General features: G+C 66.4%; 53 protein-coding genes and 3 pseudogenes (1 of these 56 cut by a window edge). 37 read left to right on the plus strand and 19 right to left on the minus strand.

The genetic code is table 11. The annotated features are described in order from the left end of the window. From AX018_RS15250 to AX018_RS15260, 4 genes and pseudogenes are all read left to right on the plus strand, one after another. Positions 1-218: pseudogene (locus AX018_RS15250) on the plus strand (IS5/IS1182 family transposase); the annotation flags it as partial. A gap of 409 nt (positions 219-627) precedes the next feature. After that, a complete protein-coding gene (locus AX018_RS15255) occupies positions 628-816 on the plus strand; it encodes a hypothetical protein (RefSeq protein WP_146749334.1) in 189 nt (62 codons plus the stop codon). A gap of 450 nt (positions 817-1,266) precedes the next feature. Continuing rightward, a complete protein-coding gene (locus AX018_RS25275; RefSeq protein WP_170146277.1) occupies positions 1,267-1,443 on the plus strand; it encodes a hypothetical protein in 177 nt (58 codons plus the stop codon). Positions 1,444-1,445: 2 nt separating this feature from the next. Next, on the plus strand, positions 1,446-1,670 hold the full coding sequence (locus tag AX018_RS15260; protein ID WP_111878722.1) for a hypothetical protein: 225 nt from the start codon (positions 1,446-1,448) through the stop codon (positions 1,668-1,670). Here the strand turns inward: AX018_RS15260 and AX018_RS15265 are convergent. Next, complete coding sequence (locus AX018_RS15265; protein ID WP_111878727.1) at positions 1,641-1,871, minus strand: hypothetical protein; 231 nt, start codon at positions 1,869-1,871, stop codon at positions 1,641-1,643. The two genes, AX018_RS15260 and AX018_RS15265, sit on opposite strands and share 30 nt — an antisense overlap. A gap of 126 nt (positions 1,872-1,997) precedes the next feature. On the opposite strand from AX018_RS15265, the gene AX018_RS15270 reads away from it, so the two are divergent. Then, positions 1,998-2,483 (plus strand): hypothetical protein, encoded by a 486-nt coding sequence (locus AX018_RS15270; protein WP_245951570.1) that lies wholly within the window; start codon positions 1,998-2,000, stop codon positions 2,481-2,483. 107 nt (positions 2,484-2,590) lie between these two features. Here AX018_RS15270 and AX018_RS15275 read toward each other — a convergent pair whose 3' ends face one another. Further along, positions 2,591-2,803 carry a hypothetical protein gene (locus AX018_RS15275; RefSeq protein ID WP_111878732.1) on the minus strand — a complete coding sequence of 71 codons (213 nt, stop codon included), beginning with the start codon at positions 2,801-2,803 and terminating at the stop codon, positions 2,591-2,593. A gap of 434 nt (positions 2,804-3,237) precedes the next feature. Here AX018_RS15275 and AX018_RS15280 point away from each other — a divergent pair, with 434 nt between their 5' ends. Further along, positions 3,238-3,801 carry a JAB domain-containing protein gene (locus AX018_RS15280; protein WP_111878738.1) on the plus strand — a complete coding sequence of 188 codons (564 nt, stop codon included), beginning with the start codon at positions 3,238-3,240 and terminating at the stop codon, positions 3,799-3,801. Positions 3,802-3,921: 120 nt separating this feature from the next. Beyond that, positions 3,922-4,224 (plus strand): DUF5983 family protein, encoded by a 303-nt coding sequence (locus AX018_RS15285; protein ID WP_111878741.1) that lies wholly within the window; start codon positions 3,922-3,924, stop codon positions 4,222-4,224. A 225-nt stretch (positions 4,225-4,449) separates the two neighbouring features. Here AX018_RS15285 and AX018_RS15290 read toward each other — a convergent pair whose 3' ends face one another. The 6 genes and pseudogenes from AX018_RS15290 to AX018_RS15315 all read right to left on the minus strand — a co-directional run bounded on the left by AX018_RS15290 (position 4,450) and on the right by AX018_RS15315 (position 12,767). After that, entirely contained in the window at positions 4,450-5,481 is a 1,032-nt protein-coding gene (locus AX018_RS15290; protein WP_170146278.1) for an endonuclease/exonuclease/phosphatase family protein, read from the minus strand. 320 nt (positions 5,482-5,801) lie between these two features. Further along, positions 5,802-8,264 carry a DNA repair protein gene (locus AX018_RS15295; RefSeq protein ID WP_211322449.1) on the minus strand — a complete coding sequence of 821 codons (2,463 nt, stop codon included), beginning with the start codon at positions 8,262-8,264 and terminating at the stop codon, positions 5,802-5,804. 175 nt (positions 8,265-8,439) lie between these two features. Continuing rightward, on the minus strand, positions 8,440-9,756 hold the full coding sequence (locus AX018_RS15300; protein WP_111878749.1) for a metallophosphoesterase family protein: 1,317 nt from the start codon (positions 9,754-9,756) through the stop codon (positions 8,440-8,442). Positions 9,757-9,771: 15 nt separating this feature from the next. After that, entirely contained in the window at positions 9,772-11,052 is a 1,281-nt protein-coding gene (locus tag AX018_RS15305; protein ID WP_111878848.1) for a recombination directionality factor, read from the minus strand. A 435-nt stretch (positions 11,053-11,487) separates the two neighbouring features. Then, positions 11,488-11,622: pseudogene (locus tag AX018_RS15310) on the minus strand (transposase); the annotation flags it as partial. A gap of 344 nt (positions 11,623-11,966) precedes the next feature. Next, positions 11,967-12,767: an IclR family transcriptional regulator gene (locus tag AX018_RS15315; protein WP_111878752.1), complete on the minus strand. Its 801-nt coding sequence runs from the start codon at positions 12,765-12,767 to the stop codon at positions 11,967-11,969. 156 nt (positions 12,768-12,923) lie between these two features. On the opposite strand from AX018_RS15315, the gene AX018_RS15320 reads away from it, so the two are divergent. From AX018_RS15320 to AX018_RS15355, 8 genes are read left to right on the plus strand one after another with little or no spacing between them, the layout of a single operon-like run. Further along, positions 12,924-13,907 carry a tripartite tricarboxylate transporter substrate binding protein gene (locus AX018_RS15320; protein WP_111878754.1) on the plus strand — a complete coding sequence of 328 codons (984 nt, stop codon included), beginning with the start codon at positions 12,924-12,926 and terminating at the stop codon, positions 13,905-13,907. A 23-nt stretch (positions 13,908-13,930) separates the two neighbouring features. Then, the gene (locus AX018_RS15325; RefSeq protein ID WP_111878757.1) at positions 13,931-14,734 is read left to right on the plus strand and encodes an enoyl-CoA hydratase/isomerase family protein; all 804 of its coding nucleotides are present in this window, start codon (positions 13,931-13,933) and stop codon (positions 14,732-14,734) included. Positions 14,735-14,739: 5 nt separating this feature from the next. Continuing rightward, positions 14,740-16,827 carry an acetate--CoA ligase family protein gene (locus AX018_RS15330; RefSeq protein ID WP_111878851.1) on the plus strand — a complete coding sequence of 696 codons (2,088 nt, stop codon included), beginning with the start codon at positions 14,740-14,742 and terminating at the stop codon, positions 16,825-16,827. After that, positions 16,824-18,878: a 3-hydroxyacyl-CoA dehydrogenase NAD-binding domain-containing protein gene (locus AX018_RS15335; protein WP_111878759.1), complete on the plus strand. Its 2,055-nt coding sequence runs from the start codon at positions 16,824-16,826 to the stop codon at positions 18,876-18,878. Before AX018_RS15330 ends, AX018_RS15335 begins: the two co-directional genes overlap by 4 nt. A gap of 10 nt (positions 18,879-18,888) precedes the next feature. Continuing rightward, complete coding sequence (gene pcaF / locus AX018_RS15340; protein WP_111878761.1) at positions 18,889-20,094, plus strand: 3-oxoadipyl-CoA thiolase; 1,206 nt, start codon at positions 18,889-18,891, stop codon at positions 20,092-20,094. Continuing rightward, positions 20,091-21,068: a tripartite tricarboxylate transporter substrate binding protein gene (locus AX018_RS15345; protein WP_170146279.1), complete on the plus strand. Its 978-nt coding sequence runs from the start codon at positions 20,091-20,093 to the stop codon at positions 21,066-21,068. The genes pcaF and AX018_RS15345 overlap by 4 nt, the downstream gene beginning before the upstream one ends. Further along, positions 21,065-21,919 carry an alpha/beta fold hydrolase gene (locus AX018_RS15350; RefSeq protein WP_245951572.1) on the plus strand — a complete coding sequence of 285 codons (855 nt, stop codon included), beginning with the start codon at positions 21,065-21,067 and terminating at the stop codon, positions 21,917-21,919. The genes AX018_RS15345 and AX018_RS15350 overlap by 4 nt, the downstream gene beginning before the upstream one ends. Before the next feature lie 28 nt (positions 21,920-21,947). Further along, positions 21,948-23,282: an MmgE/PrpD family protein gene (locus AX018_RS15355; RefSeq protein ID WP_111878764.1), complete on the plus strand. Its 1,335-nt coding sequence runs from the start codon at positions 21,948-21,950 to the stop codon at positions 23,280-23,282. Between the two features lie 37 nt (positions 23,283-23,319). On the opposite strand, the gene AX018_RS15360 is transcribed toward AX018_RS15355, so the two are convergent. After that, on the minus strand, positions 23,320-24,399 hold the full coding sequence (locus AX018_RS15360) for an alpha/beta fold hydrolase (RefSeq protein WP_211322450.1): 1,080 nt from the start codon (positions 24,397-24,399) through the stop codon (positions 23,320-23,322). Between the two features lie 162 nt (positions 24,400-24,561). Here AX018_RS15360 and AX018_RS15365 point away from each other — a divergent pair, with 162 nt between their 5' ends. The 5 genes from AX018_RS15365 to AX018_RS15385 all read left to right on the plus strand — a co-directional run bounded on the left by AX018_RS15365 (position 24,562) and on the right by AX018_RS15385 (position 28,818). After that, on the plus strand, positions 24,562-25,293 hold the full coding sequence (locus AX018_RS15365) for an alpha/beta fold hydrolase (protein ID WP_245951573.1): 732 nt from the start codon (positions 24,562-24,564) through the stop codon (positions 25,291-25,293). A gap of 84 nt (positions 25,294-25,377) precedes the next feature. After that, on the plus strand, positions 25,378-26,361 hold the full coding sequence (locus AX018_RS15370; RefSeq protein ID WP_245951574.1) for a Bug family tripartite tricarboxylate transporter substrate binding protein: 984 nt from the start codon (positions 25,378-25,380) through the stop codon (positions 26,359-26,361). Positions 26,362-26,378: 17 nt separating this feature from the next. Next, positions 26,379-27,377, plus strand: a complete 999-nt coding sequence (locus tag AX018_RS15375; protein WP_111878771.1) for a tripartite tricarboxylate transporter substrate binding protein — start codon at positions 26,379-26,381, stop codon at positions 27,375-27,377. A gap of 8 nt (positions 27,378-27,385) precedes the next feature. Then, the gene (locus AX018_RS15380) at positions 27,386-28,195 is read left to right on the plus strand and encodes an SDR family NAD(P)-dependent oxidoreductase (protein WP_111878774.1); all 810 of its coding nucleotides are present in this window, start codon (positions 27,386-27,388) and stop codon (positions 28,193-28,195) included. 20 nt (positions 28,196-28,215) lie between these two features. Further along, positions 28,216-28,818, plus strand: a complete 603-nt coding sequence (locus AX018_RS15385) for a hypothetical protein (protein WP_245951582.1) — start codon at positions 28,216-28,218, stop codon at positions 28,816-28,818. A 3-nt stretch (positions 28,819-28,821) separates the two neighbouring features. Here the strand turns inward: AX018_RS15385 and AX018_RS15390 are convergent, their stop codons facing one another. Further along, positions 28,822-29,721 carry a LysR family transcriptional regulator gene (locus AX018_RS15390; protein WP_111878780.1) on the minus strand — a complete coding sequence of 300 codons (900 nt, stop codon included), beginning with the start codon at positions 29,719-29,721 and terminating at the stop codon, positions 28,822-28,824. 122 nt (positions 29,722-29,843) lie between these two features. Between AX018_RS15390 and AX018_RS15395 the strand changes: the two genes are divergently transcribed. The 7 genes and pseudogenes from AX018_RS15395 to AX018_RS15430 all read left to right on the plus strand — a co-directional run. After that, positions 29,844-30,641 (plus strand): SDR family NAD(P)-dependent oxidoreductase, encoded by a 798-nt coding sequence (locus AX018_RS15395; protein ID WP_111878783.1) that lies wholly within the window; start codon positions 29,844-29,846, stop codon positions 30,639-30,641. 26 nt (positions 30,642-30,667) lie between these two features. Beyond that, entirely contained in the window at positions 30,668-31,633 is a 966-nt protein-coding gene (locus tag AX018_RS15400; RefSeq protein WP_111878786.1) for a Bug family tripartite tricarboxylate transporter substrate binding protein, read from the plus strand. Then, complete coding sequence (locus AX018_RS15405; protein ID WP_211322451.1) at positions 31,630-32,157, plus strand: carboxymuconolactone decarboxylase family protein; 528 nt, start codon at positions 31,630-31,632, stop codon at positions 32,155-32,157. Before AX018_RS15400 ends, AX018_RS15405 begins: the two co-directional genes overlap by 4 nt. A gap of 10 nt (positions 32,158-32,167) precedes the next feature. Beyond that, positions 32,168-32,869 carry a 3-oxoacid CoA-transferase subunit A gene (locus AX018_RS15410; RefSeq protein ID WP_111878788.1) on the plus strand — a complete coding sequence of 234 codons (702 nt, stop codon included), beginning with the start codon at positions 32,168-32,170 and terminating at the stop codon, positions 32,867-32,869. Beyond that, on the plus strand, positions 32,866-33,522 hold the full coding sequence (locus AX018_RS15415) for a 3-oxoacid CoA-transferase subunit B (protein WP_111878791.1): 657 nt from the start codon (positions 32,866-32,868) through the stop codon (positions 33,520-33,522). Before AX018_RS15410 ends, AX018_RS15415 begins: the two co-directional genes overlap by 4 nt. 31 nt (positions 33,523-33,553) lie before the next feature. After that, positions 33,554-34,453 (plus strand): amidohydrolase family protein, encoded by a 900-nt coding sequence (locus AX018_RS15420; protein WP_111878794.1) that lies wholly within the window; start codon positions 33,554-33,556, stop codon positions 34,451-34,453. A 351-nt stretch (positions 34,454-34,804) separates the two neighbouring features. Then, positions 34,805-34,981: pseudogene (locus tag AX018_RS15430) on the plus strand (transposase); the annotation flags it as partial. 964 nt (positions 34,982-35,945) lie between these two features. Here AX018_RS15430 and AX018_RS15435 read toward each other — a convergent pair. The 9 genes from AX018_RS15435 to AX018_RS15475 all read right to left on the minus strand — a co-directional run bounded on the left by AX018_RS15435 (position 35,946) and on the right by AX018_RS15475 (position 45,029). Then, positions 35,946-37,190: a DUF1173 domain-containing protein gene (locus AX018_RS15435; protein WP_245951575.1), complete on the minus strand. Its 1,245-nt coding sequence runs from the start codon at positions 37,188-37,190 to the stop codon at positions 35,946-35,948. A 5-nt stretch (positions 37,191-37,195) separates the two neighbouring features. Then, complete coding sequence (locus AX018_RS15440) at positions 37,196-38,146, minus strand: tyrosine-type recombinase/integrase (RefSeq protein WP_245951576.1); 951 nt, start codon at positions 38,144-38,146, stop codon at positions 37,196-37,198. A 431-nt stretch (positions 38,147-38,577) separates the two neighbouring features. Further along, a complete protein-coding gene (locus AX018_RS15445) occupies positions 38,578-39,462 on the minus strand; it encodes a hypothetical protein (RefSeq protein WP_146749336.1) in 885 nt (294 codons plus the stop codon). Positions 39,463-39,586: 124 nt separating this feature from the next. Then, positions 39,587-40,168 (minus strand): amino acid synthesis family protein, encoded by a 582-nt coding sequence (locus AX018_RS15450; RefSeq protein WP_111878802.1) that lies wholly within the window; start codon positions 40,166-40,168, stop codon positions 39,587-39,589. A gap of 11 nt (positions 40,169-40,179) precedes the next feature. Continuing rightward, on the minus strand, positions 40,180-41,127 hold the full coding sequence (locus AX018_RS15455) for a Bug family tripartite tricarboxylate transporter substrate binding protein (RefSeq protein WP_111878805.1): 948 nt from the start codon (positions 41,125-41,127) through the stop codon (positions 40,180-40,182). 77 nt (positions 41,128-41,204) lie between these two features. Beyond that, positions 41,205-42,092 (minus strand): NAD(P)-dependent oxidoreductase, encoded by an 888-nt coding sequence (locus tag AX018_RS15460; RefSeq protein ID WP_111878808.1) that lies wholly within the window; start codon positions 42,090-42,092, stop codon positions 41,205-41,207. 159 nt (positions 42,093-42,251) lie between these two features. Next, positions 42,252-43,136, minus strand: a complete 885-nt coding sequence (locus tag AX018_RS15465) for a LysR family transcriptional regulator (protein WP_245951577.1) — start codon at positions 43,134-43,136, stop codon at positions 42,252-42,254. Between the two features lie 382 nt (positions 43,137-43,518). After that, positions 43,519-43,782 (minus strand): helix-turn-helix transcriptional regulator, encoded by a 264-nt coding sequence (locus AX018_RS15470; RefSeq protein ID WP_245951578.1) that lies wholly within the window; start codon positions 43,780-43,782, stop codon positions 43,519-43,521. 464 nt (positions 43,783-44,246) lie between these two features. Beyond that, positions 44,247-45,029, minus strand: a complete 783-nt coding sequence (locus tag AX018_RS15475) for a DUF1845 domain-containing protein (RefSeq protein ID WP_245951579.1) — start codon at positions 45,027-45,029, stop codon at positions 44,247-44,249. Between the two features lie 487 nt (positions 45,030-45,516). Here AX018_RS15475 and AX018_RS15480 point away from each other — a divergent pair, with 487 nt between their 5' ends. From AX018_RS15480 to traD, 10 genes are all read left to right on the plus strand, one after another. Beyond that, entirely contained in the window at positions 45,517-46,125 is a 609-nt protein-coding gene (locus AX018_RS15480; protein WP_111878811.1) for a hypothetical protein, read from the plus strand. Positions 46,126-46,159: 34 nt separating this feature from the next. Next, the gene (locus AX018_RS15485; protein ID WP_111878814.1) at positions 46,160-46,408 is read left to right on the plus strand and encodes a hypothetical protein; all 249 of its coding nucleotides are present in this window, start codon (positions 46,160-46,162) and stop codon (positions 46,406-46,408) included. Positions 46,409-46,476: 68 nt separating this feature from the next. Next, positions 46,477-46,749 (plus strand): hypothetical protein, encoded by a 273-nt coding sequence (locus AX018_RS15490; protein ID WP_245951580.1) that lies wholly within the window; start codon positions 46,477-46,479, stop codon positions 46,747-46,749. Between the two features lie 67 nt (positions 46,750-46,816). Then, positions 46,817-48,439 carry an ATP-binding protein gene (locus AX018_RS15495; protein ID WP_111878816.1) on the plus strand — a complete coding sequence of 541 codons (1,623 nt, stop codon included), beginning with the start codon at positions 46,817-46,819 and terminating at the stop codon, positions 48,437-48,439. Further along, positions 48,426-49,439 (plus strand): DUF7146 domain-containing protein, encoded by a 1,014-nt coding sequence (locus AX018_RS15500; protein ID WP_111878819.1) that lies wholly within the window; start codon positions 48,426-48,428, stop codon positions 49,437-49,439. The genes AX018_RS15495 and AX018_RS15500 overlap by 14 nt, the downstream gene beginning before the upstream one ends. Positions 49,440-49,713: 274 nt before the next feature. After that, positions 49,714-50,778, plus strand: a complete 1,065-nt coding sequence (locus AX018_RS15505; protein ID WP_111878821.1) for a DUF932 domain-containing protein — start codon at positions 49,714-49,716, stop codon at positions 50,776-50,778. 444 nt (positions 50,779-51,222) lie between these two features. Beyond that, on the plus strand, positions 51,223-51,537 hold the full coding sequence (locus AX018_RS15510; RefSeq protein ID WP_111878824.1) for a hypothetical protein: 315 nt from the start codon (positions 51,223-51,225) through the stop codon (positions 51,535-51,537). After that, positions 51,534-52,196: a FlhC family transcriptional regulator gene (locus AX018_RS15515; protein ID WP_111878826.1), complete on the plus strand. Its 663-nt coding sequence runs from the start codon at positions 51,534-51,536 to the stop codon at positions 52,194-52,196. The genes AX018_RS15510 and AX018_RS15515 overlap by 4 nt, the downstream gene beginning before the upstream one ends. Before the next feature lie 51 nt (positions 52,197-52,247). Continuing rightward, positions 52,248-54,053, plus strand: coding sequence for a MobH family relaxase (mobH, locus tag AX018_RS15520; protein ID WP_111878829.1), 1,806 nt, complete (start codon positions 52,248-52,250; stop codon positions 54,051-54,053). 1 nt (position 54,054) lies between these two features. Then, on the plus strand, positions 54,055-55,747 hold the 5' portion of the coding sequence (traD, locus tag AX018_RS15525) for a conjugative transfer system coupling protein TraD (RefSeq protein ID WP_111878831.1). The gene runs 209 nt beyond the window's last position; 1,693 of the gene's 1,902 nt are visible here — the first part of the coding sequence; the start codon lies at positions 54,055-54,057; its stop codon lies off the right edge, out of view.

Consider the following 55,747-nt stretch of genomic DNA (forward strand, 5'->3'; position numbering starts at 1 on the left):
AAAGGGCCAAGGTGGAGCACGTGTTCGCCGGCATCCGGCACCTGGGAGGCAAGTTCGTGCGCACAATCGGGCAGGCACGGGCCACGGTGGGCATGACGATGATGGCTGCCTGCTACAACATGAAGCGGCTGGCGTCCTTCTTGGAGCGGGGGGTGGATGCGTTCTTCAAGCCAGCGGCTGCCAAGGCACGGGTGCGCCTGCAACCGGCAAAAGCGTGAGTCGCAGGGGCCGCGAGGCCCCGCGGGCACGGGGCTGCGCCCCCTGGGCAGGTGCCAATAGTGCATTCCAGGCGCTGGTATATGCCGTCTATGGCCTTGAGGCTCTTCAGGTCAGGGGTTGTGAGAGGTTCCCTGAAGTGTGGACGTCAGCAATGGGTCGGGACCGCAAGTTCAAACAGCAACGAAGCAGTCACTGGCGCAGCGCGAATCGTTTTGTGAAAGCTCTATGGCTGCTGTTCTTCATGGAGCCGCCATTCGGGCCAGCGCCTGTCGCCCACACCAACGACGGCTTGGGGCCAAGTAGCGTGAATACGACCGGCGGCAGCCACCGGCAGCACCCGCTGCACTGCCGACGTTCAGGTTGATGAAGTGGACGACAGCATAGGGCGCATTCCAGCCGTTGTTCACGATGCCGAAACAGCCGTCTCAGGAGAAAGTGCGTCGCTTTGCCCACGATTTTTTGGCGGCTCTGGACCGCCAGATTAAAGATCTGTCGGCATGGAGGATGGAGCTGCCTTCACTGAAGCACCTGTTCAGTTCGCCGAGTCAGGCGTTCACGTTTGCTGAGATGCCCAGCGGCAACGCACCCACCGCGTGAAACGCGGTGCAACCCCCGCCCAGGCAGGCGATTTCGGATGGCAATGCCACCGGCGCAGGCACCTCCTGAGCCGGCCGCTCCATACTGGCCGAGCTTCCCGTGGGCATCGCGTCCACCAAGCCTTCCTCGTGGCCCTGGCCGCGCCGAAGTCCAGCCCAGCTGGCGTCGCAGTCGTCACCTGCCCACAAGCTCCCCGGCTTCGGTCGGGGCGGTTGCTCGTGCAGCCGTGAGTTCCTGTCGGCCCCCGGGCTGACGCGTCCGCATGGTCGGCTGCTTCATCGCAGAAGGCCATTGAGCCCAGGGCCCGATACCGCAAGGTGTTGGGCCTCCATCCCATGCCGGCCCTTCAGGCCGGTATCCGAGCCGCCTCGCTTTGCGAGGCATACCCGAACGGGGACCCCAGTCCCCGCCAGGGTCGTTGGGCGTTCCCCTTTTTCCAAGGAGAACCCCATGCTTGCTGTCACCACAGCCGTAGAACCGCGCCGCATCCCGGTGCTGCTGGGTGGGTCCGGCCTCGCCGCCCATCCGTCCGTCCCGCATCGCAAACTGCCGGTGCTGCTGCGGCCCCAGCCTTGCCTCGGCAAGTGCATGGGCCATCCGTGCGCGCGATGCCGCGTCGTGGGTTGATCATGGCGATCGACCTGTACCGGCGCCGCGTCGCGGCCACCGTCGTCGAACTGGCCCGGGAAGACCCCTTCCTGGTCCAGGAAGTCATCGCACGCCTGCGGGCCGCAGGCGAGATCGAAGCCGAAGATCTGGTCTACCTCGATCAGATCGCCGATCGCTGGATCGCGATCGCCCAGGCCAATGCCCGGCAAGGCGCTTCAGCGCACGCGCGTCAATCGCGCGGGTAGCGTGGCTCCCGTTGCCGTGGCGAGCGCCCCGGCAATCTTGTCCAGCAGTTCCGGGCGTTCATCGGCCAGAACACCGACCCATCGGGTCAGTGCCTGGTCGAGATCGTCCTGTGTTCGCGCCCCGCCGATGTCGAGTCCGAGTTTTCGGAGATCCTCAATCTCGGCGGGCGTGAACCGGAGTGAGTGGCCTGCACGAAGCATGTGTGGGCAGTCCAAGGCGGGTGGGAGGCCAGCTTAGCAGGCCCTGGCACCACCGCAATGCAACCCTGGGAGACTGACGCCTCCCGCGGGGGGTATGGCGCATGCATCCCGCAAGCTAGGAGAAAGATGATGACCGTGAACGGACCGCGCGCCACGTCCAGGCGCCGAACCATCGCACAGGAGGAAGAGCGCGCGTGGGTATCCTTCTACCGCCGCGCCAAGGATGCAACCATCGCGTCCGAAGTATTGGAGCAGCTCGAGGCTGACCCGGAGATGAAGCGCGATCACCTTGCGCTGTATCTGTGTTGCCGCGAGGCGCTGCGCCTTCAGCAAGCCCGCGAGGCTCGTCAACAGCGCATTGGCCAGTTCGTGCGCTGGCTGTTCGGCGGGCTGTTCATGCGTGCGCCGAAGGCGGCACGCGATCTGGCCGTGGCATGCCTGCCCGAGACCCGCGTGGAGCCCGCCAACGCACAGGTCCAGCGGATGATTGCGAAGAACCCCAAGGTTCGCGCGTCGCGGGCCGCGTTCCAGGCCTCCGCCGGAGCACCTGCCGCACCGACGGGCGTGGATTCCGTGGATGCCGCGCCCCGAGTGGTTCAAGCCAGTGGCTGAGCCTTTTTTGCACCCCGTTCCCCCGGCCGCAAGGCCTGGGGAACGCCCGGGTGTGCCCGCCGTCCGATTCCCTCCTTCACGCCCCTCACACCCTGCCGGTGCGGGCTTCACGCCGCCAGGCACCGCGCCACCTCCTGGTCGATCATCCAGTGAAGGAACTGCGTATCCAGCGAGGCTCCCCAATAGTGGGCCTTGCATCGCGCAACGTAGGCCTGAAGGTCCGCCAGGGTGCGGATGCCCACCGGCTCGACGTCGGTGAGCCAGCGGAAATACTCGATCTCCTTGCGGGTCAAGCGGATCTGGGTACCGAGGCGGATCATGCGAACTCCGGAAGGGCTCCATCCTGCCTCCATTCCAAGCGACCGCAGGCGGCTGAACGGTCCCACAGCAAGAAATTTCTCTGCTGTCATTCCGATGACACCAAGACGTCATTGCAATGCCAATCATGGGTGCATGTACCCAAATCGCCACACTGCGGATTCCCCCTGGTCGACATTCGCCATGGCCAACCGACGGCTATCGCCCGCGTTCTCGGTACCGGCCCGCGCTGCCTTCTTGCCGGGCTCCCGCAGATCGATGAAACTCGGCCAATGCTTGTCCTGCCCTTCGAGGAGGCTTCCGGCCCGCGCCGGCGCCGCAGACGTTACCTGCATTGAGACCAGCGTGCCGACTCGCGTTGCGCACCCACATCCCACCGGGGACGCCGTCCCCGCGGGAACTGGCGTCCCCTCCATTCTTCCTTTTGGAGACCGCCATGAATGCCATCATGAGCCGCGAGGCTCTCATCGACGAGCTGTTCGCCACGGCCTTGCGCCCTGCCACCGCCATCGCCAGCGATGTCTGCGACCGCTCACGGGTAGCGCGCGAACACCAGTTGCACCGCGCCCTGGGCATCGCCAGGGAACTGCTTCTGGGAGATCTGCAGACCGACCTGCGGCACGCACCGCTGATGGACCGCCCTCAGGCCCTGCGCGAGTGGCTGGCCCTGCGTTTCGCGGGGCTGGACCGCGAGGTCTTCCTCGTCGTTTTCCTGGATTCGCAGCATCGCCTGATCGATTCGGACACGATGTTCCGCGGGACGCTGACACAGACCGCGGTCTATCCGCGAGAGGTGGTGCGAGCCGCCTTGGCACACAATGCGGCAGCGGTGGCATTCGCCCACAACCACCCCAGCGGTGTCCCCGAGCCCAGCCGTGCGGACGAAGTGCTGACCGCCACGCTCAAGACCGCCCTGGCACTGGTGGACATCCGCGTCATCGATCACTTCATCGTGGCAGGCGACCAACTGGTGTCGATGGCCGAGCGAGGCTTGATGTAGCCAGCGCCCTGCCCTCCGGTCGGCGGATCGCCGATCGCCACCTCCCGGACGGGTATTCGAGGAACCCGGCCCGGCCCCCCCACCGCAGCGGGGACCGGGCACTTTGTAGAAGGAGCATCCATGGACTCTGACTGGATCGATCGCCTGCGAGAGCTGGCCGAACCATTGGTCGCCTTGTCACTCTCACACCTCACGCCCTCCACGCGCAGACGCCTCAAGACGGACGATCTCTCCGTGAACGCCTATCCCACCGAATTCGGCGGCTTCGTCTTCGTCGGCGCGCCGCGCCACAGGAATCCCGTGGAAACGGACCTCGCCTCCATCTTCGAGGCCGCCGAGCGGGCCGGTGTGGTGTGGCTCAAGTTCGACTGCGAGGCCCCCGTGATCAGCGGGCTGCCGACGTTCGCCCCGGAGTTGGAATAACGCGCCACCGCGCCAATTCGTCGTCTCCGAGAGACTTGAAAGCCGGATCCGGTCCGGCGCGGGCCCTGGGCCAGGATTCGATGGTCCCGGGCCCGTCGACTTGGCTAAGCCCGAAGAGCCTCCAGACCTCGGTCGGCCCGACGGCGCCCACCCCGGCCGTCGACGCCCGACAAGTCGGCCATGCAGTCCCCGCCGATGGCCGGCGCGCACCCGCCGCAAACTCCCTCAGAACTCGATCTCGGCCACTACGGGACAGTGGTCCGATATCGCCAGCAGCGGGTCCGGGTACTGTGGCGGCTTCGCGGCGAGCGAAGCACCGAGCGGGCCGACAGGCACCTTGCGCGTGGACTTCACGCTGGCCGCGAGGGATTGCGAGACGAGGACGTGGTCCAGGCCGACCGGGTTGCGGCACCCGAGTCCCGTGGAGGCCACGAGCACGGAGCGCTGTGCGGACGTGAGTTTCGCGGTCTTCGACGCCTCGCAGGCAGCCACGACCTCCGCAGTGCCCGGACAGGTCGCCGACAGCAGTTCGGCTCTGGTCGATGCGGGCACGCCGTCGTTGACTTCCAGGACGAGGTTTCTCGTTACCACCGACGCCGCGCGCGGCTTTGACAGGTCGGTCTCGCCATCGCTGCGCACCGGCTCCGATCCCGCGACCTTGTTGGCCTCGTGCCACAGGTTGCGATTGAAGTCGCCCAGGACGATGAAATGGTCCGCGCCCACCGGCAACTGCTCCCACGCCTCCTCCAGCGGGCGCACCTGCTGCTGCAGGACGGGACAGGGATCGTCGGCCCCGGTATTGCCGTCGAGGCGATCGCCTTCCAGCGAGGACACGCAACTGGACTTCAGGTGCACGGTGAGAAAGCGAACCTTCTTTCCCCGGATGTCCAGGGTCACGGTGTAGCCGGGCCGCACCTGCTGCTGCGGTGCGAGTTGCGGCAGCGACAGCGCCGGTACGTCGGCGCAGGCCTGCGCCGCGCTGCCCAGCGTCTTGCGCCACGCGAACGCCAATCGCTGGACCTTGTACGCCCCATCAAAGGAGCAGACGTTGTAGTCGCCGGAAGCCGCACCGAGGGCTTCCCTCACGGCCTGGGTGCCGGACACCTCCTGGAAGGCGATGACATCGGGCCGGACGTCTGAGGACAGCACCCTCGCGATCTGCGCGAGCCGCTTCGCATAGGACGCCGCCGTCACGTCGATGCCTTGCCGCGACACGGTCGTGTAGACGGCACAGGGCGGCATCAGCGAAAGGTCCACGCCTTCCAGCGTCGCCCGCGATTCCGTGATCTCCCATCCGCGCCTGGCGTCCGGCGTCCCCGCGGGAGCGAGACGCCAGACCCCCTGGCCGTCCTTGGCATAGGTCTTCGAGCACTGCGCGATCCAGGGGGAAGCTCCTGCTGGGACACATGCCAGCCAAGGTTCCACGTGGCGATGCGCAGCACGTCGGCGCTGGCCAGCAACGGCATGCAGGACAGGGCAATGAGGCCCCATCGTCGGTGTTTCGGTTTCATGTTCTCCCCCTTGTGAGGAAGATCATGGAGGATGGTCTCCTGGCACGCAAGTCGTCCTTGCTGTCCTCATCGGCGGCCGTCGGCGAAAGCCTCCGGTGCGTCCCGCACCCTCCACCGCTCCAGGTCGATCACGGCATCCGCCATCATGGTCAGTTCCGGCGTCTGCGACACGAAATACTCGCGCTCATAGCCACCCAGGCGCAGAACCGCACGTTTCATGCTGAGGAACATGCGCTTGTGCTCGACGTCCAGCGCACCATCCGCCTCGTCCGTGAACAGCGTCGTGTACTGGCGCCCGGTGTGCAGCGCCAGGTAGAGGGCGATGGCACGGGTCATGCAGGCCTCGATCCAGGTTTTCTCCCCTCCGCTCATCAGGCCGACGCTCTTGGTCTCGCCCGTGGCTCCGTCGTGCACGACGATGTCGAAGCCTTCGCGCTGATCTCCCTTGCTGGTCTCCAGCAAGGTATGGATGGAGACCGTGAAGCGCGGTCCATAGCAGGCGAGCAGGAGATCGTTGGCCAGCGCCGACAGCGCGGGGCCGGCATCGTCGATCGCCAATGCGATCAGGCCATCGTTGCTCATGCAGCGTCCCAGAAGGGTCCAGTTCGCGATCTCGTTCTCCACCTTCGCACAGTGCCCTTCGGCGTGCGTGCGCCGCTGTGCCAGGGCCTTCGCCTGCCGGTCCAGGTCCTCGGTGGCCTGGACGTCGCGCAGGGCCTCCAGGCGCCGGCTCTGGCAGGCCCCCAGCGCCCCGCGCGCCTCGCTCACGGCGCTGGCCGCGCTCGCGAGCTGCCGCTCGTCGCACCCTTGCGGCAAGAGCGCGATCGAGCGGTCGATGCGCGCCAACGCATCCCGCGAACGCCGCGATTCCTGCGCCAGTTGCTGAGCGATCGTTGCTCGGGAGGCAGATATCTGCCGACGCTCGGCCTCCTCCTCTGCGGTCGGCTGCGATGCCGCGGATTGCGGCCCCAGCGCGTCCATCTCCTGCTCGACCTCGGCCAGCGTCACCGCGGCCTGGGCACAGGAGTCGACCTTGGTCGCGAGCAGCGCCAACCGGCCGGCACGCCCGCACGCCGCGGCCTCGCGGTGTTCGGCCCAGCTCAGCTTCCGGGGCGCGTCATCCAGTGCCTGGCACCGCCGTCGCGCCTCGGCCAGTTCGCTGCGGACCTGTGCCCTCTGGCGCGCGCACTGCGCCACCAGCGCACTCGCGTCGGGCAGCAGCGCCTGCGCTTCGCGCGCATCGCCCAGCAGCTTGCAGCGCCCCTGCAAGTCGGTCCCGGCACAAGGCACCTCGGAGACCAGACTGAAGCGGTGGCTCAATTCCTCGTTCCGCAGCACCGCCTTGCCAGCCTCCCGCTCGATGGCCGCCAACTGCTGCTCTGCCAGATGCGCCGCGTGGCGCGCCTGGGCCAACGCCTGGACCTGAGCGCGACACGCGAGCACGATCGCATGGCGTGCGCCCTGGATACGCTGTGCCACCGCCAGCCGCCGCGCCGCCCGCCGCACCGCGGGGGCCTGCGCGAGTTCCTGCAGGCACCGGCCCCGGGACCGCTCGAGCGATTGCCGGCGCTCCTGCTGCTGCGCCCGCCGTTGCCGCGCGCGTCGCTCCAACCTGTCGAGCCGCTGGCCTTCGGCCTCATCCTGGGCCTGCAGGGTCCGGATCGTCACTGCGCTCGCCTCCATCTCGGCCCGATGGTCCGCGCGCAACTGGCGGCGCTGCTGCTCGATGGCGCGCTGCCGCTCGAACGCGGCGGCCAGACGGGCATGCCGCCCCTGCGCTTCGTCCAGACAGGACTGCGCCGCCAACGTGGTGGCATCGGCCTGCGCCACCCGCGCCGCCGCGCCCTCCACGCGCAGCCGGGCGGTCGCGATGCGGTCCGCCTCCGTGTCCAGGGTCACCAGTTCCTGGCGCAGCAGCACGAGCCCCGTCTGCAGCAGGCGCGCCGTCTCGCCGGCCTGCAGTCCCACCCGGCGGATGGCCTCCTGCCCGAGCAGGTCACCCAGCAGGCTCTTGATCTCGGCGTTGCGGTAGGTGTTGAGCTGCCGCTTGCCCTGCGCGGCGAACACCGAGGCGAAGAACGTCTCGGCGCTGCCGCAGATGTGCTCGACGCACGCCGCGTAGGACTCCATGCGGCCGTCGGAGACGGTGCCGTCCTCCAGCGCGACCGGGCGCCAGGCGCCATCGCCGTCCAAACGGTGCAGGAAGGCTTCGGTCCTGCGCCGGCCCTGAAGCCGGATGACGATCTGGGAGCGGTAGCTTCGGCCCTCGTGCGCCCAGACCAGGTCCTTAGCGGACTCGGCAAGATAGACGTGGTCGTAATAGGAAAAGCCCCCCGCCCCGCCGGCCGACGCCCGGCTGGCCAGAAGGTTGTAGGGGGTGAGGTTGTCCATGACCGTGGTCTTTCCGCTGCCGTTGGGACCGGCGATGGCGATGAGCTGGGCGTCGTCCGCGAGGCGCTGGAGGTCCAGCGTCAGTTCGGACAGCCCCAGGCCATCGCGGATGCCGCGAAAGCCCTTGAGCGTCAGCATGAGAGGCTGCATGGGGATTCCTTTCCGATGAGAAGTCGATGGGGACACTCTCCCATCTGTGACCGTGCTTTCAAGAGGCGAGGGGCGCCGGGAGCCTGGCGCCCAACGGTGCGCCAGGATCGTGGAGACGAAAAGGCCGGCTGCCCGGGCACTCCCTGCCCGGGCCCTAGCAGCCCTAGCCCGGCACGGCGTGCAGGGCCTGCCCCGCGGCACGCATGCCCGCTGGCCGTGGTGCCGAGGGCAGCAAGGCGGCCGTATCGGGTGCTGCAACGCCCTGCTGCAGCACCCGCGCAGCGATGTCCTCGGGTGACGCCTCGGCCAGTGCCGCGAGACAGCCCAGCAAGGGCTCGGCACGCACCTCGGTGATCCGAGCCCACTCGCGCAGTTGGTCGTCCATGCGCGCCAGCCTCGAGATCCCTTCCGCGCGCGCACGTGTCACGGGCACGATGCGCCCCTCCAGCTGCGTGTCCGCCGCATCGGCCAGCACGCGCAGGATGGCATGGCGATCCACTGCGCAGCGCTCCTCCTCGGGCACCGTCCAGCGCACGCGCACACTGGCCCCGGCGACGTCCTGGCGGGCCACGGCATCCCGCAAGGCATCGAGATCGGGGCGCCCCTCGAAAACGATGTCGATCGTGCGGCGCGCCGGCGTCGCCTCGAGCCGGCACCCGGCGGCCTCGGCTTCCACCTCCCACAAGAGGAAGCCCTTGTCTCCGTCTTCGCCATGGTGGAAGCGTCCGATCGAGCCGGCGTACGCAATGGCCTGCACCCCCGCGTCGCCCTGCTGGGTCCATGCCTGGTGCCGGTGGATATGGCCGAGCATGACGGCCTGGGCCTGCGCGGCAAAGAGGGCCCCGGTGGTGAATTCATGATCGAAGCCGGCCATGGGAACACCATGCTCGGTCACGCAACCGAACACCGTGCCATGCGAGACCCCGATGGTGGGCAGGCCCTGCGCGCGCGCGAGGCGGTGCGACGGCGCGAAGCCCGCCAGCAACTGCGCGAGTTGCTCACCCACGGCCTGGGCCGCCTGCGTCGCGCCAACGGTGGCCGCCACGGTGGCCTTGTTGACGGTCGGCAGGCACGAAAAGATCGCGACCGCGCCGGACGGCAGGCAGGGGAAGCACCATTCGGGCGAAACCACCCACCGCCCCTCACGCGTCAGCGCGACCTGCTGGATGCGGTCGGCCACATGGATGGCGTGTCGTCCGCCGATCGAGCGGAAGATGTTGAGCGTCCCCGGGGGCTCGTGCGAGTACGTTCCCTGCAGCAGCAGCACCGGGCAGTGGTCGGCGAGCCTGCGCACCTGGGCCGCCAGCCGGGCGGCGGCGGGCGCGTGCAGGTCGAGCGCATGGTCCGTGGCGTCGCCCGAGATGACGGCAGCCTCGACGCCGAGCACGGCAGCCCGGTCGATGGCGGCGCCGAAGCAGCGCTCGGCCTCTGCCAGATTTTTAGCACCGTAGTGCAGGTCGGAGAAGTGTGCGATGCGCATGCGTTCCTCCGCCCTTCAGGCGCCCGGCCGCAGTTCGGCCTCGATCTTGTCGAGGTAGCCCTCCGGATCGCGTGCATAGCGCTCGAGCTCATCCCATGCCCGGCCACGGCCATGGGGGTTGACGCGCCAGCCCCGGCCCCAGCGGCGGTCCGCATACTCGCCAAAGCGCTCCGGGTCCATGCCCATGCCCTGAACACGCGCCATCACGGCCTCCAGCGTCGGGCGTCCGGAGCGCGGCTGCGGGCCCTCGCCACAGGCCGCATCCTCCAGGCCTCCGGCCCCTTCGACCGCCAGCCCACGCACCGCCGCAACCCCTCCTCCGAGTACCTGGGTTGCAAGCTGCGCCTGCGCAACGACCGTCTCCTCATCATCGGGCTCGCGCAGCAGCGCCGTCACATCGACGGGCGCCTCCAGTTCGATGATCCATTGGGGCACGCGCACGGCCCGGCCTTGCCCGTCGATGTGTGGCACCTCCTTGAGCACCTTGCTCAAAAAGAAGGTCGTCCGATCGCGCCCCAGGAAGCCGGAGATACGTCCGCCACGCATCATGGCGATGGCCTGGAAGCGCTGGGTGGCCGCGCTCATCGCATAGAAGCTTGTGGTGGGCAACTCCAGCGCGCTGATGGAGCGAATGCCCGGGATAAAGAACAGGAACCGTCCCGTCAGATTGCATTGGCGCGCCTGGTACTCAGGGCAGCATTCCGGGTCGCAGATGCCGCCGTTGTCTTCCCGCTGTACCGCTTTGCGCCCGCCGAAGATGCGGATGGTGCGCCGTCCTGTGTCGTCCACCGGCACCGGCGCATGCCGCATGCAGTGTCGCACCCGCCCATCGGGCGAGTACTGCGACCAGAAGCGCTTCTCGTGGGTACTCCATGCGGCGAGTTCGTGGGGCATCACGGTCTGCCAAAGGTCCGCGGGAAAGACGACGGGAAAGCGATAGAGGCGATGGCCCTGGCCGCGGTCCTCTCCGTAGGCGTCGAGAATCTCTCGCGCCATCTCCGGGTTCGCGAAATCCGATGCACGCACGGTGAACCACGGGACGTTGCGCGGCACGAGCGGGGACTTCAACTGCGGCAGCGCTTCGGCCAGCGTGCGCTCGATCTGCTCGAAGGACCGGCCCTCTGCCACACCCTGGGCGTAGATGGCCTTGGCCTGCGCATGTTCAGCCGCCTTGCGCGTGAGCACCATGATGCCGGGACGGATCCTGCCTCCCGTAGGGATACGCGCCGCGGCCTCTCCCAGCAGCGTGGGAGGGGCTGCAGGCGGGCCCAGTACTTTAACGACAGCATGGCTCATCGGACACTCCTTCATGAACATCGGGACATCCCGACGATTCATGCTCTCGCTCCAATAGGCCTCGTCAAGTTGCGTCCGGTAACCGGATCGTCGAACTGCTGCCTGAGCTGGAGATCGCGAAAGCCAGGCGATAGCATTGCTGGTATGTCAACCGCCAATCGCCAATACCAAGTCCAACTGCGCGGGGTTCAGACGATGGACGCATTCTCAGCCGCATTCAACGAGGGCCTCATAAACGGGGCGGGTGGTCATTGGAATGGCAAGAGCTGGGATGCCTTCAATGACTATCTGAGCTGGCCAGTTGAGGAGTCGTATGCCCTAGTCCTTGACGGCTGGACCAGCTGCAAGGCCCTGAACGAGCGCGACCGGGTGATCTTCGAAGAAATACTCACTGACAACTCGCACGTCTCCGTAAGCCGAACATAGTCGTGCCGAGCCGTCTAGACCGACGAAGCACCGATACAGCGGACGCTCGTGCAGTTCTTCCTCCATCGCCGGGTCGCTGAGGTTCCACCACAGCTGCAGGCAATGGATGCGCAGCATCGTCTCGATAGCGAATGGTGGTCGACCACTCAGTGCCCGGTGCGCGCCGCGCGCGTGGGTGGATGTAGCGGGCCAAGATAGACATGAATTTCGGCTCGTCTTGAACAGAGAGACCGAAAGATCTTGAACGGTCGTTTCGGCATCGTGATCAACAGCTGGAATGCGCCCGTTGCAGCCCATGAGCATACGGCGTCGAAGGTCAGCACCGGGACCGACTGCAGACGTTGGAAGTTTGTTCATCAGCGTTCAGTTTGGACGCTCGGGCTGACTTCCCCATTTGTAGGCGGCTCGACGCGCTTGCTGCCCCGTATAGACGGGCTCGATGCTTCGGTGAACTGCGAGTTGCTCAAGAACTGGTTCGCCGAGAGCAGTCAAGTGTCCAAAGTGCCCCGCGCGATGTCTCTTCGTACCACCGCGACCAGATTGAGCAACGCTGGAGAAAACTGTTTCGCTACCCGTGCCGCTGACTCTGCGGTCGACAAACTGAGGTTGAACACGTACGTAGCATCATCCACCGCCAATGGTGCTGCCAGCGCAACCACTTCAGGTTGCCAAGATGCTGAACAGTAACCCTTCTCGGCCACATCCATCCGTGCCCCCTCAATGGATCGCGCAAGTTCGCCCCACCCATCCGGGCGGCGGCTGCGAAACACCGCCATCAGCGCCTTGCGCCTAGGTTCCGGCGCGACTGCGAGATAGGCGCGCCCCAGCGAGGTCAGTTCCATCGGCACTCGCTGCCCGGACACCACATGCCGCAGAGCCACGCGCCGGGCGTAGCGGATCGACTCCAGATAGACCATTTCGTCGAGGTCTGGCGCGGCGAGCCCGACGTTGACGCGCTGGCCTTCTGCCAAAGCTCGCATATGAGGCGCGGCAACCGTCAACACGCGCGACCCTGAGCGCATAGCGTGGCCCAGGCTCAGCACGGCCGGGGCCAGTCGATAGGCGCGGCGGGCGGTGTCCAGTTGCAGCATGCCGGTGCCCACCAGCGTCTGCGTCAAACGGCTTACCGTGGACTTCGACAGGCCTGTGCGCTCGGCCAGTTCTCCGTTCCCCAGCAGCTCCGAGCCCTGCCGGAATGCACGCAGCAATTCGATGCCACGTTCAAGCGACCGGTTGGCAGGCGACTGGCCTGGCTTGTCTTCGGCAATCACATTTCGCGCAGCGTTCATGCGTGGCTCTCCTGTGGCAGATGGTACTTCGGTTCCACTGAATGGAATTGGCGGGGTTACTTTCTGGGTCGATCTTCCTAAGCTACGGCCACGGTGATCGCACACCGACGCCGCCACCCGCCAGGGCCTCGCGCGCCCCATCACGGAGACATTCACATGCGTCAGCCAAGCTTCCAACTCATCCGCACGTTCGCCAAGCCACTGCTCATCGGCGCCGTCCTGGCCGCAGGCGCTGCCTTTGCCAGCACCTTTCCGCAGAAGCCCGTGCGCATCGTCGTGCCGTTCGCACCTGGTGGCGGCACCGACCTGATCGCCCGCACGCTGGGTCAGGAAATGTCCAAGGACCTCGGTCAGCCCGTCATCATCGACAACAAACCCGGTGCCGGCACCATCATCGGCACCGATGCAGTCGCCAAGGCGCAGCCCGATGGCTACACCCTGGTGATGGCCAGCTTCGCGCATGCCGTCAATCCCAGCCTGCAACCCAAGCTGCCGTTCACCAACGACAAATCCTTCGCGCCGGTGATCCTGGTCGGCCGCGGCCCCAACGTTCTGGTGGTACGCCCGGCCAGCCCGTTCAAGACGGTGCAGGACGTGCTCGCCGCCGCCAAGGCCAGCCCGGGCAAGCTGACCTACGCGTCACAAGGCGCAGGCACTTCGGCCCATCTGGGCGGCGAGATGTTCGACAACCTGGCCAAGGTCAAGACCGTGCACATCCCGTACCGCGGCGCCGGCCCGGCGATGACCGACCTGATGGGTGGGCAGGTCGACATGTTCTTCGGCACGGCCGCCGCCGTGGCGCCCTTCGTCGAGCGTGGCCAGTTGCGCGCCATCGCCGTGACCAGCGCCCAGCCTTCGGCCGCGTTCAAGGGCATTCCGACCATCGCCGAAACCATCCCAGGTTATGCCGTAGAGAGCTGGTACGGGCTGTATGCCCCGGCCGGCACACCGAAGGATGTGATCGCACGCCTGAATGCGGCCGCCGCCAAGGCCGCGCGCGCTCCGGACTTCACGCGCAAGGTGGAGCAGGAAGGCCTGGCCATTGCTGCCGGCGACCCTGCGGAACTGGACGCCTACGTGCGCGGCGAGGAAAAGCGCTGGGCCCGTGTCGTCAAGGAGAACGGCATCAAGGCCGACTGAACAACCCCATCGAGGAGAACCCCATGAGCTTCACACTGATCAACCTGGACGTCGCGGCCGGCATCGCGACCATCACCCTGAACCGTCCCGACAAGCGCAACGCCATGAGCGATGCCATGCGCAGCGAGTTCATCGAAGCGCTGGAACAGGTGGCCGCCAACAAGGCCATCAAAGCCCTGGTGCTGACCGGCGCGGGCAAAGGCTTCTGCGCTGGCGGCGACATCGCCGGCATGGAAAAGCGCATGAACGCCCCGACCGGCGAAGTCGGTTTCAACGGCTGGCACCGCCAGCAACGCGTGCACCACACCCAGGCGCTGCTGCACACGATGCCCAAGCCAGTGATCGCTGCCGTGAACGGCGCAGCTTCCGGCTTGGGCGCCGATACGGCGCTGGCCTGTGACTTCATCATCGCCAGCGAGTGGGCCAGCTTCACCTGGTCGTACATCCACCGCGGCATCATCCCCGATGGCGGCGGCATGTACTTCCTGCCGCGCCGCGTCGGCCTCCCCAAGGCCAAGGAGCTGATCTTCACGGGTCGCGCCGTCAAGGTGGACGAGGCCGTGGCGCTGGGCATCGTGGACCGCAAGACATCGGGCGAGACGCTGGTCGCCGATGCTCAGGCCTGGGCCGCCGAGCTAGGCAAGGGCTCGGCCACGGCGCTGGCCCTGACCAAGACCATCCTGAACCAGAGCTTCGAACTGTCAGCTCACCAGGTTTTCGCCCAGGGCAGCCAGGCCCAGGGCATTTGCTACACCAGCACCGAGCACCGCGCCTCGGTGATGGCCTTCCTCGACAAGTCCGCAGCCGCCCCGGCCGCCAAGGAGTGATGACCATGAACGCCATTTCCCGCTTGCTCCAGCCGCGCAGCGTCGCCGTGATCGGCGCATCCGCCGACGCCGGCAAGACCGCTGGTCGTCCCGTCTCCTACCTCGTCAAGCACGGCTTCAAGGGCGACATATACCCCGTCAACCCCAAGGTCGACCGCATCGGTGAGCTGACCTGCTACCCCGACGTGGCGGCACTGCCTGGCGTGCCCGACGTGGCCATCGTGCTGCTGGGTGCCGAACGCGCGCACCTGGCCGTGCGCGACCTGGCCGCCCGGGGCTGCGCGGCCGCCATCGTGCTGGCCAGCGGATACACCGAGACCGGCGAAGATGGCGCACGCCGCCAGAAGCAGTTGATCGAGGCTGCCGGCAGCATGCGTATCCTGGGGCCCAACACCATCGGGCTGGTGAACCTGACCGACAACATCGTTCTGTCGGCCACAGGTGCGCTGGAGATGGAGCACTTTCCGGTAGGCGGCATCGGCGTGGTGTCGCAAAGCGGCGGCATCCTGGGTGCGTTGCTTTCGCGTGCGGCGGCACGGGGCATTGGTCTATCCAAGCTCATCTCCACCAGCAACGAGGTGGACCTGGAACTGGCCGACTTCATCGACCATCTGGCCGACGATGAGGCCACGAAGGTCATCGCGCTGTATGTGGAAACGGTGCGCGACCCCGCCAAGTTCCGCAACGCCTGCCTGAAGGCGGCTCAAAAGGGCAAGCCCGTGGTGGCGTTCAAGATCGGCCGCTCGGAAGCCGGCGCCAAAGCTGCTGTCTCGCACACCGGCGCCCTGGCCGGTGCCGACCGCATGTACGACGCGCTGTTCCAGCAGATCGGCGTGATCCGTGCGCAGACCTTCTCCGACCTGCTGGACATTCCCTCTGCGTTGGCCACGGGCCGCAAGCTGCACGGCAAGCGCGTCGCGATCCTCACCTCCACCGGTGGTGCCGGCACGCTGGTGTCTGACGACCTTGGCATAGCTGGGTTCGACACGTCCGCACCGGATGCGGCCACGGCCGAGGCACTGCGTGCCCTGCAGACCGGTGACCACGCCGTGCTGGACCGCAATCCCATCGACGTGACGCTCGCCGGCCTCAAGCCCGACCTGTTGCGCGGCGCCATCAACGTGCTGCTCAAGAGCGACAGCTACGACGCACTGACCATCATCGTCGGCTCTTCCAGCCTCGCCATGCCGGAACTGCTGGCCGGTGCCATCCAGGACTGCCTGCCGAACTCCGACAAGCCTGTCATCGCCTATGTCAGCCCGCATGCTCCTGAAGTCGGTGCGTTGCTGACGCAACGCGGCGTGCCGGCCTTCGCGGCAGCTGAGAGCTGCACGGCAGCGCTGCAGGCGATGTTCAAGGCCACGCAGCTCAAGCCCCAGGTCGATGCCAGCGCAGCGGACCAGCCGGTGGCGGTGGACGACCTGCCGGCCGGATCGCTCGATGAATACCAGGCCAAGCAGTTGTTCACGCGCTTCGGTGTGCCGTGCGCCGGCGAACGCATCGTGGCGACGCCGGCCGAGGCTCAAGCCGCAGCGCGCGAGCTGGGTGACCGTGTAGTCCTGAAGATTCTGTCGGCAGAAATCACGCACAAGAGCGACGTGGGAGGCGTGGCGGTCAACTTGACGGCCGACAACGTGGGAGAGCGCCTGTCCGCCATGACTGCCGAGGTCGAGGCCAAAGCAGGCGTGCGGCCCAAGCGCTTCCTCGTGCAAGAGATGGTCGGCGGCGGCACCGAGCTGATCCTGGGCATGCATCGCGATGCGCTGGGAACGGCCATCCTGTTGGGCATGGGCGGCGTCACCGCGGAACTGTTCAAGGACACCACCATGCGCCTGCTGCCACCGGAGGGCGGCCTGTCGCGCGCCGATGCCCTGGCCATGGCGCAGCAGCTCAAGACCTGGCCGCTGCTGGACGGCTTCCGTGGCCGTCCCAAGGCTGATGTGGATGCCCTGGTCACGGCCATCGTGGCGTTCTCTCAGATGGCGGCGCAGCTCGGTGAACGATTGGTCGAAGCCGAAATCAACCCGGTGTTCGTCCTGCCGCAGGGTCAGGGCGTCCGCGCGGCCGACGGCGTCGTGGTGCTGGCCTCATGAACGCCCCGGCAACGAACCAGGTTCGCCTGGAGCGCGACGGCGACGTCGCCGTCATCTGGATCGACAACCCGCCGATCAACGCCGGTTCGGCGGCGGTGCGCACCGGGCTGCTGCACGCCGTTGATGCCGTGGCGCGTGACGAAAGCTTGGTTGCCGCAGTGCTCATCGGCGCCGGCAAGACCTTCATTGCCGGTTCGGACCTGCGCGAATTCGGCCAGCCATTGGCTGAGCCGCAACTGCCGACGGTTATCGCTGCAATCGAGGCTTGTGCCAAGCCCTTCGTGGCGGCCCTGCAAGGGGCTGCACTCGGTGGTGGATTCGAACTCGCTTTGGGGTGCGATGCACGCGTGGTTGCGCCTGGCACGGTCGTGGGTTTGCCTGAAGTCACTTTGGGCATCATTCCCGGCGCAGGCGGCACCCAACGGCTGCCGCGCCTGGTGGGTGTGCCGCGTGCCATCGCCATGGTGTGCGCAGGCGAGCGCGTGAAGAGCACTGCGGCGCTCGCTTGCGGCTTGGTAGATGCGCAGATCGACGGGAATCTTCGTGCAGCTGCGGTCGAATACGCACGGGGCCTCGCCGGTAAAAAGCGACGCTTGCGTGATCGCGCCGTGCCGTTTTCCGAACCCCAGGCCGTAGAAGACGCCGCTGCCGCGGCACTGAAGACTGGCAAAGGCCGTCCGGCCGTCGTCGCTGCCATCGCAGCTGTGAAGGCGTCTGCCGTTCAGGAATTCGCTGCAGCGCTGGCCGGTGAGCGTGCGGCGTTCCAGCAGCTGCGCGTGTCGCCTGAGGCCGCAGCGTTGCGTCACCAGTTCTTTGCAGAGCGCGACAGTGCCAAACACCCATCTCTGGCGAAAGTGGTACCGCGCGCCGTGGGCCGTGTCGCGGTCATCGGCGCGGGCACGATGGGTACGGGTATCGCCATCGCCGTGCTGGATGCCGGCCTGGAGGTGCTGCTGCTGGAGCAGGACAGTGCGGCGCTGAACCGTGGCTCGACCCGCATTCACGACCACTACGCAGGCCGGGTCCGTGCCGGCAAGATGGCGCCCGAAGCGGCGCAGTCTCGCCTTGCGAAGCTGCGCAGCAGCTTGGAATGGAACGATCTCGCCGAAGCGGACCTGGTGATCGAAGCCGTGTTCGAAGACCTGGACGTCAAGCGCCAGGTGTTCGCGCGCATCGACGCCGTGGCCCGCCCAGGCGCCGTGCTCGCCAGCAACACCTCGTATCTGGACCTCGACGCCATCGCCAGCGCGACCACAAGGCCGCAGGACGTGATCGGCCTGCACTTCTTCAGTCCTGCCAACGTGATGCGGCTCATGGAGGTGGTGCGCGGCAAGGCGACTGCCCCCGATGCTCTGGCAACCGGCCTGGCCGCGGCCCGCAAGCTGGGCAAGCTGCCGCTGTTGACGGGCAATGCCTTCGGCTTCGTCGGCAACCGGCTCTACGCGGCCTACCGACGCCAGTGCGAGTTTCTGATCGAGGAAGGCGCCTGGCCCGAACAGGTGGACGCCGCCCTGCAACGCTTCGGCTTCGCCATGGGGCCCTTCGCCGTGGCCGACCTGTCGGGCCTGGACATCGCCTGGCGCATGCGCCAGGCCCAGGCCGCCACGCGCGACCCGTCCGCGCGCTACGTGAACATCGCCGACCGTCTGTGCGAAGCCGGGCGCCTGGGTCGCAAGACTGGCGCCGGCTACTACCGCTACCCCGAGGGGGGCAAGGCCGAAGTGGACGAAGGCACGCACGCGTTGATCGCGCGGGCGCGCGCCGAGAAGGGCATCGTGCCGCGGACCATCGACGAAGAAGAAGTGCAGCGCCGCGTGCTGCTTGCCCTGGTCAACGAGGCGGCGCTGCTGCTGGCCGATGGCGTTGCCGCGCATGCCGCGGACATCGACGTCGCACTGGTCAACGGCTATGGCTTCCCCCGCTGGGAAGGCGGGCCTGTGTTCTGGGCGCGTACGCGTGGCCAGGAAGCCCTGGCACGCGACATCGACATGCTCGCCGAGCGCAGTGGCCCGGGCTTCGTGCGCGGCGACCTCCATCAACTATTCCAATGAGACATTCACCATGACGCAACACGCCTACATCTGCGACGCGGTTCGCACCCCCTTCGGCCGCTACGGCGGCAGTCTGTCGTCGGTTCGCGCCGACGATCTGGGCGCCGTGCCCTTGAAGGCGCTGATGGCACGCCACCCCACGCTGGACTGGGAAGCTGTCGCGGACATCATCTACGGCTGCGCCAACCAGGCCGGCGAGGACAATCGCAACGTCGCACGCATGTCGGCGTTGCTCGCCGGCCTGCCTGTCGGTCTGCCTGGCAGCACGGTGAACCGCTTGTGCGGTTCTGGCCTGGATGCACTGGGCACGGCGGCACGCGCCATCAAGGCCGGCGAAGCGGAGCTGATGCTCGCCGGCGGTGTAGAGAGCATGAGCCGCGCGCCGTTCGTGATGGGCAAGGCAGAAAGTGCGTTTTCCCGCGCGGCAAAGATCGAGGATACGACCATCGGCTGGCGGCTCATCAACCCGCGCATGAAGACCTTGCACGGCGTGGACAGCATGCCCGAGACGGCTGAGAACGTCGCCACCGACTACGGCATCTCCCGCGTGGAACAAGACCGCATGGCCCTGGCCTCGCAGCGCAAGGCCGTTGCCGCACAGCAGCGCGGGTTTTTCGACGCAGAAATCGTGCCGGTCACTGTGCCGCAGAAGAAGGGTGACGCGCTGGTCGTGTCGCGCGACGAGCACCCGCGCGAGACCAGCCTGGAGGCATTGGCGAAGCTCAAAGGGGTGGTCCGTCCGGACGGCACCGTCACGGCAGGCAACGCATCCGGTGTGAACGACGGCGCCTGCGCGCTGCTGCTGGCCAGCGAAGGCGGTGCGGCGCGGCACGGCTTGACGCCGCGTGCACGTGTGGTCGCGATGGCCACGGCAGGTGTGCCGCCTCGCATCATGGGCATGGGTCCGGCGCCGGCGACGCGCAAGGTGCTGGCATTGGCCAGGTTGACGCTCGCGCAAATGGACGTGATCGAATTGAACGAGGCATTCGCTGCGCAGGGCCTTGCCGTGCTGCGCGACCTAGGCCTGGCGGACGACGACGCCCGCGTCAACCCGAACGGCGGTGCCATCGCGCTGGGACATCCTCTGGGTGCTTCGGGAGCACGTCTCGCCACCACGGCCGTCAACCAGCTTCACGTTAGCGGGGGGCGTTACGCCCTGGCCACGATGTGCATCGGCGTTGGCCAAGGCATCGCCGTGGTCCTGGAGCGGGTATGAGCCGGCGCATCAACCTGCGACGCGCGCTTCTGGCCGGTCTGGCTGCTGCCGTGGTCAGCCCGTGGGCCATGGGACAAGCATTCCCCGGCAAGCCGCTGCGGATGATCGTTCCCTTTCCTGCCGGCGGCGGTACCGACGCCATGGCGCGCGCCCTCGGCGATGCGCTGTCGCGCGACCTGGGCCAGCCTGTGATCGTGGACAACAAGTCTGGCGCCGGCACGGTGATCGGCAATGACGCGCTGGCCAAGAGTCCACCCGACGGCCACACCCTCTTGCTGAACACGAGCGCCATCGCCATCGTGCCCAGCCTGCACCCCAAGCTGCCATACCCTGCGGCGACCGCGTTTGCGCCGGTCATACTGCTCGGCCGCGCACCGAATGTGGCCGTGGTGCGGACCGAGAGCCCGCTCAAGTCCGCTGCGGAGTTCGTCGCGCAGGCCCGCGCCAAGCCTGGGCAGATGGCCTATGGGTCTGCTGGCAATGGCACGTCTACGCATCTCGCGGCTGAATTGCTCAAGAGCACGGCCAAGGTGTTTGTCACCCATGTGCCTTACCGAGGAGCCGCGCCGGTCATCAACGACGTGATCGCTGGCCAGATCGACCTGGCCTTCGGTACCCTGCCCAGCGTGGCGCCCATGCTCGCGGGCGGCAAGCTGCGCGCACTGGCCGTGACCAGCGCCGAGCGCTCGCCGCTGCTGCCCGATGTGCCCACTTTTGCCGAATCGGGCGTCCCTGGCTATGACGCGGACGTTTGGTACGGGGTGTTCGTGCCGGGCGCGACGCCGCCTGCCATCATTGAGCAATTGCACGCAGCGATCAAACGTGCCGCGCAGACGGAGGCCTTTCAGCGCCGCGCTGCTGCGGAGGGTTTGGCGCTCACCATGGACAGTCCGCAGGAGACCGCGCGCATCGTTCGCTCAGAGGAAGCCAAGTGGAAGCGTGTCATCAAGGACCAGTCCATCAAGATGGAATGAACCTGCTGCGCACCATGCAACACGACGAGCAACCTGCAGGCGACCGGATGGCAGCGCTGGAACAGCGCATGCAGCGTCATGTCGTGCAAAGCCATGGTGGGCAGGTCGTGTGGTGGACGTTGGGCTCCGGTCGACCTCTCGTGCTTTTGCACGGTGGACATGGCAGTTGGCGGCATTGGGTGCGCAACGTCGAAGCCTTGACCACGCACCGCAGCGTCTGGGTGCCAGACATGCCTGGCTATGGCGATTCCGACGCGCCTGCCGAGCCGACGATAGGCTCGTTGCTGGACCGGCTGACCGGTAGCCTCGATGCATTGCTGGGCCCGTCGACGTCCATCGACTTGGCCGGTTTCTCCTTCGGCGGGCTGGTGGCGGCCCACCTGGCAGTCGGTCGACGTGGAGTGGACCGGCTGGCGTTGCTGGGACCTGCAGGGCACGGTGGCCCTCGGCGCCCAAGGTCCGAGCTGGTGTCGTGGCGTCATGTAGTTGATGACGCCGCGGCGCTGGCCCAGGTCATGCGACACAACCTCCTCGCCCACATGCTCCACCAGCCAGACAGCGTCGACCCGCTGGCCCTGCGTGTCCACACCGAGGCTTGCCTGCAGACGCGTTTCAGGAGCAAGGGCATCTCACGCGCGGGCGGCCTTCAGGCCCTGTTGCACCAAGCTACTTGCCCGGTGCTGCTGGCTTGGGGCGCCCATGACGTCACCGCGACGCCCGAGCTGCTGGCACCAGAGCTGGCGGCCTGCCATCCGCGCAGCCGCACCGCCATCGTGGCGGACGCCGGTCACTGGGTGCAGTACGAATCTGCGCCGGCCATCAATGCGCTGCTGCGCGACTGGCTGGCCTGATCCCCAACATTTGAAAGACCATCACACCATGCACGCCACTGAAGTGTTCGGGCGCTACGCCGAAGAGTACCGCCACACCGTCCTCACCGATGACGTGATCCACCATGCCAAGCGCGCCGTCATCGACTGGTACGCCTCGCTATTCCCTGGCCTGGCTGCAGACCCGCTGGCCCAGCTCGAACAAGTGCTGGCAGAAGACCTGGACCATGGCCGCGCACGCCTGGGCAATGGACGCAGCGCCACAGCTCGAGCCGCGGCGCTGTACAACGGCACGGCCGCACATGCGGCCGAGGTGGATGACAGCTTCCGGGACGCGATGTACCACCCTGGCGCCGCCACCATCGCCGCAGCGTTGGCGGCCAGCCAGGATACAGGGGCCACCGGCCTGGACTTCCTGCGGGCGCTGGTGCTCGGCTACGAGGTCTCCACGCGCATCGGTGTGGTCATGGGCCGGCCTCACTACAAGTTTTGGCACAACACAGGAACCGTCGGCAGTTTCGGGGCTGCGGCCGCCGCTGGCGGCGCGCTCGGCCTGGGCGCGCAGCCTTTCGCCCATGCGCTCGCCACGGCCGCCACCTTCACTGCCGGCCTGCAACAGGCTTTCCGCATGGACTCCATGTCGAAGCCGCTGCACGCCGGTCGCGCCGCAGAGGCCGGCCTGCTGGCCGCGCAGATGGCTGCGCGCGGAGTGACCGGTTCGCCGGATGTGCTCGACGGCGAGGCCGGCCTGGGCAAGGCGATGAGCAACGGCCCGGACTGGTCTCAAGCAGGCGCGACCTTGGGCCGAGACTTCCACATCACGCGCCTGACCTTCAAGAACCACATTGGCTGCGGACACACCTTTGCCGCCATCGATGCTGCGCTTGCACTGCGCGAGCAGCACAGCCTGCAGCCGCAGGACATCGCCCATGTCCAGATCGACACGTACAAGCCGGCGCTGGACATCGCGTGCTACGAGCGGCCGACGACCGCCAATGAGGCCCGCTTCAGCCTACGCTACGTGGTGGCAACGGCGCTGGTGCGCGGCAGCGTGCGGCTGGCAGCGTACGAACCTGAGCAACTCGACGACCGCCGCACATGCGAGCTCATCACGCGCATTGACGCGCGCATCGATCCCCAGATCGACGCGGCGTTTCCGGGGCAGCGCGCCGCGCGGTTGGAAATCACGACACGTGGGGGCGAGAAGCTGGTGCACCTGCAGCCCAACCGCAAGGGTGACCCGGAGCTACCGCTGTCCGATGCGGAGCTGGAAAGCAAATTCCTCGAACTGGCGACGCCAGTGATCGGCGAGCAGCGTGCCACCGACTTGCTACAACGCATTTGGAGCCTCGACCAAGCCTCTGACCTGCAGGGCCTGGTCTGACGCCTGACCGCGTTCAGTGAGATGCGACCGGAGGCACTCAGCCCCGGTGCCGATCAAGGAAAGCGAGCAACGCCGCGGCAAGCTCCGGCCTGGCCGGCGCTGTGGAATGCGAGGCACCGTCGACAGTGACAAGCTCCATGGTCGGGTTTAACGCGCGCATCGCCCGGAACTCGGCCAGGTAGGGGTCGGCTGTGCCGACGATACCCAGCGTCGGCACACGGATGGCACTCACCTGCTCGTGCGAGAGCAATGCGCGCGCTCCACCTCGCCGAGATGCGGCCAAGGCGCGGTAGTCCTGCCCGGCCAAGTCCTTTGCAGACATCTGGCGGATCACTTCATCGGACGGCGCCGGCTGGTCCTTGGGCCACAGCCGCAGAATCTGCGATTTCTTCGATCCGACCTCCATCTCGGACGCTTCAATGTCCAGCTTGCGCTGGTCATCGGCCGTCCACCGAAAGCGCGGCGTCGCACCAGCGAGTACGCAGGTCTTGAAGCGCTCCGGCGACTGGACGACCTGGTAGCCCGTCAGGATCGCTCCGAGGGAGTAACCCACGATGTGCCCGCGCGCCTGGCCGACATGATCGAGCAAGCGAATGGCATCTTGCGCTGCCTGCGGGCCGTACTGCGCAGCATCGTGGGGCTTGCCGCTGAGGCCATGACCGCGGCCGTCGAGCGCGTACACCCGGTACCGCGCCGCGAGCTTTTGAAAAACGCCGGTGTCCACCCACTGCCGCTCGGCACTGCTGGAGAAGCCATGCGTGAGAACGACGGTTTCGCCTTCGCCAGCCTGCAGGTAGCTGATTTCGACACCTGCAGATTGGAAGCTGCGCCGAACCGGTATCCCCGCCGACGTTGCACAGCCTGTCAGCGCAACGAGCGAACCGGTCGCGCCCGCCAGCAGCGTGCGGCGCCGCATTCGCAGGCTGCTGGCATCAGGTGCGTTCAGTGAGAGGGCAAAGGGTCGAGTCAAAGAGGTCTCCTGGTTGAAGTGGTGCTGACTTGTACCGACAGCGATCTTCAAAGGACAGCCCCAAGTTCCATTCCTTGGAACTCGTCTGGAACCGACAGGGGTGCACCCTTCCAATAGCTGAACGACATAGCTGGTATAGGCGCTCATAGCTTTTGCTTGGGCTCTGCGAAGCCCAGACTGCGTTCCATGAACAACACAACGACAGAGACAAGTGGTGCGACCCGCCGTCTGGTCCACTACATACCGAGGTCTGGCGCGGAGCCGGTTCAGATCGAGTATGCGGATCAAGGTACTGGACCTGTTGTCTGCATGCTGCCTTCGCTGGCACGCTCCGGACGCGACTACGACGAGGTGGCTGCAATGTTGCAGCGTGACGGGTTTCGCGTGATCCGTCCCGAACCACGGGGTATCGGTCAGAGCGCAGGTCCGATGCACGCGCTCAGCCTCCATGACTTTGCCGCCGATGTTGCGGCCGTGCTCGACCAGGAAGCTACTGGGGCCATCGTGGTCGTCGGCCATGCGTGGGGCAGCCAGCCTGCTCGGATGCTGGCGGCGGATCGTCCGGACTTGGTCCGCGGTGTCGTCATGGCGGCTGCCTCGGCGGGCAAGCTGCCGCCCGGCTCGACCGAGAAGCCGTATAGCCGTCTGCGCGATGCTATCGACGGCGCCGGCGACATGACCTTGCCGGAGGCGCAACGTGTCGAGTGCCTGCGCCGGGCATTCTTCGCGCCGGGCCATGACCCCCGCGTCTGGCTGGAAGGCTGGAGCGCAACGGCGCATGAGGCACAGAGCCACGCCCGAAACAACACGCCTGTGGACGACTACTTCTCGGCAGGCACTCGGGTGCCCATCCTGGACCTGCAGGCCGAGTACGACGCCGTGGTCGTGCCGAACGTGATGCAGGCCTACCTGGGCGACCGGGTGACGGTGGAGACGATCCGCGACGCGGGCCATGCCATGGCGCCGGAGCAGCCTCAAGCCATGGCCAACGCCATCGCCGCGTTCGCTCGGCGCGCGTACAGCGAACCTGCCGCCGGCTGATTCGCCCATTCACACCAGAAGCCTGCAAGACCGCCGCCCCGACGGCGCGCCGCAAAACCATTCCACAGCCTCAAGGAGACATACTTGTTCAAGAACTACACCGCCGCCGCTCTCCAGACTGCTCTCGTGAGTGCGGCGCTGTTCAGCGGCGCGCTGGCCACCGCCCAGACCTATCCGAACAAGCCGATCCGTATGGTGATCCCGTACACGCCGGGCGGCTCCATCGACAACGTGGGCCGCATGGTGGCGGACCAGCTGCAGCGGCAACTCGGACAGCCCATCGTGATCGAGAACACACCAGGCGCGTCGGGTGTGCTTGGTGCTTTGAACGTGAAGAAGGCCAAGGCCGACGGCTACACGCTGCTATTCAACGCGTCCAGCCAGGCCTACCTTCCGTTGGTGGTTGCCAAGAAGACCTACGACGCCGAGCGGGACTTCACCCCTGTCGGTCAGATTGGCTTCGTTCCTTTGATCGTGGCGGTCAACAACGAGGTGCCGGTCAAGACCTTCACCGAGTTCGTCAAGCTTGCGAAAGCCAATCCCGGCAAGTACACCTGGGCAACGTCCGGTCTGGGCACGACCAGCCATCTGAGCGAAGAGATGGTCAACCGCGCCATGGGCCTGCAGATGGAAATCGTGGCCTACAAAGGCGCGGTCCCCCAACTGACCGACGTGGTCGGCGGTCATGTGTCGGCCGCGATTTCGCCAATGCCTGGCGTGACATCTTTCGTTCAGGCTGGCCGGCTGCGACCCCTTGCCGTGACCAGCAAGACGCGCATTCCTGCACTTCCCGACGTGCCCACCCTAGAGGAAAGCGGTATGCCCGGATTCGAACTGTTGTCTTGGTACGGCATTTGGGGACCTGCCGATCTGCCTCCCGCCATCGTCGAACGCCTGAACGCAGAAATTGGCAAAGCGGTGCAGGTTCCGGCGCTGAAGGCCAAGTTCGCGGAGCTGTCGTTCGTCCCGACGCAGTCCACGCCAGCCGAGTTCCGACAGCTCATTGCCGACGACCTGAACAAGATCGGCAAGGCCGTGAAGGAAGCGGGCATCCGCATCGATTTCTAAGCATCAGGACCACGACCATGTTCACCCTTGACACCACCGTGTCGCGCCGCCGCATGTTGCGCGCAGGCAGCTTGGCACCCGCTACGCTTGCCCTGGCCAGCGTTGGCGCTCGCGCCGCTGACAAATTTCCGTCGCGTACCATCCGCATCGTGGTGCCGTTCACGCCTGGCGGCGGTACCGACGTGGTTGGCCGTGCGCTCATCATCGGCATGCAGAAGGAGCTGGGACAGGCGCTCATCATCGACAACAAGCCGGGCGCCGGTACCGTAATCGGCACCGACCTGGTGGCCAAGGCTCCTGCAGACGGCCACACGCTGTTGATGACCACATCCGCCATCGCCATCAACGACTCGTTGGTCAAGAAGCTTCCCTACGACACGGACAAGGACATTACCGAGGTGGCCCTCATCTGCACCGGCCCCAATGTGTTGGTGACGAAGGCAGACAGCCCCTACAAGACCGTGGCGGATGTGATCGCTGCAGCCAAGGTCGCGCCGGGTAAATTGACCTATGCATCATCCGGCAACGGGTCTGCGGTGCACCTGGCTGGTGAGTTGTTCAAGACCATGGCCAAGGTCGACATCGCGCACGTGCCGTACCGTGGTGCAGGCCCCGCCTACAACGACCTGATCGGCGGCCAGGTTGACCTCCTGTTTGGAACCGCGGGCGGCGTGGCCAAGCTGGTGACAGGGGGCAAGATGCGGCCCATCGGCGTCACCTCCACCCGACGTAGTCCTGCTTACAAGGACGTTCCCACCATCGCGGAGACCTTGCCGGGGTACGAGGCTGACGTCTGGTACGCCTTGTTCGCGCCGGCAGGAACACCGCCTGACGTGATCGCGACCATCAACGCCGCCGTGCGCAAAGCCGCAGAGGCTCCCGCCTACAAGGAGCGCCTGGCGCATGAAGGCCTGACGGTTGCAGCCAACACGCCCGCACAGATGACGCAGCTCATGCGCGCTGAAGAGGCTCGTTGGCGCAAGGTTGTGGTGGAAGGCAAGGTCACCATAGACTGAGGCACGACATGCAAGAGAAATCAAAAGGAAGACTGCACGGCAAGGTCGCTGTCATCGTCGGCGCGGGCCAGTTGGCCGGCGACACGGTTGGCAATGGCCGTGCCGTTGCCGAACGCTTCGCGCAGGAAGGTGCCACCCTCCTGCTGGTGGACATCCAGGAGGAACTTGCACAGGCCACGCTGGAGGCAGTCGCAGGCTACGGACAGCCGGCGAGCGTGCTGCGTGCTGACATCACCCAGGAGGGTGATTGCCGCACCATTGCGGTGACTTGTGTCGAATGCTACGGTCGCATCGACATCCTGCACAACAACGTGGGACGGTCCAAAGGTGATCGACGGACCGCGGACATGGATGCACAGATGTGGGACGAGATCATGGCGATGAACCTCAAGGGCATGTTCATGACCTGCAAGCATGTGCTGCCCCAGATGGTCCATCAAGGTTCCGGCAGCATCATCAACGTGTCCTCCACCGCTTCGTTGGCGGCGCGGCCCACCGTGACCTACAAGACCAGCAAGGGCGCCGTCAACGCGTTCACGCAGCACTTGGCCATGGAGAACGCGGCCCATGGCGTCCGCGCCAATGCGATCCTGCCCGGCCTGATCGACACGCCCATGGCCATCGAGCGCAGGGCCATCGAGCGCGGTGTTTCGCGGGACGTGGTCCGCGCCGAGCGCGAGGCGCTGGTACCCATGCAGCACATGGGAACTGGCTGGGACGTTGCAAATGCTGCGGTTTTCCTGGCGTCGGAGGAGGCCCGGTACGTGACGGGTGTCCTGCTGCCCGTGGACGGAGGCTTGCTCTGCAAGCGGGGCTGAGCGCGTCAATCGGGGACTTGATGCTGCCCCCCCACCTGCCGACTGACGTTCTGCTGCTGCGCATGCGCGTTGCACCAGATGGGCTGAACGCCCTGCGTCTGCGCCTGAAAGGCGTGCCTGCCCTGCGTGATCTCGGCGCTTCGCCTGGGTGCTGCGCCTGGTCGAAAGACACGGGTCTGGCGTACGTCTACCTGGACCTTCCCGAGCGCATTGCGTTGCCAGTGCCGGCGCCCGAGAGCCTCGCGGGCCTATCGGGAGTGGGCGTGGACGTCGAGCTTTCCCGCCTGGCGCTCATGCAGAAGCTGGACGGCGCGAGCCATGGCCAACTCGCAACGGTCCACTACGTCGTAGAGATGACGCCGCAGGCCGGCTGGGAAGCGGAGTTGCAGCGCTGGTATGCCCGTGAGCACCTGCCGGGACTGGCTGGGGTTCCTGGCTGCGTGCGCGCGCAGCGGTTCATGAACTACGACACGGGGCCACGGTCACTGGCTTGCTACGACTTGGTGGATGCGCAGGCCATGGGGTCCCCACCCTGGCTGGCCGTGCGCAACACGGCGTGGAGTTCGCGCGTGCGGCCTCGGTTCACGGCGACGGTGCGCACGATGTTTTCCTTGCTTGACTAAAGGTCAGGCCTCTGCGCCTTCTTTTCTGTGTCCAAGCTCGCGGAGCAGCTTGGCAGTCTCTGCAATCAAGCGACTTGCTGGGCGTGCGCGGGGCATGGCAAGCACAAGCAGGTTTCGCATGGCGGGGGGACCGATAGGAGCGGAGTGAATTCGCGCAGGCCGCCTGCTCAGTTGCAAGGCGCTCTCGGGCAGGATCGAACATGCCAAGCCATCTTCCACCACGCTCAGCGCGGTGTGCACTGCGCCGACTTCCGCAACGACATTCAGGCTGATGCGACGAGGTAGCAACACGGCGTCCACCAGGCTGCGAATTGGGTTGTGCGAGCCCGGCAGCACCAAGGGAAACTCTGCCAGCGCGGCCAGCCCCACCTGCTTGTCCAGCCGAAATCCCTTCGGTGCAACCAGGACCATGCGCTCGCGGGTCAGGTCCTCATAGGCCAGAAGAGGTGTTGGAGCGGGGTCGAACAGCAGGCCAAGGTCAATGCGGCCCGCCACCAGACCTTCGCGCAACGACAAACTGAGCCCTTCGACCACCGACAGTAGCGCGTTGGGAAAGCGCTGACGAAATTGGCGGATCAGCGGCACCGCCAGACCCATTGCCACATGGTGCGGCAGCCCCACCACGACGCGCCCGACAGGCTTCGCGTGCATGTCCTTCAGGTCGGACAGCGCCTGCTTGGCAGCATTCAGCATCACGTGCGCGTGAGCCAGCAGGGCGTGACCTGCGTCCGTCGCTGAGACGCCGCGACCTGTGCGTTCAAGCAGGCGTTGGCCCAACTCTTCCTCCAGCAGCGCGATCTGCCGGCTGACGCTGGGCTGGGCCAGGTTAAGGGCCGTGGCCGCCCGGCTGAAGCTGCCTTGTTCGACCACGGCAACGAAATACTCCAACTGGCGTAAATCCATAGCGTTTGAACATAGTCGATATAGCTGTCATCGAGTTTAACTTTGGGACCCATCCCCGCAAACTTGATCCATGCAGCGAGTCGGCCACCTGCCGGACTGCTGAAACGACGAGGAGCAAGAGCATGAAGAGGTTTGGATCGAAGATCGCCATCGTGACCGGCGCAGGTTGCGTCGGCGCGGGTTGGGGCAACGGCCGCGCAATGGCAGTTCGTCTGGCGGAGGAAGGCGCAAAAGTTCTTGCCGTGGACCGCGACAAGGAGCGCCTGGACGAGACCCTGTCGCTCGCGGGCGATGCGGCGGCGCACATCACCACGTGCATTTGCGACGTGACCAGCGCCGCCAGCGTGCAGACCATGGTCGAAGCCTGTATCGCTGCATACGGCGCACCGGACATTCTGATCAACAACGTCGGCGGCTCGGCCGCAGGTGGCCCTGTGCAGTTGAGCGAAGAGGCCTGGGACAGCCAGATCGACATCAATCTGAAGAGTGTCTTCCTCACCTGCAAGTACGTTCTGCCGCTGATGGTGGAGCGCAAAAGCGGCGCCATCGTCAACGTCGCCTCGACCTCCGGCATGCGCTGGACCGGCAGCGCGCAAGTGGCATACGCAGCGAGCAAGGCTGGCGTGATCCACCTTTCGCGGGTGGTCGCCGTACAGCACGCACCGGACGGTGTGCGCGTCAACACCGTGGTGCCAGGTCAGCTGCACACGCCCATGGTTGAGGTTCGGCTGGCCAAGCAGCGCACCGGTGGTGACGTCGAAGGGCTTCTCGCCTCCCGTGTCAAACGCATTCCGCTGGGCTTCATGGGCGATGGCCGCGACACCGCCAGCGCTGCCCTGTACCTGGCCAGTGATGAAGCTCGCTTCGTGACCGGCACCGAACTCGTTGTCGATGGCGGCATGACCGCGCGCTGCGACTGATACCCCATCCCTTGCGGAGACACATCATGAAGAAACGTCGCCTGCTCGCAGCCGCCATGGCTTTCGCCCTGGTTCCACTTGCCCAAGCACAGACAAGCGGCAAGCCGGTCCGCATCGTCAGCTCTTTCAGTCCCGGCGGTCCTGTCGACTTCGTTGCCCGCACCTTGGCTGAGCAACTTGCTCGCGAGCTCAAGCGGCCTGTCATCGTTGAGAACAAGCCGGGAGCGAACGGCGCACTCGGCGCGTTGGAGACGCTGCGGTCCGAAGCTGATGGAAGCACCCTGTGGATCACCAGCGTGGGCGCCGCAGCGATCAACCCGACCCTCGCGGAAAAGCCTGGGTACAACACGCAACGCGACTTCCTGCCCGTCTCGCTGGTGGCGAACAATGTGGAGGCGCTGGTGGTCAATGCCAAGACGCCGGTGACCGATGCCGCTGAGTTCGTGAACGCCGCCAGAGCCCGCAAGGAATCGACGCCCATGGCCTCTTCGGGCTCTGGCAGCATTCCGCACCTGGCCTTGATCCAGTTGGAGGAGTCAACAGGCGCGAAATTCCTGCATGTGCCGTACAAGGGCATGGCGCCGGCCTTCACCGACTTGATGGGCGGTCAGGTTCAGGGCGTGTTCGCGGATGTGCCGGCCATCATTTCTCAGGTCCAAGGCGGTCGCCTCAAGGCCATTGGCATCGCCGCCAGCAAGCGGCACCCGTCGTTGCCCGACGTGAAGACGTTCGAAGAGCAAGGCATCAAGGCGGTGGACACGAACAACTGGTACGCCTTGTTCGTTTCGGCCAAGACGCCGGCGGCCGTGGTGGAGCAACTGAACAAGGCTGTGCGCGACGCGATTGCGCACCCTGAAACCAACGCCAAGTTGTTGCGCGGTGGTGCCGAACCGAAGTCCTCCACGACGCAGGAACTTGCCGCATTGCTGAAGACCGACACGGCCAAGTGGGCCGCGTTGATCAAGGCACGCAACATCAAGGCTGACGAATGAGCACCGACCACATCCGCGTGCCGCTGGTGACGCCTGGCACACGACCCGAGCTGGCCGAGACCGAAGCGCGCATCCTGGCTGAGCGCGGCCGTATATCTCTCCTGTACCAGGTGCTGCTGAACAGTCCGGCCATCGCCGCCGGCTGGGAAGCCATGCTGACCGCGGTGCGAAACCGCACCGGCGTGCCGGCCGACCTGCGTGAAATGATCATCCTGCGCGTGGCAGTGCTCAACGACGCCGCCTTTGAATTCGACGCGCATGTCCCTCACGCGTTGAAGGCGGGGTTTCCACAGGCCAAGATCGACGCATTGCGCGAGGCCTCGCCTGGCAACCTGTTCTCTGCGGAAGAGAAGCTACTGCTGGAGCTGACGGATCACATGACGCGCGACGTCAAGGTCCCCGCCGCGTTGATGGCACGCGTGAACGAGGGGCGCGATCCGCAGGCGGTCGTGGAGCTGGTGGCCACCGTAGCAGCCTACAACATGGTGTCGCGCTTCCTCGTGGCACTGAACATCTCCCACTGAAGGAGGCTGCATGATCAACAAGATCAGCGAGTCTGTCGCACAGGCGTTGGCTGACGTCCGCGACGGCGCGACCGTGATGATTGGCGGCTTCGGCACCGCCGGCATTCCCAACGAACTGATCGATGGGCTGATTGCACAGGGCGCGCGCGACCTGACCATCGTCAACAACAACGCTGGCAACGGCGAAACGGGCTTGGCTGCGTTGCTGAAAACCGGCAGGGTGCGCAGGATCATCTGCAGCTTTCCGCGCCAAGCGGACAGCCAGGTCTTTGACGGGCTGTACCGGACCGGCAAGATTGAATTGGAGCTGGTGCCGCAAGGCAATCTGGCGGAGCGCATTCGCGCGGCGGGGGCAGGTATCGGTGCGTTCTTCTGTCCGACGGGTTACGGCACGCCGCTGGCCGAGGGCCGGGAAGTGCGCGTGATCAATGGGAAGCCCTTCGTGCTGGAGTATCCGATCCATGGCGATTTAGCTCTTGTGAAAGCAGAGCGTGGGGATCGCTGGGGGAACCTGAGCTACCGCAAGGCAGCGCGCAACTTCGGGCCTGTGATGGCAATGGCAGCCACCACGACCATCGCTACCGTGCACGAAGTCGTCGCTTTGGGCGAACTGGACCCGGAAACCATCGTCACCCCAGGCATCTTCGTTTCGCGCATCGTGCGGGTCGACCGCGTGGCGACCGAGGCTGGTGGATTCCGAAAGGCGGCATGACCATGACGACAAGCAACTATCAACGCCGCACCAAGGAGCAGTTGGCCGCACGCGTCGCAGCGGACATCTTCGACGGTGCCGTGGTCAATCTGGGGATCGGCCAACCAACGACGGTAGCTAACCACCTGCCGTCTGGCCGCGAAGTCATCCTGCACAGCGAGAACGGCATTCTGGGCATGGGGCCCGCCCCTGCTGCGGGTGAGGAAGACTACGACGTCATCAACGCCGGCAAGCAACCCGTCACCCTGATGCCAGGCGGAGCGTTCTTCCATCACGCCGACAGCTTTTCGATGATGCGTGGCGGTCATCTGGACATCTGTGTCCTCGGTGCGTTCCAGGTCTCTGTCACTGGCGATCTGGCCAACTGGAGCACGGGCGAGGCCGGCTCCATTCCGGCAGTGGGGGGCGCCATGGACCTGGCGATTGGCGCAAAGCAGACCTGGGTCATGATGGACCTGCTGACCAAACAAGGCGTCAGCAAGATCGTCGAGAGCTGTAGCTACCCGCTCACCGGCATCGGCTGTGTCAAACGGATTTACACCGACCTGGCGACCTTCGCTTGCACGACCCAGGGCCTGCTCATGATCGATGCAGTGGAGGGCATGACCTTGGCCGAGCTTGGACGTCTCGTTGGTCTTCCCATCTCGGCTTGATCTGGCCTTATCAACCTACCTCGACCTGAACATGTCCACCACTGTTGACGACACCACCGTCCCAATTCGAACGTTCCTCGAACAACCGACCATGCCAAGCCTACGCCTGCCTGCTTTGGCTTGCGACAGCCATGTGCACGTATTCGGACCGGTCGCGCGGTTCCCCTACGTGTCTACCCGGCGCAGTACGCCGGTGGAAGCCCCGAAAGAAGCCCTGTTCGCGCTCCATCGCCGCATGGGTATCCAGCGATGCGTAATCGTGCAGTCCATCGTGCATGGCACAGACAACAGCGCGGTCGAGGACGCCATCAAGGCGGGCGAGGGCCGCTACCTCGGTGTTGCGCTGGTGTCGCCCAATGTGCCTGATGAGGAGCTGCAGCGGCTTGCGCAAGCAGGCTTCCGCGGCGTGCGCTTCAACTTCATGCGACACATCGCCGGCAGCGCATCTGTCGATGCGGTGCTAGCGTTGACACCGCGGCTTGCCGCCGTCGGCATGCACCTGCAGGTGCATTTCGAAAGCGAACTTGTGCATGAGCTGGCGGCATCTCTGAAGCGCAGCAGCGTGCCCGTGGTGGTCGACCACATGGGCCGGGTAGATGCCACGCTCGGTATCGAGCACGCTGATTTCCAAGAACTCATGCGCCTGCTTGAAAGTCCAAACTTCTACGTAAAGGTCAGTGGTATCGACCGCATCGATGCGAAGGCTTCACCTGCACAGAGGTACCGCGACGGCGTTGCACTTGCGCGGGTCCTCGTCAAGCGCTTTCCTGAGCGCTGCGTTTGGGGGACTGACTGGCCGCATCCGAACCACACGCACGTTCCTGATGACGGCGTGCTAATCGATGCACTTGCGGAGATCGCGCCCACTGCGAACGCCCTGGAGCTATTGTTGGTTCAAAACCCGCAACGGCTGTACCAGTTCGCTGCTTAAATCCACGCCAAGCGCGCGGACCAATCCGTGAGCGTATTCCACGCCTGAGGCCAGCTCAAAAGGCGAGAGTCTTTTAATGCGAGGCTTGAGAGGAGCGCCAGTTGGCCCAGGCAGGCGGCCAAAGCGTTACGGTGAACGTCGCATATTTGACGGAGCTGTCATTCGTGGCAGCACTTCGAACGTCCGCTGGTGGCGGCGGATTCAACCGGTCGTTGCAACACATTCGCTGAACATCTCAGCGGGTGTGTGATAGCCGAGCGTCTTGCGCGGCCTCTCATTCAATTGCCTCGCTATTGCATTGTGAATCGCCCCGGGTTTTGAGGAGGCTTCAACTCTTGAGAAGATGAAGCCATGAAGAAGTCGAACAAGTTCTCGCCAGAGGTCCGTGAGCGTGCTGTGAGGATGGTGCTGGAGCACCGTGGTGCGTACCCGTCGCTGTGGGCGGCCATCGAGTCCATCGCGCCCAAGATTGGCTGCGTACCGCAGACGCTCAACGAATGGGTCAAGCGAGCCGAGGTCGATGCCGGCGGCTATCGCCGTATCGCACAAGAGCGTTTGACCCAAGGCGCACATTTCTCCCTACGGCTGTTCATCTGGGGTTTTGCCGACCTTCCCTAGGTATTTGAATCAGCATCAGCCGGCAGCTTCGTAAAGTGCATGCCGCCTTGAGTGGCGTGCGCCGAAAGCCTCCATTGCGTGCCATCAGGAGCTGCATAAATCTCTGCGATGCACTCATCGTCCCTTGGCCGATCAGCTCGAACCCGCTTGGAGTGCTGGCGCATTAGCCAGAGAACTCGGTGATAGCCCCGAATCTCCTCTTCACCTGGCTGTGGTGGGACGGCGGCTTCAGCAATCTTCGCTTGTCGCTCTTGAAACCACCCGGGCAACGCTCCAGTCTCGATGAAACTGTAGAAATCTTCCCAACCCGCTGGCTCAGGCCAGGCCGCCTTGTACCGTTCGCGTGCTGACGGCGCGGTCGCCTTGAACCAGGCGACCCACGCGTGCCAATAGTCCTCTCCCGCGCCCATGCGCCATCCAACGCTGCCCCAGGGAATCTTGGGGAACGCGATCCATACCGGAAGTTGAGGCTCAGTCATATCCACAAGTCTAGACCTGGGGTTCAAGAGGAGATGCTTGGACGCTTGCGCCACAGTTTCCGATGCTGGCGGTTGAGGACCGCGATGCAGCGGCCGGGGTGCAATGCCTGAAGCGAATTCCTGAGGCTGACCGGCCACGCTTCCGATCAACTGCATGCACTCGCAGCACACGGCCGTCGCCAATGCGGATCCAGGAGACGGGTCCGCGGCATCGAGATACGGTTCGCCCATCTCAAGCGCACGCTGAAACCGATCGACCGAGACTGTCGAGTCTCAGCGGGGCGCGCGATGCAATCCCGATGGCGGCCAGGGTCGAGAATCCGTGGCAGACGCCTCAAGGGTTGTTGCCATGCGGGCCGGGATCTGCAACCCAAGGCGTCTGAGAAACGTGCGGCTCATGGCAGCACGGGCATGGAGTTTCCTGCACACCAGCACCAGGCCCCGCTGCCCGCCGCCTGGACCACCCGCTCCTTGAACGCGCGGTCCTTTGCAGCAGAAAACCCGCTGATCAAATGCAGGCCCACCGGCGCATCCCCGCGATCGAGCAGCAACGCGTTCGGGAAAGCCGCGGCACTCCTGGCGTCGTAGCGCAGGGGCTTCAGAAAGCGCCGCTGGCGCTCGACCAGCGCCTCGATGAGCGGCAGCTCGTGCACGCCCTCGACGGGAATCCACTGTTCGCTGGTCAGCATCAGGCTGGCGACGTCGATCTCGTAGGTGAATTCGCGCCGCGCGTGGATCAACGCCGCCATGACCAGCCGGACCCGGTGGCCGGTGTCGGCATCGCGTGCTTCCAGCAGCGCCGCATGGGTGCGTGCGAGCCGGTCCCAGCTGCGCACCTCCATCAGCAGCGGGGCGTCCGGCATGTGCCGTATCCAGATGCGGCAGCCGTGGTCATTGCGCTCGCAGCCCTTGAACTCGCCGATTACCAGGGCCAGCGGAGCCTGTCCGTCGCGCGGCTGCAGGATCGCCAGCGTGTCGCGCCGCCGCTGGGCGATTTCCGCCCTGACCCCTTCCTGGAAGGGTTCGGGCACGTAGAGCCGGTCGGAGAGGGCCAGACCCTTCACCTCGATCTCGGCCGCGGCCGCCATCAGGTACTTTCGGAAGACCCCCTGGTTGCGCTTTCCGGCCATGGCGGGAGTCCAGCGATTGAAGCCGGCGCGCTCGAAGAGATAGTGCATCACCGCCCGCAGCGACATGCGCCGCCGCGGCACGGCGATCTCAGCGGGCTCGGAGGCCTCCGCACGCCCGATGGCCCGCCCATTCACGCGGGCCCACGGGAAATCCACGCGCAGCTCGATGCGCCCCGGCTGGTGCTCCAGCACCGCCTCGCCGACCAGTTCACCCAGCCCGGACAGCGCCCCGTCGGGCTCGTACGAAGGACAGGACGGATGGTGGTCCTTGCCACTGGCCGGCAGGCGCTTGACGAGATAGCGGAGATGCCGCGCAACGTACATCTCGACGCCGCCGTCCACGCACAGGCAGCGCGGCCGCTGCGCGGTCTCGTGGACCGCGGCCAGGGCTTCCTGGAATCCGGGATCGCTGGCCTGCCAGACCCGCCCCCCGATGGCAAACCGCTGCGTTCCCTGCGCGGGATCGCGGTCCATCCCCGCCATGGCGATCGAATCGTGCGCCGGGGCCATCCCGCTCATACCAGATCGTTGGTCAGCGCATCCAGCGTGGGCAGGCGCCTCGGGAACTGCTCGCGCACGGCGCTACGCTCGGCGATGCCCAGCAGCAGGCCGACCTGGGACTCATCCGCGCCTCTCGAGTACAGCCGATCGGCCACGGTGTGGCGTACCGTGAGCGCAGTGACCTGCTTGAGCTCGGCATAGCGGAACAGCTTGCGGTACGTCTCCTGGATCGCGCGGCAGCGGAAGCGCCGCTGTCCGTCCTCGCCGTAGGGGTGGATCACGAACCCCTGACCGCTGGCGGAGAGAAACAGCCGGCTGACCGGGTCCAGCCCCCGGTAACGCCCCTCCTCCCCCATGCCTCGGCGGAAGACGATGCGATCGGCCAGATAGGCGTCCAGTGCATCGGTCAGGTGGGTGCTGCGGAAATACACCGGGCGCTCACGTCCGGTGATGGCCACCTCGGCCCGGATCTCCGAGGCATGGCGGACGCCGCCGTCCGACGCGAGATAGTCCCGCACCTCCAGCCGGGCGATCTCCAGTGGCCGGGCGCCGGTGGCGAGCAGGAGGTAGTAGAGCGCCAGATCTTCCAGGGGCTGATGGCTGCGGCCCCGGATGCGCAAGGCACCCGTGGCGATCTCCTCATCCGTGAGGAGATGGATGTCCTGGTCCTGAGCCGGCTCCGCTTCGTCGAACCCTTCCAGCGCGCTCAGCACCGCGCTGCGGTGGGCGCGCAGCCGGCGGACCATGGCCGCCGCGTCGGTGTTCAGGCCCTCGATGCCGTTGGCGGCCAGGCGCACCGCCACGGCCTTGATCCGGCGTTCGACCGCGGTGCGGGTGACGCCGTGCTGGGCGGCGACGGCCTCGTAGGTACCGCCATCCAGCACCGCGCGCAGCATCTCGACCGACAGCGCCGAGGCACGCTGCCGCGCATCCTGGGTATCGTCCGGCCGTTCCTCTGCTTGCACGCCAGTCCCTCCTTATCGTTCCGACTGCATGTTCCCATGCTGACCGATCCCACCATCTTGCGCCAGCCGCATTGGTGCAGGATTTCAGGGGATTTCGGCGTCTGCGCTGGTCCACCTCCGGCCATTCAAAGTCAGCCGCAGCACCGCCCATAGCGGCCGCTCCGGCAAGGGCGGCGTGCGGACCCGGACCACCATGGCGACAGGGGAACGGGCTGGGATCCAAGCGGGGCGATGGGATGCGGGACAGGACACGGTCCCCGAGCCCTCCCCGGCCGGCTCCCGCGTCGCGGTTCGATATCCCCGCCACCGGCCATCGTGGCGGTTCGCGGCGTGGACGGCGGTTCCGGTGGCGAAGGCAACATGCCCTGGCCGAAAGGCCGCCACCGCCCGGTAGCCCAGGAAGACCTGCGCGCGGGGAACCGCAGCCCTCGCTACACCACGCAGTCTTCGAACTCCAGCAAGGTCCGTCGTGCGTCCGCGACCGCCTGGGCCCCCTCGCGGCACAGAGTGCCGTTGGCATCCAACGCACCCACCTGGGCCAGGCGCAGCAATTCCGCCGTGAGGGAGCGCATGCCGTAGCGGTTGCTTCGGAATCCGGCGTCGATGTCGACTGCGGCCAGGCGCTTGGGGTCCGCGCCGGCGCAGACGCGATGCGTCATGGCAACCAGGCGCCGGCCGATCTGGTCCAGCAGCCAGCTGAACTCGCGCAGCCGCAGATCCAGTCCCGAGAGCGCCTGCGCTGCGCTGTCGATCTGGTGCACTGCGTCGTGGTAGGTGGTCGGCAAGACCGGCACGGCCCCTCCCGTGGTCCTGGGCGTGAGCAAAGAGCCGAGCAAGCGCAGCAGCGCCAGATCGATCGCTCCACCCAGCACCGGCGATGCATCCCCGGACGCAGGCGCCGTGTCGCCCAGCGCGATCCACCGTATGGTGGGCATGCTGCAGGCTTCAGCGAGCTTGCCCGTCTCATAGCGCAGGCCGAGCGCCACTCTCGCGATGGGCGCGAACTGCTGCCAGTCTCGCTCGAGCATGTCGCACGCCCACGGCGAGATACAGGTGATGCGACCGGACAGCAGTTCGTCGGGCAGCGACCGGGGGGTTTCGCGGATCACCGAGATGAGAGGCGAGAGCGTGGGACCGAGCGCTCTGAGGCGATCGAGGCCGAGCGCCAAGGCCCGGTGCTTCAGATCGCTCCGAGCCCTCTCCAGCAAAGGGGCCACCATTCCCAGATGGTTGATCATCTCGGCATGCCTGGGTTCGGACAACGCCTGCAATTGGTGAACGGCTTCTGTCAGTGCTTTATGGGTATTTGCTTGCACTTTGCGTCTCCTGCATCCGACAGTTTCGGCCGAGGCCCGGCCTGCCCTCTGTCCAGGCATCATCGAAAGGGCCCCTAGGGGCTGTGTGTTCTGGCAGCAGGGACGCAAGGGCCCCTGCTGCGACTCAACGCTGTCCGTCGCCCACGGAAATCAGCTCGGCCCTCAGGCCACCCAGGCGCTCATGCACCCGTGCTCCATTGGACATGGCGAGCGCATAGAGGAGTTCATCCGGCCGCGGCCCGTCGGCAACGCCCACCTCCGCCACCGAGAAATGGCTCCTCACGTAGCAGGCCTCGATGTGGTGCAACGGGATGTGCAATCGCGTTCCCGCGCTGGCCACGATCTTGGCGGCCGGCACGATCGACTTGGCGCGTGGCAGGGCCGCCCGCATGGACCATCCCCCCGCCTCGTGCCAGATCGCGCCATGCTCGAGTTCGCCGTTGACTCCGACGATGGCGCCCTTGCCGTAGGCCTCGATGCGATCGGCGCCGCCCAGGGCATCCAGCAGTTCGGGCACCAGTTGCTTGGCCAGGCGGTGCGCGGCCTCCACCATCGCGGACAGGTCCTCCACGTAGCGGCCCGCATAGGGGTTATGGATCACCGCCGCGATGACGCCGGTGGTGATGGGCTCAGCGCGCGCGGGCCCACCCTCGTGGTAGACGCGCTCCAGTGTGAGCTGGGTCTTGCGGATCTTGATGAGCGACATGGCAGCCCTCCTCACTGCGGCGCGACACCGGCATCCCGCGCGATGGTGGACCACTTGGTGATGCCGTCGCTGATGAGCCGCCCGAACGCCTCGGGCGAGGAGGGGGACGCCGTGAGACCCGCGTTGTCGAAACGTTGCCGGACCTGCGGGTCGGCGAGCGCCTCGCGCAGGACCACGTTGAGCCGGGTGACCACCGCGGCAGGCATGTGTGCGGGGGCAGCCAGTCCAAACCAGACCGAGATGTCGTAGCCCGGCAGGCCCTGCTCGGCCAGCGTGGGCACGTCGGGTGCGAGCGGCGAGCGCTTGGCGGACGTCACTCCCAACGCGGTGACGCGTCCCGCGCGCGCGGCCTGCAACCCGTTGACCAGGTCCGCCACCACCCAGTCGATCGTTCCGCCGATGAGGTCCGTCATTGCCTGGGGAATGCCCTTGTAGGGCACGGCCGTCGCCGTGATCCCGCTCATCGAGACGAATCGCGCCGCCGACAGCTGGCTGCTGCCCGATCCATATCCGTACGAGAGCTTGCCTGGATGGGCCTTGCCGTAGGCGATGAGATCCTTCAGCTGGCCCACGGGCAATGCCTTGGCGGACACCAGCAGGAAGGGAGCATCGGCGATGAGGCCCACCGGCGTGAAGTCCTTGCGCGGGTCGTAGGGCAGCGCCTTCATGACGGCGAGATTGCTCGCGCCATTGGTCACGCCGACCATGAGCAGCGTGTAGCCGTCCGGCGCGGCGCGCACGGCCGCCATGGTGCCCACGACGTTGCCGCCGCTCGCCTGGTTGTCCACGACGATCGGCTGGTGCAACCGCGCCGCCATGGCATCGGCGAGGGTGCGCGCCACGACATCGGTGATGCTCCCGGCCGCCATGGGCACGATGAGCCGGATCGGCTTGTCCGGGTAGGCGAGCGCCGCCAGCGGCAAGGCGCAGATAAGCGATGCAAAGATTCTTCGTTTCATGGTTTCCTCCCTGGTTGGTGATTGGGTTTTCTTGGATTTCGTGTGGGGCTATCGCGGCGCGCCAGGACTCGGGCCGCTCAGGAGGCCGCGCCGCTGAAGACCACGCCCGCCTGCCGCTCGATGGTCTGGATCGCGGCGACGTTGTCGGCGTCGCCGAGGCCGTCGGCGATCGCGAGATCGAGGAGGTGCAGGGCCTGCTGCGTGACGTGCATGGGCACGCCCAACTCCTGCGCGGCGGCGAGGGCGAGGGCCACGTCCTTGCGCAGCAGCGCCATGGTGAATCGCACTGGAAAGCTCCGGTCCAGCGCGCCTTGCATGCGTTCCAGCGTGGCGAACGACCGGCCGCTGGACCGGTTGATGACGTCGAGCATCGTGCTGCCATCGAGGCCGGCCTTGGTGCCGCAAACCAACGCCTCGCAGCTCGCGATCATGTTGATCGCGTAGAGCGTGTTGTTGATCAGCTTGAGCGACTGCCCGAGGCGCACGTCCCCTCCAAGATAGAAGAGATTGCGGCCGATCACTTCGAGAACCGGCCGGGCCTGCTCGTAGGCCGCCTTGGTCCCCGCGGCCATCACGGTCAACTGGCCCTGCGCAGCGGCGACGGTGCCACCGCTGACCGGGGCGCTCAGAAAGGCGATGCCGGCGTGCCGCAGCAGTTCATCCACCTCCTGCGTCACCTTCGCGCCCGTGGTCGACAGGTCCACGACGAGGCCCGCGCGAGTACGGCTCGACGCGATGCCCCGGGCGACCTCCAGCACCGTGCCCGGCAGGGGCAGGCTCAGGCAGACCACGTCGACCTGCAGAGCGAGGTCTTCCAGGCTGGACGCGGCGTCCGCGCCCAGATCGTCCATCTGGTCCATGATGACCGGATTCACGTCGCGCACCACCACGCGATGGCCGGCATCCAGCCAGCGTGCCGCGAAATGCCCCCCAATATTGCCCGCACCCACCAATCCGATTCGCATAGGTTCTCCCGTTGAAGCTGTTGCGGGAAATGCTATGCCGCGGTGCGGAATTCGCCGATTGCTAAATCGCGGACCGGGTATGCGATTTGGTTAATTCCCCCGACCATTCAGAGGCAGGAGTGGCTTTCATTTATCAATTCAATAACCGGAAACAATGAATCAAACGGTGGAGATTCGATCTATCCGGGCCTGCTCCGTCAGTGCCGCCACGAAGGACTTGACATAGGGACGGTCCGCGCAGAGCGTGGAGCGCAGCACTGCGGGCGTGAGGACGATTTCTTCGGCCAGGGGGAGCATCCGCAAGTCTCCACACCCGAGTCCCTCCACCGTGAATTCATCGACGATCGCCACGCCCGCGCCGGCCCGAACCAGCGCACAGGCCACATCCATGTGGTGGATGTCGATCCGGGAATCCAGCGTGACGCCGGCCTTTTGCAGAGCGGTGGCGATCATCTGGCCGAAGGCAATACTGGGATGCGGCGCGATGGTCGGATGGGCAGCCAGATCGGCGAAGCTGACGGCCTCGGCGTTCGCCAGCGGATGATCGGTCGGCATCACGCAGACCATCCGTCCCTCGGTGAAGCGCTGTACATGGAGATGCACATGATCGAGCGGCAGCACCGCCACGCCCAGGTCCGCCTTGTTGCCGACCACGGCGCTGGGCAAGTCGGCCAGCACGCAGGCGCGCAGTTGCACATGGACCTTGGGATGGTTCGCCAGGAACCGCACGATCGCCCGCGACACCAGTCCACGGCTCAGGCAGTGGCTGGTGTAGATCGTGAGCGTGCCGGCCGACCCATTGCGCAGGTTGGCCGCGAAATCGTTCACCTGGATCGCATGGCGATAGAAGGCCTCGACCTCACCGATCAGTGCCTGGGCTTCCTGCGTCGCAGCCAGTCGGCCCTTGGTCCGCTGAAACAGCGCGAAGCCGATGGTCTGCTCCGTGTGGGCGATCGCGCGGCTCACGGCGGGTTGGGACATGCACAGCAGGGAGGCTGCGCCCTTGACGGAGCCGGTGAGCATCACCGCGCGAAAGACTTCCATTTGCCGGAGCCGAAATTGCAACATAGAGAGGGACTCGATATAAAACGTGGGGCGTGCCGGAGAGCGCACCGCCATCCATGGGGAATCAGGAAAGCATCCCCTGTATTCGTTCGCTTTCAACGGGGTCGGCAATGAGATTTCCGATCGGAACCGCCTGAAGGGAGAAAAATTATTCATACCCCGCAATGGCCATCAATACCCATTCGTCAATGCATCGAATAACCAATAGCCACTGATTCGCTGACCAAAGTGCAGCGCGATGGCCAGCCGCGGCGGCCCGGGCCGGCCCCGTGGCACGTCCTGGACGGACCTGTCCGCATCCATGGGTTGATGGGCACGGCAGCCCATTGCCGATCGCCCGGCGCCAGCGCTCCCGCTGTCGCTACCCGCGCTCCGCGATCCAGCGGTGCACCTCCTCCGCACGCCAGGCGGTGATGCCTTCCGACAGCCGCAAGGGCGCCGGAAACGCCCCGGCCTTCACCCGCCGCCAGAGCGTGGATTTCGAGAATGGAATGCACTGGAGCAGCAGCCGCTGGCGGATGAAGCCGGAGGCTGGCAAGGTCGGCGGCGGCGTTGGGCTCGCGGCCATCAGTTGCGCGGACGTGCCCATGGGCACAGGGGTGGGGGACGGGGATGCGATGTGCATGATCATTCCTTTCCCGAGCGTTCTGCCCGTGGGTGGAGGGGATGACCCGCTATGTCGCTGCGGATGTGGTCTGGAGAAGTGCCGCAGCCAAGGAACGCAATGCTCGTGTCCCCCCGCGTCGGCGTTCCGGTCGGTTGCGGGGTATCTGGAAAGGATGGCGCGCGACGCAGTCGCGTGCCGGGCAATTGCGCCTCAGGCACGAATGGATGGCGGGCGCGCATGCAGGCCGCGCGCAACGTCGTGAACAGGCTGGGACTACCTGCATTGGCAAGGCAGGAGGCTGAAGGCAGGTGACGACTGCGACGGGGCCGGCACAGGCCGGCGGAGCACACGGGGGCAAACAACGCGTGTCCTCCCGAACCACTGTACTGCGGGGCCGATCGCAGATGCGCCCCTGCCCGCCGTGCCGCATGGCAATCGATGGCCGGGCGGGCGTTTTCGGGTGGCGATGCGACGCCCTGGCCCTACCCGGGACTTGGCGCGACCTCGTCCAACCCCGCTGCCGCCGGCGATGGCGCGACCCCGGTGGCCTCGGGCTCCTCCTCCACGACGGCGACGGGCAAATCCTCCCGCTGCGGGGAAACGTCTCCGGGGAGCGTGTCCTCGCCGTCCGCGGAGGCCTCGCCCACCATCGGAGGGCGACGCACGTCGAGGGCATTCATTTCTCGGCGCAGCCGGGTGGCGAGATTGCGCGCTCCGTTGGCGACGTCGCGCACTTTGCGCTTCAGCGCCGCCCGCTCGATGTCGACGGCCTGGGTCGTGATGACCTCGTGGATCTCCAGCGTCTGCAGCAGCGGCATCAACTGGTCGAGCTTGCCCAGGATTTCCAGGTATCGCCGGCTGCTGGATGACAGTACCCCGACATCGAGCTCCATCGGCACCGTGTCATAGGTCGCTGCGCTGGTGATGCCATGGGCCTGGAAGAGGGCCTCGGCTCCGTCGATGGACTGGTTCAGTTGATCGGTCACCTTGTCCATCTGCTCGCGGATCAGTCCCTCGACCTTCGCGACGTCGTCGTGGTTGAGCCGCGTGCGTGAGATCACCGAAATGAAATGGATGCCCAGCTGGAAAGTGTTGAAGTACCGCACGAAAAGCCGCTTGCCTTCCGCGCTCGAGAAGCTCGCCCTGATCTTCAGGCTCGCGGCTTCGACCCGGCGGAAGTCGGCCTTCGTTTCTTTAGAAAGGATGCGCGCATTGACGCCCCCCTGGTCGTACTTGGCATGCTTGATGGATTCGCTGTCGGCCATGATCGGAACCTCCTGAGGCATCGCGCCGCACTCGAATGATCGGCAAGGGCCCCGCGCGTCGCCACGCGAAACAGGCTCGAAGTCGGCGTGATTTCGGCATTGGAGGCCGTTGCGGCCGCTGCGGGCATTGACGCCCGAGGACGGCGTGCCTACCGTGTGGTCCATGCAGTAGCTGGCCCTGCACTCCCCCGGCAAGCCCTGGAACTTCCCCGACGCGATGCGCAGCGCTGCTGCGCATGCATCGCTGCCGCGACCTTGACGCTTCTCACCGGCGGCTTTCGAAGCCGGGGTCGAAGACCCCTCGGCCTGGCGCCGAAAGCTTCTCCCTGCCGGTCGCTGGCACACCGGCCCCACGGCGCTCTCGCGCCGTGATCCCGCCAGCCCTGGAATCCCTGGTCCGCACCGCGGATCCGTTCACAACGTCCACCCCTTGGGGCCATCCGCCCCGACGGGTGCGTTGGCTCCTGCCTTTCCCAAGGAGCCCACCATGCTGGACCACAGCATCCCGTTCGAAACACATCCCGTCCCGCCGATCGGCGTCTTCCCGGGCACCGACCCTGCCGAGCATTCCGTCTTCCAGACCCTGCTCGAGAGGCTGCAATCCGGGGACGCCCACATCGCCCCGCTCGACACGGCTGCGGCCAAAGCCCTGTTCGATGGCGCGAACGACACATCGCCCATCGAATGGAGCGAAGAAGACATCGTGCTGCTCCATTGGCGCCTGTTGAAGGAGGTCCATCGCCTGGCCGATCCCGAGACACCGCTGGAGGAAAAGCTCGACACCCTGCGCTGGGTGTTCACCGAGCGCGACAAGGACCGCGAGCCCTTCAGCTTCGTTTCCTGCCTGCGCGTCGTGGGCTGCAGCCCGTTGTCGCCCCTGCCGTACTGCGGCCTGCTCGATGCCGAAGAGGTCCGCGATCGCATCCGCTGCACCGTGGGCCGCTGGCTGCACCAGACCCTGGCGCGCTACCCCGCCTGGGTACGCGAGGCCATCGTGGACCACCCCGATTGGGTCGAGGCCCGACTGGCACGCGACCCCCAGTGGATCAACGCGGAGATCCGGCGCATCGCCGTCGAGGGCGACCTGTTCGCCTGACCTCTTGTCCACCCATTTCTGAAAGGAGTCCGCCATGACCCATTGGAAGGACGCTCTCTGTCTGCTGACGATCTTCGTGGCCTACGGCCTGGCCGGCCACCTGGACTACCAGGACGCCCTCGCCATGGAAGAAGCCCTGCGTGCGGACATGCCGCAGCCCTGCTCCGCGCCCGATCTTGCGCCGGCAGGACCTGCACCGTCGCTCGCGACCGATGCCATGCCGATGCGCCTTGCCGCAGCGGCACCTGTTTCTACGCCGGCCTGCGGGCCGAACCACGAGTGAGGGTCACAACCATGCTTCACGCCACGCATCGACCCGCCCGTCCGGACACATTGCTTCCCGTCCGGGCCATGGGTGACATCGAATTCCTCGTGAAGGAGAGCGAAGTCCTCACCGGCCTGGCCGGCCGCAGCTTCGTCATCGCGGGTGCCGACCGCCTGGTCTACCGGGTGCATTGGCACCCGTTGGGCTTCAAGGTCGAGCGCCTGGACGTGCACGGCGAAGCCCTGGACAGCCGGCACGTGCTGCCCTGGGAGTTCGAGCGGCACGTGCTGGTCCAGGCCCTCGCCTGCGGCCAGTTGTTAACGGCGGCCCTCCCCCGCGTTGGGGGCAACTGCGACTGAATCTTGACCACCCCGCCAGCGGGCCGCCCGCTGTGCGGGACGGTGCCTGGCACTTCAGGAGATCTCCATGCAAATCCAAGTTCGCATCAACGAAGAGGGCGCGTTGCGCAACCAGCGCCACGCCTTCACCGATCGGTTCAGCCTGATCACTGAGCTGCTCCAGAACGCCCGCCGTGCGGGCGCGCTCCACATCTGCGTCGACCACGCGGCCGAGGAGCGTGTGCTGCGCGTGCGGGACGACGGGCACGGCATCGAGGACTTCCAGAAGCTCTTGAGCTTCCATGAGTCCGGGTGGGACGCGGGCACCGTGGCCCAGGAACAAGCTTTCGGGATCGGCTTCACGATGTGCCTCTACGCGGCGACCCGTGTCGTGGTCGCCTCGCGCCATCAGCGCGTGGACATCGACACCGCGGCGGCGCTGCGGCGCAAAGCCTTCGACATCGAGACCACGGCCCAGCCCGTGGAGGGCACGGCGATCGAGCTGTACGGGGTGGACATCGCCGGCCTGGCGCATCGCATGGAAGCGCTGTGCGAGGGCTTCCCGGTCGACGTGGTCTTCAACGGCCATCGGCTCGAACGCCGATGCGCAGAGGATCACCTGCAGTGCATGTCCACGCCGATCGGGGCCATGCACGTGGCGGGCCGGCGCGACGGCAAGCCCGGCCGGGACACCCTGGTGTTCCTGCAGGGCATCTGCGTGAAACGGCCCATGTATTGCAGCACCAGCGACGCCAATGTCGTGCACCTGGATCCCCGGCAGTTCATGGCACGGCTGCCCGACCGGGACACGCTGATCGACGCGGACCAGCAGGTCCAGAAGATCCAGGATCAGGTCAGGCAGTCCTGGCGGACCATCCTGGAAGCGGCGCGCGCGCAGATGTCCCCGGCGGAGTTCGTCGAGACCTATTTCGACGCCATGACGCACTGGGGCCATGTGGACCTGCTCAACGACATGGATGCACTGCCGGCGGCGCTGTTCGAGCGCATCGTCGGCTACCCCGTCCAGGCGCCCTACGATCAGCGGCACTATGTCGCGCCGGTCGAGGTCGTACCGAGTCGCTGCGACATCGAGGCCGGCCGCGTGACGCTCGTGTCGCTGGGCTGGCCCCGCGACGCAGAGAACACGGGGCACTGGATGCTCGCCAGGTACAAGCAGTGGCTCAATGTCAAGGCCTACGCCCTGCACCCGGACCACTGGCTTCGGCCCCATGTCCGCTACATCGAGAACCACGAGGCGCACATCGAAGCGCGCGGGGAAACGGCGCGCGCCACGCTGGAAGGCCGGTGGGCCTGGCCCCTGGTCATCCTCTGCCAGTCGGTGCGCATCCGCGTGGGCGACCATGTGGTGGACATCGTGGACGAAGGCGTGTGCCGCGGCGATGACATCCTTGTTCCCGTCGGCGAAGCCTCGGGCGAGCCGGTGCGCCAGCTGTCCGACTTCATCGACGACCACGATCGCTACCGCGAAGACGAGATGAATGCGGACCGCGACGCGCTGGCCGGTCTCATCCGGCGCCTGCGCTCCACGGATCCTGCGCAGACCCTGGCGTCGCTGCTGGCCGAACTCCACCTCGACAAGTACCCGCTGCTGCATGGCAGACACTTCGAGGTGACCGTGGGTGTCGGCGGCCAGCCCGGCTGCACGGTGGAACTCGCCCAGGGCGCCGGAGACCGCGATGCAGAACGCTGAGTACGCGGCGCGCATCGAGGCCGTCAAGCAACGCGCGCACGGCCGCTGGACCGAGATCCTCGGGGCCCTGGGCCTGGACGAGCGCCTGCTCAAGCGCAGGCCGATGCCCTGCCCCGTCTGCAAGGACGGGGTGGACCGTTTCCAGTACACCGACAAGTACGGCGAGGGGAACTACCACTGCCGCAAGTGCGGTCCCGGTGGCGGCTTCAAGCTGCTGCAGGCCTGCAAGGGCCTGGAATTCCATGCAGCGCTGTGCGCTGTCGAGAAGATGCTGGGCATGCTGCCGCCGGCCAGGCCTATCCCTGCGGCCGCTGAAGCCGCACCGGAGCGCATGAAGAAGCTGGTGCAGCGCATCTGGAACGAGGCGCGCGCCGTCACGCTCGGCGATGAGGTGGACCGCTACCTGCGGGGCCGGGGACTGTCCTTGAGCAGCTACCCCGCGTCGTTGCGCTTTCACCCGGCTCTCGGCTACTACCAGAAGGAAGGCGCGGCCAAGGCCCGCAAGGTCGCCGAGTACCCCGCGATGCTGGCCAGCGTGCAGGACGCGCAGGGTGCGGTCACGCTGCACCGCACCTACCTGAGCTCCGGCCGCAAGCTCGACGCGCCCGATGCCAAGAAGGTGCTGAGCAGCGGCTTCGCAGGCGGCGCCGTCCGGCTGGCAGACGCGACCGACGAACTGGCCGTCTGCGAAGGCATCGAGACGGGGATCGCGGTACTGCTGGCACACGGCAAGCCCGTGTGGTGCGCCTTGAGTGCGGGCAACCTGGAAAAGCTCTGGATCCCGGACTCGGTGCGCAGCGTGTGCATCTACAGCGACAACGATGCCGACGGCGACTACACCGGCCAGGCGAGTGCCTACGCGCTCGCACGCCGGCTCCGGCGCGAGCCGGCCGGCAGTGGACCTCGCACGGTACGCGTCTTCGTGCCGCGTCAGGCGGGCACGGATTGGGCCGACGTGTGGCGGCAGCGGCAAGAAGCCGTCCTGCTGCGCGCGGCTTGATCTTGGCTGGGGGTGGGCATCGTGCCCTCCCCCGCTTTTTCAGCGCAGGTTCAGGCTCCTGAGCCTGCACTGAAAAGGTTTCTCCCCCTGGTCGCTGCCAGACCAGGCCGCCACGGCATCCGTCGTGCGGCAAAGGCAGCCTCGGAAGATCACGCGCGGCCCCGGTCGCGCCCACAGCGGATCGGCCCATGCCGGTCCTTCACCCACCCTCGCGGGGACGCGCGTCCCCGCAGGGGGAGTGTCGTCCCCGTTTTTTTTGCAATCGGAGATTGTCATGAAGAACGGACGTACCCTGGTGAGCCTGGCGCAGGAACTGCAACGCCAGCTCGAGAGCAAGAAGGACCTGGTCGTGCCCTCGCCGCTCGTGCGCCACAGCACCAGCGAAAGCGGCGGCACGAGCCTCGTGATCGAAGAGGCCGGCGGGCCGGCCTCCTATGGCGTGACACCCCTGGCGCGGCGCCAGCTGGCCGACAAGCTGGGCATCCCGTACGCGTATTTCGAGCGCATGCGCGAGAACCATCCGGCACTGCTGGACCGCAACGTCAACACCTGGCTGCAGAGCGAAGCCGATCGGCGACTGCTGCGCACGCTCGACGGTAATGTGCGCGCCGTGCTGTCCGACCGCTATCGCCGCCTGGACAACTATGCCCTGGTCGAGCACGTCCTGCCGATCCTGCGGGGACTGCCGGGCCTGGCGATCGAATCGGTGGAATTGACCGAGACGCGCATGTACCTCAAGTGCGTCACGTCCCGGCTGACGTACGAGATGGCGCCCGGTGACATCGTGCAGGCGGGCATCGCGATCTCGAATTCGGAAGTCGGGCAGGGCACGCTGTCGGTGCAGCCGCTGCTGTTCCGACTGGTGTGCCGCAACGGCCTGATCGTGGCCGACCGCGCGCTGCGCAAGACACACGTGGGGCGTTCGCTGGCCCAGGAGGATGACGGCGTGAGGGTCTACCAGGACGATACCCTGCAAGCCGACGACAAGGCCTTCTTCCTGAAGGTTCGCGACGTCGTGCAGGCATCGGTGTCCGAGGTGAGTTTCCAGCAGGCGGCCGCGAAGATGCAGAGGACCATGGGCATCCAGCTCACCGGGGATCCGGTGCAGAGCGTGGAAGTGCTGGCCCAGCGCTACACGCTCAACGACGCCGAACGTTCGGGGGTGCTGCGCCATCTGGTGGCAGGCGGCGACCTGTCGGGCTACGGCCTGGTCAACGCGGTCACCCACTACAGCCAGGAAGTGGACGACTACGACCGGGCGACCGAGTTCGAAGTGCTGGGCGGCAAGCTCATCGAGCTGAGTGCCGCCGAATGGAAGCCGCTCGCCGAAGCCGCTTGATGCCGGTGCGCCGCCTCAGGACGCAAAGGGTTCCCCTTTGCCGTCCGGGCGGCGCCCGCGCTCCGGGCGCCGCGGCCAATGCGCCTCGCTTCCCGAATGGAGCGCCGCATGTGCTCGAGCCCGGCCACCGGACAAAGGAAGTCCGGCAAGCCGGGATCGCCTGGGTCCCGCCACCGGCGCAGGCTCTGCGCCGTCCGCCGGGTCGGTCCCCCGCCGTACTGCCATCCCTGATACGTAATGTCACAAATTCCGAAACCGGCCCGCAGAACGCGCCGTTTCCGGTGGCAACCGCATCGGATCCGAGCAGAGGCAGCAAATCTCGTGTCATTCCCCATGACAGACAACCTATCCTGCTTCGGGCCCCAGACCACTCCATAGCCTTTCGAGGACGTCGTGAATCATCGTTGACAACAGCCCCGTTCCGGGGACTACCAAGGAACCGACATGCGCCACCTGCTCTTATCCGATGTGCAATCCACCAACCTGCAAATGCTCCACGTGATCCTTCTGGGCGCGGAGCGGGACATGGTGGGCACCTGCCGCAAGTACGGCCTGCACGCCAGCCAGGCTGAACGCCTGCGCACCATGACGCCACCAGAGCTCTGGGCCCTCGTGTACGCCGTCGGTGAGACATCGCTGTTCATTCCCAGGAGCGACCTCGTCGCACTGATCGACTCGCCGCCGGCGCTGGTCGGCACCCTGGCTGCGGCGCACCCGCCCCACCCCACCAAGTCCAGGCCCATCCAGGCGCAATCATGATGCCCGTGCGCATCAATCAGCGCATGCGTGCGTTGGCGCTGGCGCGGGACTGCGCCCTGCTGGGAGCGCGCATCCGCACGATCAACCACCTCACCGGCCTGCGCCCGCGGGAGTTGCTGCATCTGCTCTTCAGCGCCCGCAAACCGCCGCCGCGCGGACGGGCTCCGGACACCCGCGAGTGGTACCACAGCGCCAACCTGCTCCATCGCACCGAAGCGTCCGTCGTCGTCGCGAACTTCGCACGCCTGCGCCAATTGGGGTTCCCGGCAGCCGAAGCCCTGATCGCCGCCTACCGCTACTACCAATCCGTCTACCGTCCGCCCTCGCGCATCAGCTTCGACCGCGCCTTCGATCTGGCAGCGCGTGTCGAAGGGCTGTGGATCGCGAGTGCCCCAAGCTTCCGCCTGGCGTCCTGCACCCGATGCGGCGCGGACTTTCTTGATGCGCTCAGCGGCTCGGACACGGCGGCGTGCCCCTGCCCCTTCTGCCAGTTGATGGAGCGCCACAGGCGCGATCCCCGCCTCACCGCGACCGTGGCGGCAGTGCCTCCGGTGAGCGACGAGATCATCGTCCACCTGGCGCCCATCCTGGGCACCGCCTCGCACGCCGACATCGAAACCCCCGCCTCTTGCGCTCCGTTTCCACCGGACAAGCGCTAGCGGTGCGCCCAACAATGGACCGCCCGCCTGAACGGGCACGGAGATCCATCGATGGCCCCTGGCATGTCCCCCGCGCACGGCGGCGCGCAATCCTTCGCGTCCTCGGACCCGGGCTTCGAGCCGCTACCGCTGGCGTCCCTGCTGTCTCCCCACGAGCAGTTGCTGGGCCGCATCAAGCTGTGCTTCGGCGCCGACCGCGCCACCTTCGAGCGCGAGCTGATGCCACTCGTGCAAGGCTACGCACGCTTCGTACACCTGCTGCCCGCGACCGCGGACAACTATTTCCGCGCACCGGGGGGGCTCCTGCAGCTGGGCCTCGAGACCGCGTTCTTCAGCCTGCAGGGCACGGACGCACACATCTTCTCAGGCCGCTCGACGATCTCCGAGCGCCGCGAGCTCGAACCCCGCTGGCGCATCGCAACCTTCATCGGCGGCCTGTGCTGCGAGCTGCACCGTGCCTTGAGCCATCTCATCGTGACGACCTCCGATGGTGACGAATGGCCCGCGTTCCTTGGTGGGCTGATGCCGTGGCTGCAGCGCGGCGCAGCACGCTATTTCGTGCGCTGGCGCCCCCACGCACGCGAGTCGCGCGGCCTGGGCCTCTTCGCACTGCCCCACGTCGTCCCGGCGGAGGTGCTGCAGATGCTCGCCCACGGCAACGCGGTCGTCGTGCCGCAGTTGATGGCCAGCATCGCCGGCGTTCCCCAGCACCGCGAGCACAACGTCCTCGATGAACTCGTGCGCCGCTCGATGGCGCTGGTCATCGATCGCGATCTGCTCGCCAGCGCCGACCGCTACGGCAAGCCCCAGTACGGCTCGCATCTGGAGCGCTATCTCGTGGATGCGCTGCGTCGGCTTGCCGCCGGCCACTCGGCCTGGACACCCAACCGCGACAAGAGCCGCGTCTGGCTTGGACCGGAGGGCCTGTACCTGGTCTGGCCCGGTGCGGCCGAGGATGTGATCGCGCTTCTGGAGGGCGACCAGCTGGCCGGCATCCCCAAGTCCCCGCATACCCTGCTGGACGTGCTGATCGAAGCCGGGGTCTTCGTGGTGCCTGATGGCGCCGCCCGGACCTGGCCGATCCAGCCCCCGGGCGCCAAGGCCCCTTGCGATGCCGTCAAGCTCGCCAATCCTGCAATCCTGCTGACCGGCCTCGATCCTCCGCCGCCCGCGCTGGGCACGAGTCTCCTCGCCCAGGTCGCCAGGACGCCCGGTCCTGTGCCATCGTCACCCGCTGCGCCAACGCCAGCGCCAGCCGCCCCGACGCCGACCCCGGCCGCAACGGACACGACCGCTCTCGGTACAGCGCAAGCACCACCGAAACCGCCTGCGGCCACTGCGGCCGCACAGCTGTCCCTGCTGGACGCCGACACCGATGTCCCGCCTCCCGCGGGGCCGCCCTCCATCATGGACACGCGGGCTCAGGCATCCGTCGAGGGCACGCCATCGGCTGACGCATCCGGCGTTTCCATTCTGAGTCTGAAAGCGCCGATGCGCCTGAACCCCACCGTGCGCAGCATCCTGGCCGACATCGTGGAGACGGCGAACGACAGTGCCCGGGCCGGCCAGGTCCAGGCCGTGGCCGAAGGTCTTTTCGTGGCATTGGCCGAGTTCGAGCGCCGCGGCATCCAGCCCGGCATGGCCATCCGGGCCCTGGACGAAGCCCGGATGCTCTGGCGCCCGCAGGCCAGCGGCCCTTCCACGGTCTCTCGCCCCATCGGCGAGAGCACCGTCCTGGGCGTGATCCTCGCGCCGGCGCATATCGAAGGGGCCGATGCACGGACCTTCACGTCCCTTGGCAAGGCAGCGCCTGCGACGACCTCTTCCTCTTCCCGCACCCGCCAGGGGCGACATTGACATGCTGGTGCGTCGTTACGAGATGCCCTGGCGCCGCGCCTTCGAGGCCTATGCCGGCCTGGCGTGGTTGATCGCGGGTCTGTACTTCGTGGCCATCACGATCCTCGGCCCATTGCCGACCGCGCCCGCGCTGGGACTTGCCACCGCCTGCCTTCTGATGGCACTGCGCAGGCTGACGCAGGCGGTGCGCATCCTGCGCCTGCGGGGCTCCCTCGGTGGGCGCCGCATTCAGGTGCTGACCAGCCAGGCGCTGGCACGCCTGTGCGTCGACCCGTCGCAGGTGCTTCTCGGGTTCGGCTTCGAGTGGCGGCCAGTGCATGCGCAACGGCTCTACGAGCTCTCCAAGGTGGACTACCGGGAATTCGCGGTACCGCGATGGGTGCTGCGCAGCCTCGGCCAGGGCGAGGCTGCGCAGCCCGACGCGGAGATCGGCCTTCCCTACATTCATGGGGTAGAACCTGTAGAGCACCCGCTGTACCGGCCGCTGCAGAACTTCGAGGGCGGCACCCTGCTCGTTGGCACGACCCAGTCTGGCAAGGGCGTGGCGCTGGCCAACCTGATCACCCAGGCCGTGCGGCGGGGCGATGTGGTCATCGTGATCGATCCCAAGAACAGCCGGCGCCTGAAGCGCGTCGTCGAGAAAGCCTGCGAGGACTACCGCGAGCCGGACACCTTCATGGAGTTCCATCCCGCGTTTCCGGAGCGCGGCGTGCGGCTGGACTTCACATTCAACTGGCAGAAGCCCACCGAGATCGCCTCCCGCATCCAGTCGATCATGCCGCCGGATACAGCGGGGGCGTTCTCAGCCTTCGGCTGGGACGCGGTGAACGTCGTGTGCCAGGCGCTGGTCGAGCTGGAGGAGCGTCCCAACCTGATCAAGCTGACCAAGTACATCGAGGGCGGCATCGAGCCTGTGCTCGAGGCCTCGCTGCGGCGCTTCTACGCCGAGCTCCTGGGCGGTGCGTGGCGCGAGCAACCCGAGATGCGCAAGCTGCTGCACGATGCCCACCGCGGCAACATGCGCAAGCCCTCCGAGGCCGCAAGCGCCGACCTGATGGCCTTCGTTGCCTACTACGAACACCAGGTCCCTCAGAACCAGCGCGACAAGGTCCTTGACGCCCAGGTCCGCGTGTTTAGGCACAACCGCGAGCACTACCAGAAGATCACGGCGAACCTGCTGCCCATCCTGTCGATGCTCACCTCCGGCGACCTCGGCCGCACCCTGTCGCCGGACCCGTTCGATGCGCAAGATCCACGGCCGATCATGAACTTCGAAAAGATCGAGCGCGGCGGCCACGTGCTCTACATGTGCCTGGATGCACTGCCCGATCCGTCGGTCGCTTCGGCCATTGGCGCGCTGGCCCTGGCCGATCAGGCGGCCCGCGCGGGCATGCGTTACAACCTCGGCACCTACCGGCGGATCGGCCTGTTCGTGGACGAGGTGAGCAACGTCATCAACCAGCCGCTGATCGAGATCCTGAACAAGGGAGCCGAAGGCGGCATCTTCGCCACCTGCGCCATGCAGACGCTCGCCGACCTGGCGCGGCGGCTGGGCAGCGAGGATGCGGCCCGCATGGCGCTCGGCAACCTCAACAACCTGATCGCGCTGCGCACCAAGGACCGCCCGACACAGGACTTCGTGGTCGAGACCTTCGGCAAGACGGCCATCCATACCGTGCGCGTTGGCCTGAGCC

The organism is Paracidovorax anthurii, from assembly GCF_003269065.1.
Taxonomy (GTDB): domain Bacteria; phylum Pseudomonadota; class Gammaproteobacteria; order Burkholderiales; family Burkholderiaceae_C; genus Paracidovorax; species Paracidovorax anthurii.

Bases quoted from the DNA above. Each gene is read 5' to 3' on its own strand.
- AX018_RS15285 (WP_111878741.1), top strand. From the start codon at position 3,922: ATGGACTCTGACTGGATCGATCGCCTGCGAGAGCTGGCCGAACCATTG.
- AX018_RS15490 (WP_245951580.1), top strand. From the start codon at position 46,477: ATGGGTGACATCGAATTCCTCGTGAAGGAGAGCGAAGTCCTCACCGGC.
- AX018_RS15320 (WP_111878754.1), top strand. From the start codon at position 12,924: ATGCGTCAGCCAAGCTTCCAACTCATCCGCACGTTCGCCAAGCCACTG.
- AX018_RS15500 (WP_111878819.1), top strand. From the start codon at position 48,426: ATGCAGAACGCTGAGTACGCGGCGCGCATCGAGGCCGTCAAGCAACGC.
- AX018_RS15455 (WP_111878805.1), bottom strand. From the start codon at position 41,127: ATGAAACGAAGAATCTTTGCATCGCTTATCTGCGCCTTGCCGCTGGCG.
- AX018_RS15375 (WP_111878771.1), top strand. From the start codon at position 26,379: ATGTTCACCCTTGACACCACCGTGTCGCGCCGCCGCATGTTGCGCGCA.
- AX018_RS15315 (WP_111878752.1), bottom strand. From the start codon at position 12,767: ATGAACGCTGCGCGAAATGTGATTGCCGAAGACAAGCCAGGCCAGTCG.
- AX018_RS15355 (WP_111878764.1), top strand. From the start codon at position 21,948: ATGCACGCCACTGAAGTGTTCGGGCGCTACGCCGAAGAGTACCGCCAC.
- AX018_RS15470 (WP_245951578.1), bottom strand. From the start codon at position 43,782: ATGCACATCGCATCCCCGTCCCCCACCCCTGTGCCCATGGGCACGTCC.
- AX018_RS15515 (WP_111878826.1), top strand. From the start codon at position 51,534: ATGATGCCCGTGCGCATCAATCAGCGCATGCGTGCGTTGGCGCTGGCG.
- AX018_RS15325 (WP_111878757.1), top strand. From the start codon at position 13,931: ATGAGCTTCACACTGATCAACCTGGACGTCGCGGCCGGCATCGCGACC.
- AX018_RS15260 (WP_111878722.1), top strand. From the start codon at position 1,446: ATGGCGATCGACCTGTACCGGCGCCGCGTCGCGGCCACCGTCGTCGAA.
- AX018_RS15460 (WP_111878808.1), bottom strand. From the start codon at position 42,092: ATGCGAATCGGATTGGTGGGTGCGGGCAATATTGGGGGGCATTTCGCG.
- AX018_RS15305 (WP_111878848.1), bottom strand. From the start codon at position 11,052: ATGAGCCATGCTGTCGTTAAAGTACTGGGCCCGCCTGCAGCCCCTCCC.
- AX018_RS15420 (WP_111878794.1), top strand. From the start codon at position 33,554: ATGTCCACCACTGTTGACGACACCACCGTCCCAATTCGAACGTTCCTC.
- AX018_RS15335 (WP_111878759.1), top strand. From the start codon at position 16,824: ATGAACGCCCCGGCAACGAACCAGGTTCGCCTGGAGCGCGACGGCGAC.
- AX018_RS15365 (WP_245951573.1), top strand. From the start codon at position 24,562: ATGCTGCCTTCGCTGGCACGCTCCGGACGCGACTACGACGAGGTGGCT.
- mobH (WP_111878829.1), top strand. From the start codon at position 52,248: ATGGCCCCTGGCATGTCCCCCGCGCACGGCGGCGCGCAATCCTTCGCG.
- AX018_RS15435 (WP_245951575.1), bottom strand. From the start codon at position 37,190: ATGGCCCCGGCGCACGATTCGATCGCCATGGCGGGGATGGACCGCGAT.
- AX018_RS15505 (WP_111878821.1), top strand. From the start codon at position 49,714: ATGAAGAACGGACGTACCCTGGTGAGCCTGGCGCAGGAACTGCAACGC.
- AX018_RS15395 (WP_111878783.1), top strand. From the start codon at position 29,844: ATGAAGAGGTTTGGATCGAAGATCGCCATCGTGACCGGCGCAGGTTGC.
- AX018_RS15255 (WP_146749334.1), top strand. From the start codon at position 628: ATGCCGAAACAGCCGTCTCAGGAGAAAGTGCGTCGCTTTGCCCACGAT.
- AX018_RS15405 (WP_211322451.1), top strand. From the start codon at position 31,630: ATGAGCACCGACCACATCCGCGTGCCGCTGGTGACGCCTGGCACACGA.
- AX018_RS15280 (WP_111878738.1), top strand. From the start codon at position 3,238: ATGAATGCCATCATGAGCCGCGAGGCTCTCATCGACGAGCTGTTCGCC.
- AX018_RS15390 (WP_111878780.1), bottom strand. From the start codon at position 29,721: ATGGATTTACGCCAGTTGGAGTATTTCGTTGCCGTGGTCGAACAAGGC.
- pcaF (WP_111878761.1), top strand. From the start codon at position 18,889: ATGACGCAACACGCCTACATCTGCGACGCGGTTCGCACCCCCTTCGGC.
- AX018_RS15295 (WP_211322449.1), bottom strand. From the start codon at position 8,264: ATGCTGACGCTCAAGGGCTTTCGCGGCATCCGCGATGGCCTGGGGCTG.
- AX018_RS15485 (WP_111878814.1), top strand. From the start codon at position 46,160: ATGACCCATTGGAAGGACGCTCTCTGTCTGCTGACGATCTTCGTGGCC.
- AX018_RS15270 (WP_245951570.1), top strand. From the start codon at position 1,998: ATGATGACCGTGAACGGACCGCGCGCCACGTCCAGGCGCCGAACCATC.
- AX018_RS25275 (WP_170146277.1), top strand. From the start codon at position 1,267: ATGCTTGCTGTCACCACAGCCGTAGAACCGCGCCGCATCCCGGTGCTG.
- AX018_RS15330 (WP_111878851.1), top strand. From the start codon at position 14,740: ATGAACGCCATTTCCCGCTTGCTCCAGCCGCGCAGCGTCGCCGTGATC.
- AX018_RS15475 (WP_245951579.1), bottom strand. From the start codon at position 45,029: ATGGCCGACAGCGAATCCATCAAGCATGCCAAGTACGACCAGGGGGGC.
- AX018_RS15380 (WP_111878774.1), top strand. From the start codon at position 27,386: ATGCAAGAGAAATCAAAAGGAAGACTGCACGGCAAGGTCGCTGTCATC.
- AX018_RS15465 (WP_245951577.1), bottom strand. From the start codon at position 43,136: ATGGAAGTCTTTCGCGCGGTGATGCTCACCGGCTCCGTCAAGGGCGCA.
- AX018_RS15345 (WP_170146279.1), top strand. From the start codon at position 20,091: ATGAGCCGGCGCATCAACCTGCGACGCGCGCTTCTGGCCGGTCTGGCT.
- AX018_RS15360 (WP_211322450.1), bottom strand. From the start codon at position 24,399: ATGAGCGCCTATACCAGCTATGTCGTTCAGCTATTGGAAGGGTGCACC.
- AX018_RS15350 (WP_245951572.1), top strand. From the start codon at position 21,065: ATGAACCTGCTGCGCACCATGCAACACGACGAGCAACCTGCAGGCGAC.
- AX018_RS15510 (WP_111878824.1), top strand. From the start codon at position 51,223: ATGCGCCACCTGCTCTTATCCGATGTGCAATCCACCAACCTGCAAATG.
- AX018_RS15450 (WP_111878802.1), bottom strand. From the start codon at position 40,168: ATGTCGCTCATCAAGATCCGCAAGACCCAGCTCACACTGGAGCGCGTC.
- AX018_RS15415 (WP_111878791.1), top strand. From the start codon at position 32,866: ATGACCATGACGACAAGCAACTATCAACGCCGCACCAAGGAGCAGTTG.
- AX018_RS15410 (WP_111878788.1), top strand. From the start codon at position 32,168: ATGATCAACAAGATCAGCGAGTCTGTCGCACAGGCGTTGGCTGACGTC.
- AX018_RS15300 (WP_111878749.1), bottom strand. From the start codon at position 9,756: ATGCGCATCGCACACTTCTCCGACCTGCACTACGGTGCTAAAAATCTG.
- AX018_RS15480 (WP_111878811.1), top strand. From the start codon at position 45,517: ATGCTGGACCACAGCATCCCGTTCGAAACACATCCCGTCCCGCCGATC.
- AX018_RS15400 (WP_111878786.1), top strand. From the start codon at position 30,668: ATGAAGAAACGTCGCCTGCTCGCAGCCGCCATGGCTTTCGCCCTGGTT.
- AX018_RS15275 (WP_111878732.1), bottom strand. From the start codon at position 2,803: ATGATCCGCCTCGGTACCCAGATCCGCTTGACCCGCAAGGAGATCGAG.
- AX018_RS15495 (WP_111878816.1), top strand. From the start codon at position 46,817: ATGCAAATCCAAGTTCGCATCAACGAAGAGGGCGCGTTGCGCAACCAG.
- AX018_RS15385 (WP_245951582.1), top strand. From the start codon at position 28,216: ATGCTGCCCCCCCACCTGCCGACTGACGTTCTGCTGCTGCGCATGCGC.
- AX018_RS15265 (WP_111878727.1), bottom strand. From the start codon at position 1,871: ATGCTTCGTGCAGGCCACTCACTCCGGTTCACGCCCGCCGAGATTGAG.